Here is a 53,414-nt window from a genome sequence, read left to right on the forward strand (position 1 = left end):
CGCCGCCACGCAGCGGTCGATCCCGTTCTCCTTCGAGGCCGCGACCGTGAACTCCACGATCTCACCCGCGTCGGACTGGTCCTTCGTCCGCACCACGACGAGCTCGCACGTCGGGAACGGGCCGTCCTTGAACGCCTGGTAGCCCTTCACCCCGCCGAGGTCGACCTCGACCGACCTGGTGTCGAACTTGCCGTCCTTCGGGATGCGCGCCGTCTTGAACTCGATCTGCATCTGCGCGCTCTGCCCCGTCCAGGAGCACTGGTGCAGACCGAACGGCAGCGCGCGCGGCGAGGCACCGAGCACCGGCGAGAGCACCGACCGCTCCACGATCGCGCACGGGTCGACCTCGACCGGCGACCCCTTGGGCGGGGTGTACTTCTGCGGGTTGCCCTTGAGCTTGCGGACCGCGCCCTCCAGCACCTTGCGGCCGGGTTCGCACGCGTCGTTGCCGTCGTTGCCGGTGCCGACCTGCACGCGCACGGCCTGGCCCGGGTTCTCCATCGTGACGGCCGAGATGAAGCACGCCGAGGCGTTGAGCTTCTGCTCGCCGCTCTTGAGGCCCGCGATCTGCTTGGTGGCGTTCTTGAGCTCCGTGGACGTCAGCGTGTAGCCGATGTCCAGCGTGATGTTGAGCGTCTTGCCCGCCTTGTCCTTCATGTAGTTGGAGCAGCGCGTGTAGGAGGTGCTCGAGTACTTCGACGGCGTGCCGACCGTCTGCAGGACTTCCTTCTCGATCAACGCGCACGGGTTGACCAGCCGCAGCCGTTCCGCGGCGAACGCCGGGTCGACCGGCTTGCCCGCCTGCGAGGACGGTTTGGTCGACGGATCGGTCGTCGTGGTCGCGTCGGCACCCGCCTGCACCGTGCGGCGCGGCGAGTTGGTCTTGGCAAGACCCGGCCCTGTCGCACAGCCGGCCATCAGCAACGCGGCGGCGGCGACCACAGCGGTGGCACGAAAACGAGGCACGACGTGCACGGTAGCGGCCTTCGCGGGCGTTTGTGGGCGGTACCCCGAGTTACCCAGTGGCACATGTCACCCAGAGCTACGGGAACGATTCAGAAGATCAACGCGATGTACCTGGTGAAGACCCCGACCGAAGGAGAGACGTGCGAAACCGAATTCGCCGCGCATTCAACTGGCTCGACGCGTGGACGATCGAGGCCTTCAACCCTGTTTACCCTGGTCGTCCCCAGTCATAGCTCCTTGAGCGGCTCTTTGTCCGTGTCCGCGAACTGAGGCCGCAGCGTCGCCCAGGCAGCGAACGCCGCCGACAGCACCACCATGGCGATGCCGGCCCACAGGTTGATGTTGACCCCTTCGGCCTTCTTCAGGTCTTCGTCGGACGTGAAGCCGAGCCCGATGACGACCAGTACGACGCCGTACAGGCCGAAGAGGAAAGCGATGATCAGTCGCAGGTCGAACAACCTCATGGCGGCCTCCCTCAGCCGAAGATGAAGTAGAGAACGGTGGTCAGGGCCAGCACGCCGCCACCGAGCAGTGCGGGCGAGCGGTACCAGCCCGCGTCCTCACCGGTGGTGGAGTGCGCCCTGTCTTCCTTGGGCGTGAGGCTGTAGACCAGGCCGCCGAGTTCGCTGTCCGGCTTCGGCCGTGTGACGAGGCTGACCGCGAAGCTCACCACGATGTCGACCACGAACGCGAGGCCCGCGCCGAGGAAGCTCGCGCCCTGACCCGGCAGTTGCAGCCACTCGATGCCGAACGACGGCTCCGAGATCGCGTAGATGAAGATCGCGGTGAACGTGCCCGCGAGCAGACCGACCCACCCGGCCGTCGGCGTCATCCGCTTCCAGAACATGCCCAGGATGAACGTCGCGAACAGCGGCGCGTTGAAGAACGAGAACAGCGCCTGGATGTAGTCCATGATGTTGGACCCGCCGAGCGCCGCCGCGATGAACGCCGTGCCGATCGCGAGCACACACGCACCGACCGTGGCCAGGCGTCCGACGCGCAGGTAGTACTCGTCGGGACGGTCCTTCTTCACGTAGTCCTGCCACAGGTCGTACGTGAAGACGGTGTTGAACGAGCTGACGTTCGCCGCCACACCGGCCATGAAGCTCGCCAGCAGACCCGTGATCGCGATGCCGAGGATGCCGTTGGGCAGAAGGTCGCGCATCAGCAGCGGCAGCACGTTGTTGTAAACGACGCCACTGCTCGTATCACCGGCCTTGAGCTGCGCCATCTCCGGCACGATCACCGCGGCGATGATGCCGGGGATGATGATGATCGCCGGGATCAACGCCTTCGGGTACGCGCCGATGATCGGCGTGCGCTTGGCCGCGGACATCGACTTGGCGCTCATCGCGCGCTGGACCTCGGCGAAGTTCGTCGTCCAGTAGCCGAACGACAGCACGAAGCCGAGACCGAACACCAGACCCACAACACTCCACACCGGACTGTTGATGCCGGTGAGTTCCGTGGCGGGCCAGGCGGACAGCTGTTCCTGGTCGGTCACCTTCTCGACCAGGCCCTGCCAGCCGCCGACCTTGATCAGGCCGACGATCGTCAACGGCGCCAGCGCGGCCACGATGACGAAGAACTGCAGCACCTCGTTGTAGATGGCGGCGCTGAGGCCGCCCAACGTCGTGTACGCGAGCACCACCAGGGCCGCGACGCAGATCGACACCGGCAGCGGCCACCCGAGCAGCGCGTCGATGATCACCGCGAGCGCGAACAGGTTGATGCCCGCGATCAGGATCTGCGCGACGGCGAAGCTGATGGCGTTGACGAGGTGCGCGGGCTTGCCGAACCGGCGGCGCATGAACTCGGGAACGCTGCGCACTTTCGAGCCGTAGTAGAACGGCATCATCACCAGACCGAGGAACACCATCGCGGGGATGGCGCCGATCCAGTAGTAGTGCACGGTCGCCATGCCGTACTGCGCGCCGTTCGCCGTCATGCCCATCAGTTCGAGGGCACCGAGGTTCGCGGAGATGAACGCGAGACCGGTGACCCACGCCGGCAACGACCGCCCGGACAGCAGGAAGTCGAGGCTGGAGGAGACGGATCGTCGTGCCATCACGCCGATGCCGAGAACCACCACGAAGTAGATCAACAGCAACGCGTAGTCGATCGGCCCCGCGTCGAGCCGCAGGTCCGCCTCGGCCAAGATCGACACCGTCCACCTCCCAAAGACTTCGAACAAAGTCGAACACAACCGACCAGGAGAGGACATTACTCCAGGTGCAGCGGGTCTTACCCCGTGTGGATGATCACCAAACCACGGTGTGACAGGGGGCGCTCACTGAAGTCGGCGGGCTGGGAAATGCAGGTGCGGTGGACGGCCCGCGAAGCTGAAACTCAGGGCATGACGAGCACCCCTGAGCTGGTGGCGTGGACCTGCCCCGGCTGTGGCGAGACCACGAACGGCAGCCGCACGAACGTCGGCGACCTCTGTCTGTGGTGCGGCGCGAAGCAGAACTGGGTGGAGATCCCCGGCGCGGTCCGCGAGGAGATCACCGAGTTGCTGGCGACCGGGAGGACGATCCTGGCGGTCAAGCGGATCAGGGAGGTGACCGGCTGCGGTCTCGCGCAGGCCGTCGAGCTCGCGAACCTCCCCGTCCACCGAGAGCAGGCGTGACCGGCACGAGCCCCACCCGCGGCTCCTCGACTGACTCTGGCCGAGGAGCTGACCACCGTCAGAACAGCCGGAACTCGTCCGGCTCGATCCCGCGCAACGCGTCGTAGTCCAGCACCACGCACCGGATCCCGCGGTCCTCGGCCAGCGTCCGCGCCTGCGGCTTGATCTGCTGCGCCGCGAACACGCCCTGCACCGGCGCGAGCAACGGGTCGCGGTTCAGCAGCTCCAGGTACCGGGTCAGCTGCTCGACGCCGTCGATCTCGCCGCGCCGCTTGATCTCGACGGCGACCGAGACGCCCGCGCTGTCGCGGCACATCAGGTCGACCGGGCCGATGGCGGTCGGGAACTCGCGCCGCACCAGCGTCCAGCCGTCGCCCAGGGTCGTGACGTGCTCGGCGAGCAGCTTCTGCAGGTCGGCCTCGACGCCGTCCTTCTGCAGGCCCGGCTCGGGGCCGAGTTCGTGCTTGGAGTCCTGCAGGACCTCTTCGAGGGTGATGATCAGTTTCTCCCCCGCCTTGTTCTGCACCGTCCAGATGTCCGGGTCCTCGATCAGCCAGCAGGGCGGGCTCATCCAGTTCAGCGGCTTGTAGGCGCGGTCGTCCGAGTGGATCGACACCGAGCCGTCGGCCTTGATCAGCAGCAGCCGCTGGGCCATGGGCAGGTGGGCGGTGAGTCGGCCTACGTAGTCGACCTTGCAGCGAGCGATGACGAGACGCACCGCGACAGGCTACGGGGTGCGTCCAGAATCCGGACGTTAGGTACGGTCCGTGGCGTGGAGAGCCTCGGCACCCGAGAGGTGTACGCAAACCCGTGGATGACCGTTCGCGAGGACGAGATCCGGCGCGCTGACGGTTCGAGCGGTATCTACGGCGTGATCGACAAGCCCGACTTCGCGCTGGTCATCCCGCTCGACGGCGAACGCGTCCGGCTCGTCGAGCAGTTCCGGTACCCGATCGGCCTGCGCCGCTGGGAGTTCCCCCAGGGCACCGCTCCCGACCGCGCCGACGTGGACCCGTTGCAACTCGCCGCGCGCGAGCTGCGCGAGGAGACCGGGTTGCGCGCCGGGCGGATGACGTCGCTGGGGCTGCTCGACGTCGCGCCGGGCATGTCGTCGCAGCGCGGGCACGTGTACCTCGCCACGGAACTCACCGAGGGCTTCCACGAACGGGAGCACGAGGAGCAGGACATGCGCTCGGCGTGGTTCCCGCGCGCGTCGTTCGAGGCGATGATCGCGAAGGGCGAGATCACCGACGCCCAGTCGATCGCCGCCTACACGCTCCTCCTGCTGCACGAACACTCCCAGCCCTAGCGCTGGAACGCCGTCCGGTAGCTCTGCGGTGAGGTGCCGGCGATCCGCTTGAACCTGTCGCGGAACGCCGTCGCCGACCCGAACCCGACCCTGCTCGCGATCAGCTCCACCGGCTCCTTCGTGGTCTCGAGCAGGTGCTGCGCCTGCCGGACGCGTGCCCGGTGCAGCCACTGCAACGGCGTCGTGCCGGTCTGCTCGCGAAAGCGCCGGTTCAACGTGCGCGTGCTCATGCCGGCCTGCCGCGCCAGGTCCTCCAGCGTCAGCTCCCGCGCCGCGTTGGCCTCCATCCACCGCAGCAACGGTTCGAGCTCCACCCCTTGCGGCGCAACGGGTGGCGTGACGATGAACTGGGCCTGCCCGCCTTCTCTCTCCAGGGGCATCACGGCGTGCCGCGCCGCGTCGGCGGCCACTGCGGACCCGTGGTCGCGCCGGATCATGTGCAGGCACAGGTCAAGCCCGGCAGCCGCGCCCGCGGACGTGAGGAACTGCCCGTTGTCGACGTAGAGCACGTCCGGGTCGACCTCCAGCGCCGGGAACCGTCGGGCCAGCTCCTGCGCGCCCAGCCAGTGCGTGGTCACCCGCAGCCCGTCGAGCAGCCCGGTCGCCGCGAACACGAACGCCCCCGTGCAGATCGACGCTATCCGCGCGCCTCGCGCCGCCGCCTGCCGCAGCGCTTCGATCAACGGCTTCGGCACGACCATCCCCGGGTCGTGCCCCGGCAGCACGATCGTGTCCACTTCGGACAACAACTCCAAGCCGTGCGGCACCTTGATCGCGAAGCAGCCCGCGTCGACCGTCCTCTTCGGACCGCAGACGCGCACCCGGTACCGCCCGGCCCAGTTGAACGCGTCGACCGGCGTCGCGAAGTCGAACGGGACGACGCTGTCCATCGCTACCACTGCCACCTCGTGCACGTCCACCACCGTAGCTGGCGAGAATCCGTTGGAACATGGCATTCCAGCCAGTTCCCCCCGGGATCCGGCCACCCTACGGTTTCGATCACCGGAAACCGTAGGAGTCGCAGTGAAAGCTCAAGTGGTGTTGTTCGACGGCTTCGACCCGTTGGACGTGATCGGCCCGTACGAGACGCTGACCGCGGGCGGGATCCCGGCCGAGCTGGTGACCGTCGAGGGAGCCCGCGAAGTGCCTGCGGGCTTGGGCCTGCTGTCTCTGAAGGCGACCGCGCGGCTCGATCCGGGAGCCGGGCTCGTCGTGGTTCCCGGTGCGGCGGCCCTGCGAGACGACGAGGTGTTCGACCTGCTCACCGCGGGTGCCGCCACGGTCGGTCCGGCGCTGAAGGACACGAGCGGGATCATCGCGACCGTCTGCGGTGGCTCGCTGCTGCTGGCCATCGCCGGCCTGATCAAGGGCCGCAACGCCACCACCAACCACCTCGGCCTGCAAGCGCTGGAGTCCATGGGCGTCAACGCCGTCCGCGCGCGGATCGTCGACGACGGCGACCTCGTCACCGCCGCCGGTGTCACCTCCGGCGTCGACCTCGGCCTGCACCTGCTCGAACGCCTGGCCGGCGCGCACAAGGCCGTGGAGATCGAGGAGCTGTTCGCCCACGAGCGCCGCGGCACCGCGTGGAGGGCCGCGTGAGCAAGCTGTTCCTCTCCCTGCACGTCCTCGCGGCCATCATCGCGATCGGCCCGGTCACCGTCGCCGCCAGCATGTTCCCGAAGGCCGTGACCACCCCCGGCAACCCCGAACTGCTGCACCGCATCTGCCGCGTCTACGCGCTCATCGGCATCTCGGTGCCGGTGTTCGGGTTCGCGACGGCCGGCGTGATGGGCGTGACCGGCCACCCCTGGGTGATCGTGTCGATCGCGCTCACCACCGCCGCCGCGTTCGTGCTGGCGCTGAAGATCCTGCCCGGCCAGGAGAAGGCGCTGAAGACCAAGGACGTCAAGCACCTCGCCGTGTACACGGGGATCTTCAACCTGCTGTGGGCCGCCGTCACCGTGCTGATGATCCTGCGACCCGGCTCGACGACCGGCGCCTAGCGTTGGCTCACCGGCCGCACCACGATCTCGTTGACGTCGACGGACTCGGGCTGCGAGATCGCGTACGCGATGGCGTCACCGATGGCGGACGCCGGCAGCGCGATCTTGCGGAAGTCCTCCATCAGCTCGGCCGCGAAGTCCTCGGTGATCGTGTCGGCGAGCTCGGACTCCGTGACACCGGGCGAGATCACCGTGACGCGCAGGTCGTCGCGTTCCTGCCGCAGTCCCTCGGAGATCGCCCACACCGCGTACTTCGTGGCGCAGTAGACGGCTGCGGTCGGCATGACCATGTGCGCGCCGATCGAGGCCACGTTCACGACGTGCCCGTTCCCGGTGAACCGGGGCAGCACGGCGGCGATGCCGTGCAGCACGCCCTTGATGTTCACGTCCACCATCCGGTCCCATTCGTCGACCTTCAAGGAACCCATGAGGGACAACGGCATCACGCCCGCGTTGTTCACCAGCACGTCGACCTTCCCGTACCGGTCGACCGCAGAGTCCACAAAGGACTGAAATGATTCGCGGGACGTCACGTCCAGCGGCGCGTGGGCACCGCCGACCTCCTCCGCCAGCGCGGCCAGCCGGTCCTCCCGCCGTGCCCCGAGGAACACCTGGTGTCCTGCCGCGGCCAGCACTCGGGCCGTCGCCTCGCCGATGCCGCTGGACGCTCCACTGATCAACACAACTTTGCTCATGGCCACCACGTTCGGCCCGCTGCGAGCCCGCTACCAGGACACCTTCTCCCCAGGAGTGCCACACCCAGGCAGAGGACACCGGTGACGCCTACGCTCGAACCCATGCTCGGTGAGTTCCTGAAAGCGCACCGGGCCCGCGTCAACCCGGAGGACGCGGGCCTCCCGTCGCACACCCAGCGCAAGGTGAAAGGGCTGCGGCGCGAAGAGGTGGCCGTCCTGGCCGGGGTGAGCGCGGACTACTACGCCCGTCTCGAACAGGGCCGGGAGACCCGTCCGTCCGCGCAGGTCCTGGACGCCCTGAGCCGCGCGCTGAGACTCGACACGGACGCCCGCGCGCACCTGCACCGCCTGGCGGGCGTGGTGGCCGACGAGGGCTACGCGCCCGACGTGGTGAGTCCGGAACTGCTGCGGCTGATGAGCGGCCTGCACGACATGCCCGCGATGGTGATGAACTCGGTGCTCGACGTCCTCGCGTCGAACGCGCTGGCCGACGCCCTCTACGAGCCGTTCAGCCCGGCCGACAACGCCGCCAGGATGACGTTCCTCGACCCGGCCGCGCAGGGCTTCTACGCGCGCTGGCACTGGGTCGCCCAGAGCACGGTCGCGCACCTGCGGCAGACCGCGCACCCGAACTCCGCCCGGCTCCAGCAGATCGTCGCGGCGCTCAGCGAGAACCCGGTGTTCCGCGAGCTCTGGGCGCAGCACGAGGTGCGCGGCAAGACCCAGGACGCCAAGGAGTTCGTGCACCCGGCCGTCGGCCCAATCAAGCTCAGCTACCACTCGTTCGACGTCCGCGAGGCCCCCGGCCAGTTCCTGGTGGTCTACCAGGCCGAACCGGGCCCGAACGCCGACGCCCTGAAACTCCTCGCGACTAGTCGGGCCACACGGGCGGCCGCTTCTCCAGGAACGACGCCCGTCCCTCTTTGGCTGACGGGGACTGCGAAGTCTCGGCCATGACCGACAACGCGATCTCGTACCCGTCGATCTCGGGCCGGTCGAGCTGCGCGTAGATCGTCCGCTTGCCGATCGCCTTCGACGCCCGGCTCCCCCGCGTGGCCCGCGCCAGCAGGTCGTCCGTGGCGGCGTCCAGCTCGTCCGCGGGCACCGCGCGGTTGATCAGCCCCCACTCCACCGCCGTGGCCGCGTCGATCACGTCCCCGGTCAGCACCATCTCCATCAACCGCTTGCGGCCGACCGACCGCGCCACCGGCACCGCGGGCGTGTGGCAGAACCACCCGGCCTTGCCGCCGGGCAACGAGAACCCGGCCGTGTCCGCCGCCACCGCGAGGTCGCAGGACGCCACCAGCTGGCACCCGGCCGCCGTCGCCAGCCCCTGCACCCGCGCGATCACCACCTGCGGCGCGGACTGGATGGTCTTCATCAGCACCGTGCACAACTCCAGCAGGAGTCGCACGCCTTCCTCGTCCCGCGCGTGCACGTCCGCGAAGTCGTGTCCCGCGGAGAACACCGGTCCCTCGGCGGCCAGCACGATCCCGGCCGCGTCCGACGCGCGGGCCTCGCGGAACGCGTCCAGCAGCTCCGAGAGGTGCTCGGCGGACAGCGCGTTGCGCTTGGCCGCGCGGTTCATCGTGATCCGGACGACGGACCCGTCCCGCGAAACGTCAACCATTCCGCGACACTAAGGCCCTACGCCAGCTCACGCACCTCCCGGATCACCGTGACGATCTCGTCCATGATCTCGGTCAGCTCGTAGTCCTTGGGCGTGAACACCCTTGCCACGCCACGTTCGCGCAGCTTGGCGGCGTCGTCCGGCGGGATGATGCCGCCGACGATCACCGGGATGTCCCCGGCACCGGCGGCGCGCAGGCCGTCGACCACCGCGGGCACGACCTCGAGGTGCGAGCCAGAGAGGATCGAGAGGCCCACGACGTGCACGTCCTCTTGGACGGCGGCCGAGACGATCTGCGACGGCGTCAGGCGGATGCCCTGGTAGACGACCTCGAAGCCGACGTCGCGGGCGCGGACGGCCACCTGCTCGGCGCCGTTGGAGTGGCCGTCGAGGCCGGGCTTGCCGACCAGCATGCGCAGGCGTTCGCCGAGGTCCTCTCCGGTGGCGCGGACGCGGTCGCGCACGCGGGCGATCTCGGACCCCGCCTCGCCGGACGCCGAAGCGCCGGAAACGCCGGTGGGGGCGCGGTATTCGCCGAACGTCTCGCGCAACGCCTGGGACCACTCGCCGGTCGTCACGCCCGCGCGGGCGCACGCGAGCGTCACCTCCACGAGGTTCTGGTCGGTCTTCGCGGCCGCGCGCAGAGCGTCCAGAGACGCTTCCACCGCGGCGTTGTCGCGCTGCGAACGCCATTGCCGGATGGCTTCCACGGCGTGCAGTTCGACGATCGGGTCGATGGTCTCGATGGCCTTCGCGCCCTCGGCCTGCAACGGCGACGGCTCGGTCGTGTCGAACTTGTTGACGCCGACGACGATGTCCTCGCCCGCCTCGACGCGACGACGGCGATCCGCCAGTGAGGACACCAGGTTCGACTTCATGTAGCCGGACTCGACGGCCGCGACGGCACCGCCCATCGCCTGTACGCGGTCGATCTCCTCGCGCGCACCGGCGAGGATCTCGTCCACCTTCGCCTCGATGACGGGCGAGCCGTCGAAGATGTCGTCGTACTCCAGGAGGTCCGTCTCGTACGCGAGCACCTGCTGCATGCGCAACGCCCACTGCTGGTCCCACGGACGCGGCAGGCCCAACGCCTCGTTCCACGCCGGGAGCTGGATCGCGCGCGCACGGGCGTTGCGGGACAACGACACCGCGAGCATCTCCAGCACGATGCGCTGGACGTTGTTCTCCGGCTGGGCTTCCGTGAGGCCCAGCGAGTTGACCTGCACGCCGTAGCGGAACCGGCGGTGCTTCGGGTTCTCGACGCCGTAGCGTTCCCGCGTGATCTCGTCCCACAGCTGGGCGAACGCGCGCATCTTGCACATCTCCTCGATGAACCGCACACCGGCGTTCACGAAGAAGGAGATGCGGGCGACGACCTCGCCGAACTTCTCCTGCGGCACCTGACCGGAGTCGCGCACGGAGTCGAGGACCGCGATCGCCGTGCACATCGCGTACGCGACCTCCTGCGCCGGCGTCGCGCCGACCTCCTGGAGGTGGTAGCTGCAGATGTTGATCGGGTTCCACTTGGGCACGTTGGAGACGGTCCACGCGACCATGTCGGTGATCAGCCGCAGCGACGGTCCCGGTGGGAACACGTACGTGCCGCGGGACAGGTACTCCTTGATGATGTCGTTCTGCGTCGTGCCGGCGAGCGCCGACGGGTCCGCACCCTGCTCCTCGGCCACGGTGACGTAGAGGGCGAGCAGCCACATGGCCGTCGCGTTGATCGTCATCGACGTGTTGGCGCCGCCGAGGGGGATCTGGTCGAAGAGCTGCCGCATGTCGCCGACGTGGCTGATCGGCACGCCGACCTTGCCGACCTCACCCTTGGCGAGTTCGTCGTCGGGGTCGTAGCCGGTCTGCGTGGGCAGGTCGAACGCCACGCTCAGACCGGTCTGGCCCTTCGCCAGGTTCCGGCGGTAGAGCTCGTTGGACGCCGCGGCCGAGGAGTGGCCCGCGTACGTGCGCATCACCCAGGGGCGGTCGCGCTCACGGTCAGCCGGGTACGGCACAGCAACCTCCCACAACGTCGTTCTCCGGAGCGTACTGGCCAGTAACCAAGGCTGCGCGTGCGATTGCTCACTGAATCGAGACCACTGAGAGCATCATGGAGAGGTGACGGGGATTTACCAGACGGTCGTCGTGTTCGCGGTGCTCGGACTGCTGGCGTTGACGCTGAGGTACTTCGCGGGCAACGACAAGCGGCCCGTACCGGATCTGGACGGCACGGACTTCGGGCTGCTCAGCGAGGTCGCGGTCGTCCCCACCGAAGAGGCGGCGAACGTCCTCGTGCAGAAGCTCAAGCGCAACGGCGTGCGTGCCACGCGTTCGAGGAACGCGCCTTACCAGGTGATGGTGTTCCCGGCGGACGTCCCGAACGCGAAGCTGGTGCTCAAGAGCTGACGCGCTCGACGTCGGCCCCGAGCTTGCGGAGGTTTTCCACGAACCCAGGGTAACCGCGCTCGATGTGGAAGATCTCGTAGACCTCGGTCGCGCCGTCAGCGCAGAGACCGGCGAGCACGAGCCCCGCACCAGCACGGATGTCCGAAGCCCACACCGGCGCACTGGACAGCTTCTCGATGCCGCGGATCACGGCGTGATGACCGTCCGTGCGCGCGTCGGCCCCGAGACGGATCATCTCGTCGATGAACCGGAACCGGGACTCGAACAGGTTCTCCGTGATCATCGCGGTGCCCTCGGACACCGTCGACAGCGCGATCGCGAACGGCTGGTTGTCCGTGGCGAAGCCGGGGTACGGCAACGTCACGAAGTCGACGGCCTTGGGCCGCCCCTCCATGACCACGCGGAACCCCTCGTCCTCACCCTCGTAGACGGTGACCTCGGCCCCCGCCATGCGCAGCTTCTCCAGCACGAGGTCCAGGTGGTGGGGGTTCACGCCGCGCACGCGCACGTCCCCGCGCGTCATCGCGGCGGCGAAACCCCAGGTGGCGCCCACGATCCGGTCACCGATGACCCGGTGCTCGGTCGGCTTGAGCTCCGTGACGCCGTGCACGGTGAGCGTCGAGGTGCCCGCGCCTTCGACCTTCGCCCCCATCTGCGTGAGCATCAGGCAGAGGTCGACGATCTCCGGCTCGCGAGCGGCGTTGTCGATGACCGTGGTGCCGTTGGCCAGCACCGCCGCCATCAGGATGTTCTCGGTGGCCCCCATGCTGGGGAAGTCCAGCCAGATCTGCGTCCCGTGCAGCCCTTCGGCCTCGGCGACGATGCACCCGTGCTCGATCCACGTGGTGGCGCCGAGCTTCTCGAGCCCGCTCTGGTGCATGTCCAACGGCCGCGAGCCGATGGCGTCACCACCCGGCAGCGCCACGACAGCGCGCTTGCACCGCCCCACCAACGGCCCGAGCACGCAGATGCTGGCCCGCAGCTTGCCCATGGCCTCGGAGTCGGCCCGGTGGCTCAACTCGGCAGGCGTCGTGATCCTCGCCACGTCACCCTCGAGCTCCACCTCGCACCCGAGGCTGCGCAGAGCGTCAGCCATCAAGGGCACGTCGAGGATGTCCGGGCAGTTCGTGATGGTCGTCGTGCCCTCGGCCAACAGAGCAGCGGCCATCAACTTGAGCACGCTGTTCTTGGCGCCGACGACCTCGACCTCGCCGACCAACCGTGCGCCACCGTGTACCCGGAAATGCTCACTCACACGGCAATCCTACGTACGGCCATAGAGTGACGAACATGGCGGTACACCTCACCAAGATCTACACGCGCGTGGGCGACGACGGCACCACAGGCCTGGGCGACTTCTCGCGAGTCCGCAAGACCGACCCGCGCATCGAAGCCTATGCGGACGTGGACGAGACGAACGCCTCCCTGGGCGTCGCCCTGGCCCTGGGCAACCTGGCCCCGGACGTCCACGAGGTGGTCCGCAAGGTCCAGAACGACCTCTTCGACGTGGGCGCGGACCTCTGCACCCCGATCGTCCCCGACCCGAAGTACCCGCCCCTGCGAGTGACGCAGTCGTACGTCGACCGCCTGGAGGGCTACTGCGACACGTTCAACGAACGCCTGGGCAAGCTCGACTCGTTCATCCTGAACGGAGGCACCCCGGGAGCGGCCCTCCTGCACCAGGCCCGCACCATCGCCCGCCGCGCGGAACGCCGCGCGTGGGCACAGCTGGAAGCGGCCCCGGAGGAGACCAACGTCCTGACGGCCAAGTACCTGAACCGGCTCTCGGACCTGCTGTTCATCCTGGCCAGGGTGGCGAACCCGGACGGCGACGTGCTGTGGCAGCCGGGCGGCAACGCCTAGCAGGCACGCTGACGCAGGGGTCCCCTTCGAAGTCGGGTCCCCCGCGACCCAACGTACCGACGGGGTCTGACAGTCCCGCCCAACCGCAGTCGCCAACGGAACCCAACCACCGTCTTGGCCCGGCGCGCGGTGCCAACCGGACTGCGACAGCCAACCACCCACGGGTCCTGGCGTGGCGAAGCGGAGCGAGCCCGAACGGGCTGCTTCCCATCACCTGGCCGGTTCCCCTGCCTCGGCGATTGGGGTTTTACCTTGAGAGGGCGGGATGCCAGCCTGCTCGGTCCGGCCGGGGCGCTCTTGATCCCCGGCTTGTGAGGCCGCGAACGCATCCCGCCAGAGGCTCAAGGTCAAGCCCGATCGCACCCCACACAGTCGAACCGACCCGCGCGCCCACCCTCGCAAGGTGAGCCGAAGCGTGGGACGCAACCAACCCCGCTGGAACCGCAACCAGCCCACACAAAAACGACCCGCCGGGATCCCCGACGGGTCGAATCGCAAAATCAAGAAGCCCAGGGAATGGACCGCCCCGGAGGCGAAGACTCCAACCAGGACAAGAACCCGGTCAAAGCATCCGGCCCCATGGCGATCTCGACCTCACCGGAAGCAGACCGGCACCGCAGCACCGTCGCCCCCACCGGCATCGCATAGGCCTCGGGCCCGGTCGGCTCCCGCCGGGCGTCGATCTCCAGCCCGTCCCGCGAGATCAGCTGGTTCGGCCCGGACCCGAGCGACAACACCCGGAACCACGCGAACGAGTCCCCGCGGTAGTGCCCCACGCCGAGGTGCCAGCCACGCCCGCGGTCGTCGAACGAGCTGCGCAGGGCGACGTGCACGCCGCCCTCCCGCAACAAGCGGATCCGGCGCCAGGCGAAGTAGGCGATGACGATCGCCACCCCAAGAAGGATCAGGCCGGCAATCTCGGTGATCCCCACGGCTGCGGCCTCGTGCCCGGTCTCAGGCCGACTGTTCCACGGCCCGCACGCGCGCTGCCGCACGTGCGCGCTCTGCGTCGTCCGCGTCCTGCAGCGCGGTCCGCGCCGCGTCCACGTCGATCTCGCCCGCGAGCTCGGCGTCCTCGGCGAGGATCGATACGCCGCTGCCGGTCACGGAGAGGAAGCCACCGTGCACCGCCGCGGTGACCAGGCCACCGTCGGTCGTGCGCACGCGCACCACGCCACCCTCGACCAGCTGGCCGAGAACGGGCTCGTGACCGGGCAGGATGCCGATCTCGCCCTCGGTGGTCTGCGCCGAAACAGAGGTGGCCTTACCGGACCACAAACGGCGTTCAACGGCGACCAGTTCAACGGTCATCTCGGCCACGCGTATCTCCCTCGTCGTCTGGAGTCGAACTGAGTCTAAACGGTCGCCTGACAACCTTGCCGCCCCGCCCGGTGTCAGTACGTTCGACGACCGCCGGAAGGGGGGACGTGCAGGACTTCGAAGACTTCGTGGCGTTGCGCTCGCAGGCTCTGTTGCGCACCGCCTACCTGCTGTGCGGCGGCGACAAAGGTGCCGCCGAGGACATTCTGCAGGACGTCCTCATGGGCATGTACAGCAAGTGGCGCCGCATCAAGACCTCCCCGGAGGCGTACGCGCGCGCTGCGCTGGCCAATTCGGCCGCCAACCGCTGGCGGCGGCGTTCCCGCAGGCCGGAGGCACCGCTGGAACTGGGGGTGGTGCCTGCGGCCCGCGGTCACGAGCAGCAGGTGGTGGACGCGGACAGCGTGGTGCGCGCGTTGGCGCAGTTGCCCACGAGGATGCGCGCCGTACTGGTGTTGCGGTTCTTCGACGACCTGAGCGAAGCGGAGACGGCACGCGTGCTCGGGTGCGGTGTCGGCACGGTGAAGAGCCAGACCTCGCGCGGCCTCGCCCGCCTGCGCGAACTGATGGGTGAGCAGGTGCTGACGTGGAGCTGAAGCAGGCGATGGAGGCCGCGACGGCGGATCTGGACGTGCGGCCGGGATTCGTGGGGGACGTGATGGCCGGGGGACGGCGGAGGCAGACGCGCAGGCTCGTGACGGTGACCGCGGTGGTGGCGCTGCTGGCGGGCGCGACGGCCGGGGTGGTGGTGACGCGCACGACGGAAGCCGAGCCGGCGGACTCGCGCGTGACGGCGGCGCCGACCGGTCCGTTCGCGGGTGACACCGATCTCCTCGCGACGGCACGGCACCTGTGGACCGATGCGCAGAAGCAGCCGTGGAAACCGACGGAGCCGGTGGTCGAAGTCACATCGCCGCCGAACGTGTTCTGGACGGGACAGGCGATGGCAGGACCGGTGGCCCTGGTCGCGCAGGAGGTCCGGGTGCACAACTCCGCGCGGCCCGCGACGCTCGTCGGTCTCGTGGCCGACGGCGTGGTGGTGAGCCGCGAGGTCGTCACGGAGGAGACGAAGAGCCGCGAGGCGGGCCTCTACCGGTTCGGGCCCGCGGGCGACCAGTACGTGGTGCTGACGCTCGGCAAGACGGTGTCCTGGTCGTGGAAGGCGGTCCGGGGCGCCGACGGCCGGCTCAGCCGCTCCTGGGCCTCGGCCCCGGGCGACGCGAACGGCGCCGTCTACACGGTCGCGCAGCTGTCCGACCGGCCCGTGTTCGTGCGCGGCGACTCGGTGCCGAAGTCCGACGACTTCGCCCAGCAGGCGATCCTCGGCTCCGGCTACTACCCGCAGGGCCCGTTCATGCCCCATCCCGGCATCGGCTGGAACGGGCAGCAGTGCGCGACGGACGCGCCCCCGCAGCCGAGCAGCTGGCCTGGCATGAACGTGCCTACGGCACAACAGGAACTCCAGAAGCGCGCGCTGCTCGACTACCTGGTCAGCTGGGACTCGGCCGGCACCTGGAGCGTCTGCGCATGGCTGCCGGACGGGCGCCACGCGCTGATGTTCGAGGCGTACGGCGAGCTCTACGGCGTGCTGTACCGGCCGGACGGCACGTTCAGCGCGCCCGCGTTCGGCGGCAAGGCCGTCAAGGGGCAGCCGGCGGTGCTGCCGCTCCCCGACGGCCAGGGCACGATCGTCGCCGACTTCAACGGCTACCTAGGCCCGCAGGGGCGCGAGCACGCCTGGCTGGCCCCTGCCGGCACCAAGGAGGTCACCGTGGTGCAGCAGGGCGTGTCCACCGTGGTCCAGCTGCCCTGAAGCCCTGCCTCGGCGCTGTCCTACACGTCTGTCAGGTGGCAGTGGCGGCCGAGGGACCCGGAGGCGGTGCTTAGCCGTGCCAGGAGCGCCACAGCGTCGCGTACGTGCCGTCCCTGGCCACCAGGTCGTCGTGCGAGCCCAGCTCCACGACGCGGCCCGCGTCGACGACCGCGATCCGGTCGGCGTCCCGCGCGGTCTGCAGCCGGTGCGCGATCGCGATCACCGTGCGTCTCTCCCGCACGGCCGCGATCGCGCGCTCGGCGTGCCTGGCCGTCGCCGGGTCCAGCGAGGACGTCGCTTCGTCCAGCACCAGCGTGTGCGGGTCGGCGACCTCGACGCGGGCCAGCGCGAGTTGCTGCGCCTGCGCGGGATCCAGCTCCACGCCACCCGCCCCGAGTCGCGTCTCCAGGCCGTCGGGCAACTCGTCGAACCACCGCGCGCCGACGAGCTGCAACGCCTCGAGCAGCTTCTCGTCGGGAGCGTCCGGCGCCGCCATCGCCAGGTTCTCCCGGACCGTGCCGATGAACACGTGGTGCTCCTGCGTCACGAGGACGATCCGCTGCTCGCCCGCGGCCGCGAGGTCCGCGACCGGCGCGCCACCGACCAGCACCGACCCCTGTGACGGCCTGTCGACGCCCGCGATCAGCCTGCCGAGCGTCGACTTGCCCGCGCCGGAGACCCCGACGATCGCCAGCCGTTCTCCCTGCTGCACCACGAGATCGACGCCGTGCAGCACCTCGTGTCCGTCCACATAGGAGTAGCGGACGCCCCGCACCTCGATGCGGTCGTCTGCCGGCTCGCGCACCTCCGGTGAGGCTTCACCGTGCGCCCCGATGCCCTCGATCCGCGCGAACGAGGCTCCTGCGCGTTGCAGGAACTCGATCCAGAACATGATGCGTTCCATCGGTTCGACGAGCCGCCACACCCACAGCACCGCCGTGACGACGACCTCGAGCCGCACCCCGTCGTTCGCGTAGAAGAAACCGCCGACCAGCAGCACGAGCACGGCCGGCACGACGTTCAGGAAGGTGGTCGCGGGGAACAGCACGTTCCGCAGCCGCAGCGTACGCATCCGGGCCCGGAACGCCCGCGCGATGGCGTCGTCCGCGGCCGCGACCATCCGGTCCCTCAGCCCGTACGTCTCGATCGTCCGGCTGCCCTCACCGACCGCCGCGGAGATCTCGGCGACGTCACCGTTCGCCTCGCTCTCGACGAGGTACGCCTCGCGCGCACGGACGAGGTACCAGTGCGTCGCCCACACCACGAACGGCATCCCGGCCAGCGACACGAGCCCCAGCACGGGATCCAGCCAGAACACCGCCACGAACACGACGACGAGGTGCACGGCGCCTGTGAGCACCTCGGGCACGCCGTCCCGCAACGCCTGGCCGACCACGCCGACGTCGCTCGTCACGCGGGTGAGCAGGTCGCCGGTGCTCAGCCTGTCGACCACCCGCGCGGGCAACGCCAGCGTCCGCGTCACCGCCCCCTCCCGCAGCGACGCGAGGAACCGTTCGCCGAGCCGCGCCGTCAGCAGAGCGCTGTACCGCACCAGCAACAGGTGCGCCAGCGCGGCACTGACCACACCGAGCGCGAGCACGTCCACGGTGGACAGCGTCAGCGTGCCCGCCTCCACCCCGCCGACGATCTTGCCGAGCAGGTAGGGCCCGGCCAGCGCCGACACCGCCGACAGCGCCGTCATCAGCAGCACCACGGCCAGCGCGGGGCGTTCGCCGCGCAGCAGCTGCACGGCCGCCTGCCGCACCTCACGCCGGTCCGCGACCGGCAGCCTGGTGATCATCGGCTCTCCTCCAGCCGCACGACCTGGTCCGCCTGTCCCGCCCACAACGGCGACGACGACACCACGACCGTGGTGCGCCCCGCCCGCCGCTGCCGCACCCTCTTCGCCACCGCGGCCTCGGTGACGGCGTCGAGCGCCGACGTGGGCTCCACCAGCACCAGCAGCTCCGGCTCGCTCAGCAACGCGCGCACGAGCCGAAGCCGTTGCCGCTGACCGCCGGACACGTTGCGCCCCTGCGACTCCAGGTGCGAGTCGAGCCCGTCCGGCAGCGCCTCCACGACGTCCACGGCGGCTGCCGCGTACAGCGCCTCGTCCAGTTCGCGGTCGAGGTGCTCCCCCACCGAGACGGCCTCGCGCACGGTGCCGGGGAACAGGTAGTCGTCGTTGTCCGCCACCACACCGGGCAGCCGGTCGACCGCGTCCCTGGCCAGGGTCGCGTTGGCCGACACGACCACCGTCAACGCGCCCGTCTTCACGTCCAGCGGCCCGGGATCGTCGCTCTTCTCGTCCGGCTGCAACCGCAGCACGTCGATCACCCGCCGCGCCGACACCAGCGCACGAGGAATCGCGTCCGCACCTTCCATGAAGAACGCCACGGGCACCGTCAACGTGGTGACGTACAGGTAGACCGCGAGCATCTCCTCGATCGTGATCGCCCCGGACACCACCATCCGCGCCACGATCCACGTGACCACGGCGAGGAACAACGCGGGCAGCCCCCACGTCACCGCCTGCACCCAACTGAGCCAGGCCGACACCCGGTACCCGTCCCGCAGCACCTCGCGCGACATCCCGCGGAACCGAGCCTCGAACGCCGGCTTCCCGCCGATGCCGGACAACACCCGCAGGCCGCCGACGATGTCCCCGGCCCGAGCGCTCAGCTCCCCCTGCCGTTCCCGGTACCCGGCTTCCACCTCGTGCAGCCGCTTCAGCACCGGCCCGGTGACCAGCGCGAGCACCGGCACCCCGAGCAACACCACGACAGCGACCAGCGGCGAGATCCGCACCAGCAAAACGGCGGTGGCCGCGTACGCGATCACCGCCCCCACCCCGGGACCGGTACTGGTCAACGCGTGCGCCAACCGCGCCGTGTCGCCGTTCTGCAGGTACGTGAGCTCCCCTGTGGACAGCTTCCGCCGCACCACCCCGCCCAGCCGGGTGACGTGCCGCACCACGACCTGCGCGGTCCGCAACGCGGCGTCGGTGCGCACCAACGTCATCGTCCGGTGCCGCGCGATGAACACCAACGCCAACCCGACACCCACGAGCACGAGGGCCCCGCACCACCACAACAGAGCTACCCGGTCACCGCCCCTCAGCCCGTCCTCGACGGCTCGTGAGATGAGGTACGGCGGCACCATGAGCCCGCACATGGACACCGACCCCCACCACGCCCCGGCGAGCACCCGCCCGCGCTGCACGCGCACGAGCCACCACAGGTACCGCCAGGGCGAGCGCAGATCCGGAACCCCGGGATCGTCGTGAGGAACGTGTCGGGCCATACCCCGACCTTGCCATCACTCAGCAGGCACCACGACCGATTTCGCCTTCAGGCTAATCACACCAACGGCCGTGGCGCCCAACGCCGCGATGAACGCAAACGCATAGAAGCCCCACGGGTGCGCCAGTCCAGCCGTGAGCAACGCACCTCCGAGGAGAGGCCCACTAATGGCACCCAACCGCCCCACCCCAGCGGCCCACCCGATGCCAGTAGCCCGGTTCTCCTCGTAAACCCGACCGGCAAAGGCATACACGAGCACCTGAGCGCTGAACACGAAGCACCCGGCCAAGAACACCGCGACGTACACCCCGACCCCGGGCAACTTGACGCTCAACAGCGCCAAGAACACCACGGCCCCGGCGAACCACCCGACAGCCGCAGGCCTGACGCCGATCTTGTCCGCCACCGCACCGGCGACGAGAAGCCCGACCACAGCACCGATGTTGAGCGTCAGCAACAACGCCAACGCCGTCCCGAGCTCGTACCCGGCGCTGCGCATGATCTGCGGCAGCCAGGTGTTCAACCCGTACACCAACAACAACCCCATGAACGAGGCGACCCAAAAGGCCACAGTGGCCTTCCGCAACCCGGGCCGGAACAACGACCCGACAGCCTCCAGCGCGGGAGCCTTCCGCACCACGGTCTCCGGCAAGTGCTTGACCATCAACGGAATCAGCACCAGCGCGGGCAACGCCCCCACCACGAACAGGGCCCGCCACCCCCACTCGGGAATGAGCACGATCCCCAGCAACGCAGTGATGACGGCACCCACGTGGTACCCGGTCATGATCAGCGTGGTGGCCCGCCCACCCCGCTGCGGCCGAGCCTCGTTGACCAACGCGATAGCGGTGGGCAAACACCCACCGAGCCCAAGCCCCGCGAGGAACCGCAGCACCCCGAACGTCGTCGCGTCCGGCGCGAACGCACACGCCAGCGTGAACACCGAGAACCCGGCCACCGCGAAGATCATCACCTTGCGCCGCCCGATGACGTCGGTGATCGTCCCGATGACCAACGCACCGATCATCATCCCGACCAGACCGGCCGTGGACACAGCACTGGCGGAGGCGGTGGTGAGCAGCTTCTCCTGCAACAGCACGGGAATGACCGTGCCGAGCACCACTAGGTCAAAGCCGTCCAACAGCACCGCGGTCCAGCAAAGCGGCAACACCCACTTGTTCACGCGCACTCTCCTCGTCGAGGTGATGCCGTGCATCGTGGGCCTTGAGCCAGACAGCGGGGAGTCCGGTTTCCACTCAGCGGAAAGCTGTCGACCGCAGACAGGGGGCGAGACGGATGGGAGCAGCAGGAAGACGGGGCAGGGGTGGAACGGCAGCCGGAAAGGAGAAGCGGGACAGGATGAGCGGGGCGAAGGGAGCAGGGCGGCCCGGGGCGAGGCGAGTGGGGCAGGGCGGGCGGAGCGCGAGGCAGCCAAGAGCTGGGCAACCAATGGCTTGAGGGGACGAAGCCGCAGGCGAGGCCGACCGAGCGCAAGCATCGCGACGGCGCAGCCGAGCTCGCCGAGACCCAACGCAATGCCGGAGGCGAGCCGACCGTCTTGGCTGAACCGTCCAGCCGGTATCCATGACGTGCCAACGGAACCCAGCCACGCACCCGAAGGGATTGGGGCTTGACTTCGGGTGCGAGGTGCTACCACTCGTGGCTCGGCCGGGCGCTTTTCAGCCCGGCCGAGCCGGTCCGGCCAGCGCCTCGCAAGGGCCCCGAAGTCAAGCCCCGATCCCTGTCGACGCGCCAGCGGCGATGACGCAACCAAAGCTCGTCCAGGTCTGCACCAAACGGGACCACCGCACTGGTGACGCGACACGCAAAAGGGCCGTCCCTCCAAAATGGAGAGACGGCCCTCAGCAAGCAACCAGAAACCTCAGTTACCGGCCAGCTTCTTGGCGTTGGCCTCGACGTCGTCCAACCCGCCGCAGGAGAAGAACGCCTGCTCCGGGAAGTGGTCGAACTCGCCCTTGCACACGCGGTCGAACGCCTCGACCGTGTCCTTGATCGGCACGAACGACCCGGGCTGCCCGGTGAACTTCTCCGCGACGAAGAAGTTCTGGCCGAGGAAGCGCTCGAGACGACGCGCGCGACCGACGAGGACCTTGTCCTCCTCGGAGAGCTCGTCCATGCCGAGGATGGCGATGATGTCCTGCAGCTCCTTGTACTTCTGCAGGATCCGCTTCACCTCCTGGGCGACCCGGTAGTGCTCCTCGCCGACGATCGACGGCTCGAGGATTCGAGACGACGACGACAGCGGGTCGACAGCCGGGTAGATGCCCTTCTGGGAGATCGGACGGGAAAGCTCCGTCGTCGCGTCCAGGTGGGCGAAGGTGGTCGCCGGGGCGGGGTCGGTGTAGTCGTCCGCGGGCACGTAGATGGCCTGCAGCGAGGTGATCGACTTACCGCGCGTCGAGGTGATGCGCTCCTGGAGCTCACCCATCTCGTCGGCCAGCGTCGGCTGGTAACCCACGGCGGAAGGCATGCGGCCCAGCAGGGTCGACACCTCGGAACCGGCCTGGGTGAAGCGGAAGATGTTGTCGATGAAGAGCAGCACGTCCTGGTTCTGCACGTCGCGGAAGTACTCCGCCATCGTGAGAGCGGACAGCGCGACGCGCATACGCGTGCCGGGCGGCTCGTCCATCTGACCGAAGACGAGAGCGGTGTCCTGGAGAACACCCATCTCTTCCATCTCGAGGTGGAGGTCGGTGCCCTCACGGGTGCGCTCACCGACGCCGGCGAACACCGACGTACCGGAGAACTCGCGGGCGATACGCGTGATCATCTCCTGGATGAGCACGGTCTTGCCGACACCCGCACCGCCGAACAGGCCGATCTTGCCACCCTTGACGTACGGGGTGAGCAGGTCGATGACCTTCACGCCGGTCTCGAGGATTTCGGTCTTGCCCTCGAGCTGGTCGAACGACGGAGCCTTGCGGTGGATGCCCCACTGCTCGCCGTCGCGGCCGAGGCCCGGCTCGTCGAGGCAGTCACCGAGGGCGTTGAACACGTGGCCCTTGACGACGTCACCGACGGGAACCGAGATCGCCTTGCCGGTGTCGGACACCGGCGCGCCGCGGACGAGGCCGTCGGTCGGCTGCATCGAGATGGTGCGGACGAGGTTGTCGCCGAGGTGCTGCGCGACCTCGAGGGTCAGCGTCTTGGCGACGGCCTCGAACGTGATGTCCACGTTCAGGGCGTTGAACAGCTCGGGCACGGCGTCGCGCGGGAACTCCACGTCGACGACCGCACCGATCACCCGGACCACACGGCCGGTGCGGGTGGTGGTGGCAGTAGCACTCATGTCACTCATCACTTCCTGCGCCACCGGTAAGCGCGGCAGCGCCACCGACGATCTCGCTGATCTCCTGGGTGATCTGGGCCTGACGGGCCGAGTTCGCCGCCCGGCTGAGGTTCCGGACCAGCTCCGTCGCGTTGTCCGTCGCGGCCTTCATGGCCGTACGACGGGCAGCCGACTCCGAAGCCGCCGCCTCCAGCATGGCGGAGAACAGGCGAGTCTTCACGTACTTGGGCAGCATCGCACCCAGCAGCGCCTCCGCGCTGGGTTCGAAGTCGTACACCGCACGCGGACCCTTGGGGGTCTCGCCGGTGTACTCGACCTCCATCGGCGCGATGCGCTTGGCGGCCGGCGTCTGGACCAGCATGGACTTGAACTCGGTGTACACGACGTGGATCTCGTCCACGCCCTGCGCGCCGTTCTCCGTGCCTTCCAGGAACGCGTTCACCACAGCGTCACCGGCCTCGACGGCGTTCACGTAGTGCGGGGTCTGCGAGAACCCGCTCCACGATCCCGTGACCTCGCGGCGGCGGAACTGGTAGTAGCCCTGACCCTTGCGGCCGGCCACGTACAGCACCGGCTCCTTGCCTTCGGACCGGAGCAGCTCCAGGAGCTGCTCGGCGGCCTTGAGCACGTTGGCGTTGTAACCGCCGCACATGCCCTTGTCGCTCGTGATCACCAGCACCGCGGCGCGCTTCGGGTTCGCGCGTTCCGTCAGCAGCGGGTGGTCGAGGTTCGCCGAGGCCTCGGCCAACGCGGAGAGAACGTTCGTGATCTCGTCCGCGTACGGCCGGGAGGCCGCGACCCTGGTCTGCGCCTTCGCGAGGCGAGACGTCGCGATGAGCTCGTAGGCCTTCGTGATCTTCTTGGTCGAGTTGACCGTTCGGATCCGTTGGCGGAGCTCCCGAATCTGTGCGCCCATGGCTCAGATCACTTCTTGGTCGGCTCGGGCTTGTTGACCTTCACCGACTCCTGGCCGACCTTGTCGGCGTCGAGCGCCTTCGCGGGGGCCTCGTTGACGATGGTCGAGCCGTCGGAAGCGGTGAACTGCTTCTTGAACTCCTTGACCGCGTCGACGACGCGCTTCTGGGCGTCGTCACCGAACTGCTTGGTCTCGACGATCGAGCCCAGGAGGTCGGCGTGGTTGCGGCGCAGCGAGTCCTTGAAGTCGGCCACGAAGCGACGGATGTCGGCGACGGGGACGTCGTCCAGGTGGCCCTTGGTCGCGGCGAAGATCTCGACGACCTGCTCCTCGACGGGGACCGGCGAGTACTGGCCCTGCTTGAGCAGCTCGACCAGACGGGCACCGCGGTCCAGCTGGGCGCGCGAGGCGGCGTCGAGGTCGGACGCGAACGCGGAGAAGGCCTCCAGCTCGCGGAACTGCGACAGGTCGAGGCGCAGCGAGCCCGCGACCGACTTCATCGCCTTGATCTGCGCGGCACCGCCGACGCGGGAGACCGAGATACCCACGTTGACGGCCGGGCGGACACCGGCGTTGAACAGGTCGGACTCGAGGAAGCACTGACCGTCGGTGATCGAGATGACGTTGGTCGGGATGTACGCCGACACGTCGTTCGCCTTGGTCTCGATGATCGGGAGACCCGTCATCGAGCCGCCGCCCATCTCGTCCGACAGCTTCGCGCAACGCTCGAGGAGACGCGAGTGCAAGTAGAAGACGTCGCCGGGGTAGGCCTCGCGGCCCGGCGGGCGACGCAGCAGCAGCGAGATGGCGCGGTACGCCTCGGCCTGCTTGGTCAGGTCGTCGAAGATGATCAGGACGTGCTTGCCCTGGTACATCCAGTGCTGGCCGATGGCGGAGCCGGTGTACGGCGCCAGCCACTTGAAGCCGGCGGAGTCGGAGGCCGGGGCGGCGACGATCGTCGTGTACTCGAGTGCGCCCGCCTCCTCCAGCGCGGTCTTGACGCCCGCGATGGTGGAGCCCTTCTGGCCGATGGCGACGTACACGCAGCGGACCTGCTGCTTGGGGTCGCCCGACTCCCAGGCCTTCTTCTGGTTGATGATCGTGTCGATGCAGACCGCGGTCTTGCCGGTCTTGCGGTCACCGATGATCAGCTGGCGCTGACCGCGACCGATCGGCGTCATCGCGTCGATGGCCTTGATGCCGGTCTGCATCGGCTCGGACACCGGCTGGCGCTGCAGCACGGTGGCGGCCTGCAGTTCCAGGGCGCGGTTGTCGTCCGCGACGATGTCGCCGAGGCCGTCGATCGGCTCGCCGAGCGGGTTGACGACGCGACCGAGGAAGCCGTCGCCGACCGGCACCGACAGGACCTTGCCGGTCCGGCGGACTTCCTGGCCCTCTTCGATCTTGTCGAAGTCACCGAGGATGACCGCACCGATGTTGCGGACCTCGAGGTTCAGCGCGACGCCGAGGACGCCGCCGGGGAACTCGAGAAGCTCGTTGGTCATCGTGCCCGGAAGGCCCTCGACGATGGCGATGCCGTCGTAGGTCTCGGAGACGGTACCGACCTCTTCCCGGCTGACCTCCGGGGAGTAGCTCTCGACGTACTTCTCGATCGCACTGCGGATCTCGTCCGACGAGATCGTCAGCTCCGCCATGTCGTTCCTGCTCTCACTTCTTCGTACTTGGGAAAGGGCTCGGGGGCTAGCTGGCGAGATTGCGGCGCAGTGCCGCCAACCGGCCGGCGATGCTTCCGTCGATGATCTCGTCGCCGATCTTGATCGAGAGGCCGCCGCCCAGCGAGGGGTCGACCTCCACGTGCAGCGCGATCGGGCGCGAGTAGATCGTGGTCAGCGTCGCGGTCAAGCGGTCGATCTGCTCTGCCGTCAGCTCCACAGCGGACTTCACGTGCGCGACGGAGCGCTGACGGCGCTGGGCCGCCAGGTCGGCGAGCTCGGAGAGCCCGTCCGCCACGCGCAGTCCGCGCGGGTTGCTGACCAGCTGGTCCACCAGGGTCTTGGTGACCGGGCTGACCTTCCCCTGGATCAGGGAGTCGACCAGGGCGACCTTGCCGGCGGTGTCACCGGCGGGGTCCGCCAGCAGCAGTTCGAGCTCGTTCGAGCCGGCAACGATGCGACCGAGCCGGAACAGTTCGTCCTCGGTGGAGTCGAGCTGACCGTCGCGCTCCGCGCGCACGAGCAGTGCGGTGCGGGCGAGCGACTCGACGCCGTCCACGAGCTCGCGCGGGCTGGACCAGCGCGCGGTCACGACGGCGACCAGGACCTGCAGGGTCTCGTCACCGACCTTGCCCGAGAACAGGCCGCGCAGCAGCTGCTCGCGACCGGCGGCGTCGGACGAGGCGTCGGCGAGAGCGCCGCGCAGCGTCCGCTGCTCGATCAGCAGGCCGAGCACGGCGAAGAGCTCCTCACCGAGCTTGGCGAGGTCGTCCGTCGACGTGGTGGCGTCGGCCAGCTCCAGCAGCCGCAGTTCCGCGGCTGCCAGAGCTTCACGACTTGCGGCGTGCAACGTCATCGGCAGCCTCTACTTGCTCGCCGGCGCCGCGACGGCGTCCAGCTCGTTGAGGAAGCGGTCGACGGTGCCGCGGCGGCGGGAGTCGTCCTCGAGGGACTCGCCCACGACCTTGCTCGCCAGCTCGACGGCGGTGCGGCCGAGGTCGGCACGCAGCTCCGCGACGATCTGGGCGCGCTGAGCGTCCAGCTGGTGCTGGCCCTGCGCGACGATGCGCGCCGACTCGGCCTGCGCCTGCTCACGCAGCTCCTCGACGATCTGCAGGCCCTCGGCCCGTGCGTCGTCGCGGATGCGGGCGGCCTCGGCGCGAGCCTCGGCCAGCTGCTCCTTGTACTGCTCGAGAGTGCGCTGAGCTTCGGCCTGGGCCTGCTCCGCCTTCTCGATGCCACCCTCGATCTTGGCCGTCCGCTCCTCGTACAACGCCTCGAAGCGCGGTGACACGAACTTCTTGATGACGAAGAGGAGGAGCAGGAACGCGACGAGACCGAGGATGATCTCCGAGGTATGCGGAATGACCGGGTTGACCGGACCCTCCGCAGCCAGGATGAGGGTGTCCATCACGCGGGTTCTCCTAACGCGTTGAAGGGTTAGGTCAGGCCGCGGTCGCGATGAAGTACACGACGAAGCCGATCAGCGCGAGGACCTCGACGATGGCGAAGGTGGTCCACGCGAGGCTGAGCAGGACGCCGCGGGCCTCGGGCTGGCGGGCGGTGCCGCTGATGACCGAGGAGAAGATCAGACCCACGCCGATGCCGGGGCCGATGGCCGCGAGACCGTAACCGATGGCCGCGAGACCCGGGTTGATGGAGCCGGCGTCCTGGGCAATCTGGAGAGCGCTCACTGTTGCTGTTCCCTTTCCAACTCGGTCCGCGAGAGTTCGCGGATCGGAGGCTTTGTGCTGTTACTCAGTGCTCTTCTGCCAGCGCCATGCCGATGTAGCTGGCAGACAGCAGCGCGAAGATGTAGGCCTGGAGGCACATGATCAGTGCTTCCAGGAAGGTCAGCGCGATGGCGAAGGCGAAGGACACCGGCGCCACGATGACGGTCAGCCCGCCATTGAGCAGCAGGAACTCACCGGCCAGGGTGAACACCAGCAGCAGGAGGTGACCCGCGAACATGGCAGCGAAAACTCGGATCGCCAGCGTGAGCGGGTTCAGGATGAACTTCTGGAAGAACTCGATCGGGATCAGCAGCGGGAGCACGAACCACGGCGCGCCCGGCGGAATCGTCTGGTGCTTCAAGTAGCCCGTGAAGCCGTGCCGCTTGAACCCGACGAAGTGGTACACCGGGTAAACGACGAGCAACGAAACGGCGAGCGGGAAGCCGATGTGCGACATCGTCGGGAACTGAATGATCGGGATGAGCCCGAACAGGTTGTTCACCAGGACGAAGGTGAAGATCGTGAGGATCAGCGGGATGAAGGGCTTGAAGTCCTTCGCGCCGATCTGTTCCCTGGCGATGTTGTTGCGCCCGAAGTCGTAAACCGACTCGGCGGCGAACTGGAACTTGCCGGGGATGAGCTTCAGGTTGCGTGTCGCGGCGACGAAGAACACGCCGATGATCACGATCGACAGCACCAGCAGGACCATCGGCTTCGTGACCGAGCCGAAGATCGGCGGGAGGAAGAAGTCCTTCACACCGGGAGCGACGAACTCGCCCCCCGAAGCCAGCAACTTGGTCACTGTGTTCCTTCCGGTTCTCCCGGCCGGCGTTCACTCCGCCGGGGGAATCGTCACGATCTGGACTTAACGTACCTTACGGTTCGCAAGCGACTACCAGAGGCACCCCTTCGATCGGGTGTCCCTGGTCACGCGGACCATATCAGCAGGTCTAGGCGCCTTCGGAGGCGGGGACCACCATCTGACTACGGCTCCGCTTGGAGGCTCTGGCCTCCAGGTACGACGTCACGAGCACCGTCGCCACCAGGGTGATTCCGAGTGCCTTGGGTTCGAGCCACGACTGGTTGCGGAGCAGGATCACCGCCAGCAGCAGGACGATCAGCTTGCCCATGAATCCACCGAGTGCGGCGACCATCACGAACATCGGATCGAGGGCCGCCGTCTTGCGCATCAACAACAGCGTGGCAAGGCCCGAAACGATGGCGATGGCACCACCGATCAATGACCCGAAGAGACCAGGGGTCCCCCAGATCACCGTTGACACGGCCACACCGACGACAAAGGTGCCGAGCGTGGCCCATGCGGCCGCTCGGAACATTTCCCCGGCGAGCCGCTGGACGACCAGCTCGTGCGTGACGGCCTTGTCCGCGTCGCTCATGTCCCGAAGTGTAGGAACTGCCATAGAGGACCTCGCGGGCAGCCCCTGATTAACGACGGTTAAGCGGCCCCAAACAAGACGGCGCACCAATTTCCCGGTCGGACCGTCAGGACTTTCGAGCGTCCCGCAGCCTGGGAATCACCGACACCACGAACGTCACGATCAGCCCGATGACGAAGCAGGTGGCCACGATGATCGGGTCGAAGAGCGTCAGCGCCACGGCTCCGAACGCCAGAACGCCCGCCCACAAGTAGATGAGCAGCACGGCACGGCGTTGCGAGTGGCCGATCTCCAGCAACCGGTGGTGCAGGTGCATCTTGTCCGGCGAGAACGGGCTCTCGCCGCGCCTGGTGCGGCGGATGATGGCCATCAGCAGGTCGAGCAGCGGCACGAACAGCACGGCGGCGACCACGATCAGCGGCGAGAGCAGACCGAGCAGGTCGGCCGCGCTGCCGGTGGCCTGGTTGATCTTGCCGGACGCGCTGGTGGTGGCGGCCGCCAGCATGAGGCCGATGAGCATGGAGCCCGAGTCGCCCATGAAGATGCGCGCGGGGTTGAAGTTGTGCGGCAGGAAGCCGAGGCAGGCGCCCGCGAGCACGGCGGCGATCAGGGCCGGCGGGTAGGCCTCGACGGCGCCCTGGCGTTCGACGAGCAGGCCGATCGAGAACACGGCCGTCGCGGCGGCGGCGATGAGGCCGATGCCGGCGGCGAGTCCGTCGAGGCCGTCGACGAAGTTCATCGCGTTGATCATGGTGACCGCGAGCAGCACGGTCAGCAGCGCGCCCTGGTTCTGGTCGAGCGAGATGGTCGCGCCGCCGTCCCACGGCACCCACGCGATCATCCACTGCAGGCCGAACAGCACGAGGATGCCCGCGGCGGTGACCTGACCGGCGAGCTTGGTGAGCGAGTCGAGCTCGAACCTGTCGTCGATCGCGCCCACGAGCACGATGACGCCGCCCGCGACGATGACGCCCCACGGGTCGTTGGAGAAGTCGAACCCTGCCCGCAGCACCGGCAGTTGGTGCGCCACGAACATGCCTGCCAGCACACCGCCGTAGATGGCGACACCACCCATGCGCGGCATGGGTTGCACGTGCACGTCCCGTTGCCGCGGGTAGGCGACCGCCCCGAGCCGGAACGCCATGGCGCGCACCAGGCCCACGAGCAGGAACGTCACGACGGCAGCGATCAACGCGACGAGCAGGTACTCGCGCACGGGGAGGACGAACGAGGATGCGGGCCCCACGGGCCTACCAATCAATCGGGAATGTTCGGGGTGGTCGCCACGGTACCCGCGGCGACCATGATCAATTCTGGCAGCCGCCCGCTACCGCGCGACCTCGACCTCGACGCCGAGCACCTCGTCGACGTCGGCCTTGCTCACCGCGCCCTCGCGCAGGATCAGCGCGTCCGGCCCGGTGAGGTCGACGATGGTCGAGGCGATGTTCTCGCCGCTGAGCCCACCGTCGAGGTACACGGGCACGGCGTCGCCGAGCTGGTCACGTGCCTCCTGCGCACTGGCCGCGGGCGCGTGCCCGGTCCGGTTCGCACTGGACACGGCCATCGGACCGACGTCCCTGAGGAGTTCCAGCGCCACCGGGTGCAACGGCATGCGCAACATGACCGTGCCGCGCGTCTGCCCCAGGTCCCAAGCCAGACTCGGCGCGTGCGGCAGCACGATGCTCAACCCACCGGGCCAGAACGCCTCGATGAGGGCCCGCGCCTGCCGGGGCACGCTCAGCACCAGGCCGTCGATCGTGGTCCAGGACCCGACCAGCACCGGCACGGGCATGTCGGGCCCGCGCCCCTTGGCGTCGAGAAGACTCCGGACGGCTTCCGCGTCGAACGCGTCGCAGCCGATCCCGTAGACGGTGTCGGTGGGCAGGACGACGAGGCGTCCGCTCCGCACCGCACCGGCGGCAGCGGCGAGTCCCGCCGCGCGGTTGCCCGGTTCGCTGCAGTCGTAGACCGTGCTCACCTCGCTGAGCCTAGCCATCCGGCCCGATCGGGTGACGCAAGGCCCGCCCTAACGCCCTCGTCGCGCGCAAACGTGTGCCTCGGTTCTCACTTTGCGCAGTTGAGGCCCGCCTGACCAGGCATTGTTTGAGCCCATGAGTTGTAAGTAGTTCAACGCATCCCCCAAACGGGCGCACAACTGTAAGGTCATGGGTCGACCACAGAGCGCAATGGGGGAGGGTCGAGCTTCTGTGTCTGAAGAAGTTGTGACGAGCGGAAAAGTCGGCACCAGCTTCACCGACATCTTCGGCAGCGGGCTCACCGCGGTCATGGACGCGGGCAGGGCCGTGGCGATCGCCGTGGAGACCCAGCAGCTGTCCGTCGACCCGCACCTGGTCGACGCCATGATCAAAAAGCTGACCGAGATGGGCGACGCCATCGACAAGGTTGGGCGCAGCGCGAACAACCTCAGCATCGACACCAAGCTCGGCGGGGGTTATGCCGAGCAGATCAGTGCAAGCAACAGAACGTTCGGCACAGCAGCGCAACAGACGCTCAAGGAACTGGCAAAGGCGATCGAAGATCTGAAGACGCAGATCGAGAAGAGCCGTGCCACCTACAAGGCCTCCGACCGGAACTCGGCCGACGCGATCAAGAAACTTGGGAAGTGATGAAGCGCATCCTCATCGTCGCTATCGGACTGGCGGTCCTGACCACCGGATGCACCGGCAACCCGGTCAGCGGCGACCCGACTCCTACTGGCGGCGGCTCCACCTCCACCAGCACTTCCAGCTCCGCTTCCGGTCTTGACTCGGTCAAGCCGTGCGACCTGCTCACCGAGGCCGAGGTGACCGGGCTCGGTCTCACCTACCCCGGCGAAGCAGAGCAGGTCGGCACGGCCGACAGTTGCGACTGGAGGGTGAGCGGCAACGGCGGGCTCCAGGTGGGCATCCGCACCAAGTCCGGCCTCGCGGACCTGAACCTCGTCGGCGACAAGGTCAGCGACGTGAAGGTCGGCAAGTACGACGCGAAGAAGGTCGAGGCGCAGAACGGGGGGAAAAACGGCTGCACCTTCGCGATCGGGGTCACGGAGTCGTCCTCGGTCGTCGTGATCGCAAATCTCAAAGGCACCTCAGAGGACACCGCCGGCGCATGTGAGCGGTCTTCCAAGGCCGCCGAGCTGATCGCACCGAAACTGCCGTAACGCCGTCCGAGGGGGAATCTCATGGCGCCCGTCAAACCCACCGTCCCGCACCCGAACGCCAACTACCCCGGCGTGCCGCACGAGCAGATGCAGAAGCTGGTCAACGACAACTACGTCCGCGGCGCCGCGGACCAGGTGATCGACGCGTGGGCCAAGATCGGTGAGCAGTTCAAGACGCTGGCCACCGACTTCAACATCCTGGTCAACGGCTCGCAGTCGGCGTGGACCGGCAGGGCTGCCGACGGTGTCAGGAAAGCGCTCGGCAAGGTGGGGACGTTCGCCGACACCACCGGCGAGGGGTTCGAGCGCACCTCCAAGGCCATCGCCGAGCAGCGGAACGCGGCGGCTCAGGCGAACAGCACCATGCCTCCGCCCGTGAAGTTCAGCCCCGGCGACATCTTCACGAAGTGGGCCACCCCGGCGGTCATCTTCCCGCCGGCCATGGTGGGCGCCCCGTTCGAGATGTTCGCCAAGCACCAGGAACAGCAGGCGGCCAAGGCCGAGGCCGTCCAGGTCATGCAGACCCGCGACAACACGATGATGGCCGCCGCGATGTCCATGCCCACCATGGAATCCACGCCGAAGGTCACGCAGGACCCCGGTGCGGTGACGCCGCCTGGCCACAACAACAACTCGAACACCAACCTGGGCAACGTCAACGCCAACCAGCAGTTCGGCAACAACAGCAGCAGCAACGGCATGCCGTCGTTGCCGCCTCCTGGCAACGGCACGACCAACGCCGCATGGGCAGCGCCCAAGACCAGCGACCCCGGACTGAACAACCCCAACAACCCGCCCGGCGGCCAGAACCGGCCTCCCGTCGGACCTCCGATCGGACCGCCCGGAACGTTCCCTCCCGGCCTGCGGCCTCCCGGCGGCGGCCAGAACGGCAGGCCCGGCGGTGGCGGTCCCGGCATGGGACGTGGCGGGCCTGGAGGTGGCGGGGCCGGTGCTGGCGCAGGTCGCGGCATGGGGCCCGGCGGCATGGCCGGCGTCGGTGGTTCTGGGCGCGGCATGGGCAGCTTCGGGCCCGCCACGCCTGGTGGCGGTGCCGGTGTCATGGGCGGCGGAGCCGGTGGCGTCGGCGGTGCGGCGGGTGCCGGTGCCGGTGGTCGTGGTGCCGCGGGCGGCATGGGTGCCGGTGGTGCTGGTGCCGGGCAGGGTGGTGCCGGCGAGGAGGACAAGGAGCACAAGTCCAACTACCTCGTGCCCACCGACGAGTTCTTCGACGACGATCGCATGGTCGCGCCGCCGGTGATCGGCGGATGAAGCGGATCGCCCAGCTCTCGCTGCCCGCGTTCGAGGTGCTGTGGGAGAACGTCAAGGCGGGCGCGATTCCCTATCCGTTCGACGTCGAGCAGCACGGCGAGACGCTGGAGGAGCGGGCGCGCATCAAGGCCGCTGTGCTCGCGGATCTCGAGCGGCGGAACCTGGCGAGGCGCGGACGGCCTGAGCCTGACCTCGAGGACGCGCTGAACCTGTTGGCGCGGCCCGAGTTGAGGGTCATCGCCGTCGCCATGCCGGACATGGGTCAGGAACGGCTGGTGCGGGCCAGCGTGGTGGCGCGCGGTGGGTACGCGGTGCTCGTGGTGCAGGAGGAGGCCGGCGTCACGCTGGACCTGGTACAGCCCAACGAGATCGCCACGAGCATCGCGAGTGTGATGCCGCCTGGGCGGCCTGGGCCGGGCAAGCCGGTGACGGTGCCGGCCCAGGCGTTCGAGGCGCCCCAGCAGCAAGAAGGTTTTCGGCAGGCCGTCCGGACCACCGAGAACGACGACGTCCGGCTCGCCAAGCAGATGTTGACCGGGCCGGCGCTCGGCAACGGGCACTTCCTCGTGCAGCTGAACCAGGGGCGCACGAAGCGGGACTTCCCGCCGGTCACCTGGATCGACACCAACGCGGGGCGGTACGCCAACGTGCCCGCACGCTCCGGGTGGTTCACGATCGGGCCCGCCGACAACATGGGGCTGGCACGGCACCTCGGACAGGTGCTGGCGATGACCAACGAGCGGTAGGCGCACACGCGGTCACGCGCGAGGCGGCGGTTCCTCGTAGCGCGTGACCGCGTGCCCTCCCCGCGGAGAACATACGTCCGTTCGGTCTCAAGTCGAACAAACGTCGCTTTATTGGCCAGGTTTTGGCCACCCCTGCACCACGCCGCAGGCAACCGATCATCGGGCGCGTCCGAGAAGCGCTTCGGTTGCCCTCTTTCGGCGCATTGACAATTTACTTTCAGGCGACCTTCGCGCAATTCGGATCCAAAGCGACTATCGTCCCTGCAGCACAGTGCATTTACCCGTTGTTCGTTGTCTCACCACGTCCCTGACCAGCACAAACACAGAGTGCTCGATTCAATGACAGAAAGTGGACAGGACAATGTCAACAGCTGCGACGACGAAGGGAAACGATTCTCCGAAGCTGCGCGACGACACGACCCGCTTCCTCTGCGGAGCCGCTCACCGCGACGAGGAGTTCGCGGACTCCGCCATTCGCGAGTACCTCGTCGAGTCCACTCGGTCGATTCCGCGTTCGCCCGGGGTCAACGCGGGCGCGGTGTTGCGGGAGGCGGTGGCGGCACGGACGCGGCGCAAGGTGCGCGACAGCGTGGTGCTGGTGCTGGCGGTGGTGGTGCTGTTCGCCGCGAGCGGGATGCTGCTCGGCGGCTGGCTGCTGGTCGCCTCGGTCGTGGCGGTCGGGACGGGAGCACGGCTGGCGTTCCCGAGGCCGCAGCGGCGAAGACCGCCGCGCGTGCCGGTCGTGCTGGGCTCGATCGCCAGCGTGATCGCGCTCTTCTTCGTGCTGTACAAGCTCATGGAAGAGATCGACGCCGCCGACGTCTACTGCAGTCCCAGGTACAGGAACTGCGTGGAGGAGAGCAACGACGCCGGGCTCGTGATCTCGATCTTCGCGATCGTGCTGCTCTTCGCGGTGCTGCTGACGGATCGGGTCGTGACGTGGCTGCTGGTCACGAAGAGCTTCCGGCGCGCCGGGTTCCGCACCGGCAAGCCCGAGGAGGAGCTGTGGCGAAACGAGTGGACCTTCCGGTCTCTTGGGCACTCCAGCTACGCCGAAGCGCTCGCGCTGTACCCGACCGAGGAGGACGGCGAACCTGACCCCGAAGAGGCCCAGGTGATCGTCTACCACGGGTACCGGCCGTTCGTCGGCTCCGGCGTGATGTTCGAACCGTGGTCCATGGCGCTGCCCCTCAAACCCTCCGAGGACGCCGAGAGCGACGCTCCCCTGCCCGGCTTCACCCTCCCGGAACTCTACGAACGCATCACGAGCGAACTGGTCAAGACGGGCCGGTCGGCGTCGCTGTCACCGGGACACCGGTTGCGCGGCCTCAAGACCGGCGATCGCGTCGTGATCTCCTCGGTCGAGCTGGTCGACCACATCGACGACGACGAAGCGCGGATCGTGTTGCCGGACAAGGACCACTCCCCGGAGCACAGCGTCGGGAAGTCCGTTGTGGACGAGCTGATCGCCAGGCCGATGGAGTGGATGCGCCACTTCCGCTCGTTCCAGGTCGAGACGTGGGACCGCGACGTCGTCGTCTCCGCCTACCTCACGTTCGGACTCGACGACGAGATGCTCTACGTCGAGTGGACGCCGTGCATCCTGCACCCCATCCACGCGCACCACCGGCAGATCGACGTGCTGCCGGAGCAGTCGCTCAAGCCCTTCACCGAGGCGGTCGTCGACCTGCTGAAGTTCCCGGCGTCGCTGCCCGGGCGGTTCGCGACCGCGGTCGGCTGGATGAACCCGATCCACCAGGCGGAGGGCACGTTCGTCGCGGAACGCTACGGCGCCACCAACAGCCTGCGCGAGCTCGCGAGCAGGAGCCAGGTCGACAACTACTTCCAGCTCACCGACGTCGAGCGCTACGTCAAGGTCCTGGAATCGCGGCTGCTGCGCACGCTCGGCGAGTTCCTGGAGAGCAAGGGGATCTCCGTCACCGAGTTCATGGAGCAGGCCATGCAGGTGACGAGCAACAACGTCCACATCACCGGGCCGGTGATCTCCAGCAACATCGGCACGACCGGCAAGGCCCGCACCGGCAGCGTGAACGTCAGCAAGGGAACCACATGAACGAACGGAACTTCGAGATCCGGGGCCCGGTGATCGGGAGCAACGTCGGCACCAGCGGGCGCGCCAGGACCGGCGACGTCCACATCGGACACATCAAGGACGTGAGCGCCGTGCTGCGGCTGCTCGACGAGCTGCGCGAGGACCTGAACGAGGCCCAGGCACCGACGTCCACCATCGAGGCCGTGGACGACCTGCGCGCCGAAGCCCGCAAACCCAAGCCCAGCAGGGAGGTCACCGAACACCTGATGGACAAGCTGGCCGACCGCGGTCTCGGCGAACAGGTGCGGGACCTGTCGAAGGCCTTCGACGCCCTGTTCTGACCCCTACGAAACCCTGCGGGCGGTCGCGAACCGGGGCCGCCCCGCCAGGTCGAGGTGGTCGGCCACGTCCGTGAGCGACCGGCGCGCGCTCAGCAGCGCCGGCACGGACTCCCCCTGCGTGTCGTCGTGCTCGATGCCGACGAACCCGCCCGGCTTGAGCCAGCGCGCCGCCGCCCACACGACGTGCCTGATCACGTCCAGGCCGTCCGCTCCGGAGAACACCGCGTGGTGCGGGTCGTGCTCGCCCACCTCGGGCTGCACGGGCGTCCCCTCGGGCACGTAGGGCGGGTTGCAGACGACGAGGTCGACCAGACCGTCCAGATCGGACAGCAGCGACGGGTCGGTGGCGTCACCGGAGTGCAGCCGGATCGGCCGGTCCCCCGCGGCCACCCGCGCGTCGGCGTTGCGCCGCGTCCACGCAAGCGCTTGCGGGTCGATCTCCACCGCGTGCACCACGGCGTCCGGGCGGGCGGCGGCGATGGACAACGCGAGCGCGCCGGTGCCGGTGCAGAGGTCCACGACGACCGGCGAGGTGACGCCGACCAGGGCTTTCAGGCCCCACTCCATCAGCAGTTCGGTCTCCGGCCGGGGCACGAAGACCCCTGGCCCGACCTCGACGGAGATCATCCCCATCGGCGCCCAGCCGAGGATGTGCTGCAACGGGATGCGCGAGGCGCGCACCCGCACGAGCTTGTGCAGCTGGTCGATCACCGTCGGATCGACCAGCGGGATGAGCGGCAACCGCCCGCGCTCGACGCCGAGCACGTGCGCGGCCAGGTACTCCGCGTCGACGCGCGGACTGTCCACGCCCGCCTCGGCGAGGATCTTGGCCGCCTCGGAGATCGCGAGGCGGAGCGGCTGCCGGTTCATCATCGTGGGAAAAGCTATCTCAGAAGTTGATCATGTGCCCGACCAGGCCGTGCACAGCTTCCTTGACGGCCTCGGACAGCGTCGGGTGCGCGTGGACGTTGCGCGCGACCTCGTGGACGGTGAGGTCCCACTGCTGCGCCAGCGTGAGCTCGGGCAGCAGTTCGGTCGCCTCGGGGCCGATGATGTGGCCGCCGAGCAGCTCGCCGTGCGTCTTGTCGCTGATCAGCTTCACGAAGCCGCCCGGGTCGGCGAGGCCGTGCGCCTTGCCGTTCGCGGTGAACGGGAACTTCGCGACCTGGACGTCGTAGCCCTTCTCGCGCGCCTGCTTCTCGGTGTAGCCGAAGGAGGCGATCTGCGGCTGGCAGAACGTCGCGCGCGGGATCATCACGTAGTCGAGCTCCATCGTCTCGGCACCCGCGATGGTCTCCGAGGCGATGACGCCCATCGACTCGGCGGTGTGCGCGAGCATCAGCTTCGCGGTGACGTCACCGATCGCGAAGATGTGCGGCACGGACGTGCGGCCGCGGCCGTCGATGTCGATGGCGCCCCGGTCGGTCAGCTTCACGCCGGTGTTCTCCAGGCCGTAGCCCTCGACGCGCGGCACGAAACCGATGGCCTGCATGACCTTGTCGGCTTCCAGGACCTCTTCCGCGCCGTTCTTCGAGACCGTGACGCGGACCTTCGGGCCGGACTCGTCGATCGACTCGACGCGCGTGCCGACGCGGACGTCCACGCCCAGCTTCTTGTAGCGCTTGAGCAGCTCGGCGGAGACCTCTTCGTCCTCCAGCGGCACCATGCGGTCGAGGAACTCGACGATGGTGACCTTCACGCCGTAGTTGTGCATGACGTACGCGAACTCGACGCCGATGGCGCCCGCGCCGGCGATGATGATCGACTCGGGCAGGTCCTCGGTCATGATCTGCTCTTCGTAGGTCACGACGCGATCGGACTTCTGCGTGTTCGGCAGCATCCGGGTCGTGGCGCCCACGGCGATGATCGCGTGGCCGAAGGTGATCGTCTCGTCCCCGACGGTCAGCGTGTGGTCGTCGGTGAAGTTGGCCCACCCGTTGTACTCGGTGATGCCGTTCTTCTTCATCAGGAAGTGCACGCCCTTGACGCGCCCGTCCGCGACCTTGCGGCTGCGCTGCCAGGCAGCGCCGTAGTCGAAGCTGACGGTGCCGTCGACCTTGATGCCGAACGTCTTCTGCTCGTGCGTGAAGATGTGCGCCAGCTCGGCGTTGCGCAGCAGCGCCTTCGAGGGGATGCAGCCGACGTTCAGGCAAACGCCGCCCCAGTACTTCTCCTCGACGATGGCGGTCTTCAGCCCGAGCTGAGCCGCACGGATCGCGGCGACGTACCCGCCGGGACCCGCACCCACGACGACGACATCAAAGTGTGCGCTCATAAGCACACAACCTAGCTCCCGAGCTGCTCCCGCAAGAACTCAACCGTCCGTTTCCAGGCGTTCTGCCGGGCGTGCGCGGTGGCGCGGGGAGAACCACCACCCGAGAAGGTGACACCGGGCCCCGGATAGGTCACCTCGGTGGCCGGGCGGTGCGGCGGGCCCGCGATCAGGTGTCCTGCCTCGGGATACACCACGTGCTCGTGCGCGAACGGGTGCTCGTGGTCCTTCAGCCGCCGCATCGCGACGTCGCTCAGCTCGGTGCTGGGCCAGCCGTCGTCGTGCCCGGACGAGATGAGCAACACACCCCCCTCGATGCGTTCGACCGCGATCTCGGTGTCCTCGGGGATGCCGTCCTCGGTGCTGAAGGCGAGCTTCAACGGCACCGGTTCGTCGTTGACGATCTTGGCGCGGAGCTCGTCGCCGACGTCGTAGGGCAGATACGGCAGCGGCTGGCCCCTGTGGGTCCAGGAGGCCGCCTCGTACTGGAGCTTCTGCAGCAGGTTGCGCCCCGGGCCGATGCCCTGGGTGACGACGCCGCTGCCGACGACGCTGACCACTGCCTTGACCTGGGGGAACGTGGCTCCGACGAGCAGCGCCAGTTCGCCGCCCCGCGAACCGCCGAGCACGCCGATGGCGCCCGCTCGTTCCTCCAGGTGTGCGATGGCCTTGCCGAAGTACTCAAGCGGGACGTCGACGAGGTGCTCGGGCAGGCCCTTGAGGCCGAAGTAGCCGAGGGCGAACGTGACGAAGCCGTGCGCGGCCAGGAGAGCGGCGTCGGTCTCGTGCAGGCCGCCTTCGGACCCGCTGAGCACAATGACGCCGGGGAGTTCGCCTCCGTCGTCCTCAGGGGCGAACAGGGTGCCCACGAGGCCGTCCTCGCGGACCTCCTGGCGTTCGACGCCCTCGGGGACCTTCAGCCGCTCCAGGACGCGGTCGCCGACGCCTTCGACGGAGAGGACCGTCGGGCCGGCCTTGCCGCCCGTTCGTTCGAGGGACCAGAAGAGGCCCATCGGGTCCACACCGCTGTAGCTGCCGTCTCGCGGTGCATGCCTTGTGAGGTCCACGACACCACGGTCGTCCGCCTCGAACACGGCGTGAGAAGCGCGCTCGCCCGTGGAGAGCTGCACGGTGATCTCTTGGCCGGGTTTGAGGCCGGCGACGACCACTTCGACCTCTTGGTCGAGGGGCGCTGACTGCGGATTCACCAGGATCTCGGCCACAACGCGCCCCTTCTCACGTCGGATTACCCGCCTGCGAGCCGTTCCGCCCTGTCTGCGGCGGCGAGTGCGTCCACCACCGCGTCCAGGTCTCCGTCGAGGACCTGGTCCAGGTTATGCGCTTTGTACCCAACCCGGTGGTCGGAGATGCGTGATTCGGGGAAGTTGTAGGTCCTCACCCGTTCACTGCGGTCGACGGTGCGGATCTGGGTGCGCCGGGCGTCCGACTGCTCCTGCGCCTTCTGCTCCTCGGCGAGGGCGACCAGGCGGGACTGGAGCACCTGCATGGCGCGGGCCTTGTTCTGGAGCTGGCTGCGCTCGTTCTGGCAGGACGTGACGATGCCGGTCGGCAGGTGCGTGATGCGGACCGCGGAGTCCGTGGTGTTGACCGACTGGCCGCCCTTGCCGCTCGACCGGTAGACGTCGATGCGGAGGTCCTTCTCGTCGATCTCGATCGCGGTGGTCTCCTCGGTCTCCGGGAAGACGAGGACGCCGGCCGCGGACGTGTGGATGCGGCCCTGGCTCTCGGTGACGGGCACGCGCTGCACCCGGTGCACGCCGCCCTCCCACTTGAGCCGGCTCCACACCCCGTCGGGCGTGGCGGACTTGGTCTTGATGGCGACGGTGACGTCCTTGAAGCCGCCGAGGTCGGAGTCGGTGCCGTCGAGCATCTCGACCTTCCAGCCCTGCCGCTCCGCGTACCGCGTGTACATGCGCAGCAGGTCCCCGGCGAACAGCGCGGACTCCTCGCCGCCCTCGCCGGACTTGATCTCCAGCAGCACGTCGTCGCCGTCGTGCGGGTCGCGCGGCAGCAGCAGCTCGGTGAGGCGCTCCTCCAGCTTGGGGAGCTGCTCCTCGATGTCGTCGACCTCGCTCTGGAACGACCGGTCCTCGGCCGCGAGCTCCTTGGCCGCCTCGAGGTCGTTGCGGGCCTGCTCGATCTCGCGTGCCGTCTTCACGATCGGGCCGAGCTCGGCGTAGCGCTTGCCGAGCTTGCGCGCACCCGCCTGGTCAGCGTGCACGGAGGGGTCCGCGAGCTTCTTCTCCAGCTCGTCGTACTCGGCGAGCAAGCTGTCCAGCGACTGCGACACTTCTCCTGCTTTCGTTCGGGGCCTTCGTTCGGGGTTTGCCCTGGAAACGGCGACGGCGCCCGCCCCCGGCCGTGAGGCCGGAGGTCAGGCGCCGTGAAAGCAGCTACTTGTTGCGCTTGCCGTAACGCGCCTCGAAGCGCGCCACGCGACCGCCGGTGTCCAGGATGCGCTGCTTGCCCGTGTAGAACGGGTGGCAGTTCGAGCACATCTCGACGCGGACCTCAGACGCCGAAGTGGTGCTGCGCGTCGTGAAGCTGTTGCCGCAGCTGCACGTCACTTCGGTGGCGGTGTACTCGGGGTGGATTCCACTCTTCAAGATCTTGTCCCTTTCAAGGATGGCCGCCGGGTCCCTGTTGGTGAACGGGTGAACCGGAGCCGGACTCGACCGTTTAGTTTGCCAGACCGTTCAACACGTGCAAAAACGCGGTTGTTCCCGAGGCGGGGGTGTGGGCTGGGTCATGCCCGGCTGCGGGGTGTCCGGGAGCCGGCGGCAGGGGTTCGGGGAGCCGGTCGAAGGCTGGCAACCGGGGTTCGGGAGCCGGTCAGAGTCCGCACGGCGGCGGCTTGAGGCTGGTCACAGGGTCGGGCGGGGCTGATCTCGAGGTGCTTCGGGACTGGTGGGGCACGTGAGGCTGCGGGCCACTGTGCGTGGTTCAAGTCACAACCGCTCGACGTTCCTGGTACGCCGTTCGGCGCAAGGTGTTGCCGTTCGACTGGATACGGCTCTGTGTTGTTGGTGGGCGTGCATCAGACTGTGCGGCGTGTTCTGCACCGCTGAGCGGCCAATGGGTCAGCGCTTGTGGCTGGCGTTGCCGTTCCTGTTCTCCGCTGCCGTGTTCGGCCTGATGGGGTCGGCAGGGCTGCTCACCGCGTCCTGGAGCACGGTGCCGTTGTCTCCCGCGGTGACCGGGGCCGGGGTGGCGGTGGGGGCCGCTGTGTCCGGCGGGGTCCGGTGGCGGCGCGGGTGGCAGCGGGTGTGGCTGCGGTGGCCCTACCTGGTCGGGGTTCTCGGGGTGGGGGTCCTGGTCGGGGCGGTGGAGGTTCCCGCTTTGGCCGCGGCTGTGGTGGGGGTGCCGGTTTTGGTGGGGCTCGTGTTCCAGTGCCTGGTGCAGAGCGACGAGAGTCGGCAGGCTGCGGACTGCCGTTGAGGCCAGCTGGGCGCGTTTCAGGGGTTGGTTGCGTTCCAGCGGGGTTGGTCACGTACCTGGGGCTGGGTCACCTTGCGAGGGTGGGCGCGCAGGTCGGGACGAACAGGTTGGCACCCCGCCCCTCGATGTGAAGCCCCAATCGCCAAGGCAGGCGGAACCGGCCAGGTGATGAGGTATCAGCCCGTTCGGGCTCGCTCCGCTTCGCCACGCCAGGACCCGTAGGTGGCTGGCTCACGTCTTCGACTGTCAGGTTGGCACCGCGCGCCGGGCCAAGACGGCGGTCGGCATTCGAGTGACGGGCATGAAAAAGCCCCCGCTGACCTGCAGCGGGGGCAATTTCACGTGAAACTTACGCGCGGTGTCAGTCCTGCTCGGCACCTGGCGTGGTCTTGGCCACCTGCATCAGGAACTCGATGTTGGTGCGGGACTTGCGCAGGCGGTCCAGCAGGAGGTCGATGGCCTGCTGGCCGTCGAGGGCGTGGAGCACTCGGCGGAGCTTGTGCGTGACGGCCATCTCGTCCGGCGAGAGCAAGAGCTCTTCCTTGCGGGTGCCGGAGCTGTCCACGTCAACGGCCGGGAAGGTGCGCTTGTCGGCGATCTTGCGGTCGAGCTTGAGCTCGGCGTTGCCGGTGCCCTTGAACTCTTCGAAGATGACCGAGTCACCGGCGGAGCCGGTTTCGACCAGTGCCGTCGCGATGACCGTGAGGGAGCCGCCGCCTTCGATGTTGCGGGCGGCACCCAGGAAGCGCTTCGGCGGGTACAGCGCCGTCGAGTCGACACCACCGGACAGGATTCGGCCGGAGGCCGGGGCTGCCAGGTTGTACGCGCGGCCGAGGCGGGTGATCGAGTCGAGGAGCACGACGACGTCGTGACCCATTTCGACGAGGCGCTTGGCGCGCTCGATCGCCAGCTCGGAGATGGTCGTGTGGTCCGACGGCGGGCGGTCGAAGGTCGAGGCGATGACCTCGCCCTTCACCGAACGCTGCATGTCGGTGACCTCTTCCGGACGCTCGTCGACCAGGACGACCATCAGGTGGCACTCGGGGTTGTTCTTCGTGATCGCGTTCGCGATCGACTGGAGCACCGAGGTCTTGCCGGCCTTCGGCGGGGAGACGATCAGGGCGCGCTGGCCCTTGCCGATCGGCATCACCAGGTCGATGACACGGGTGGTGAGGATGTGCGGCTCGGTCTCGAGGCGCAGGCGCTCGTTCGGGTAGAGCGGCGTCAGCTTGGTGAAGTCGGGGCGGTTGCGCGCCTCTTCCGGGTCCAGGCCGTTGATCTTGTCGACGCGGACCAGCGGGTTGAACTTCTGCCGCTGCTGCTCGCCGTCCCGCGGCTGGCGGACGGCGCCGGTGATGGCGTCGCCGCGGCGCAGGCCGTACTTGCGGACCAGCGAGAGCGAGACGTAGACGTCGTTCGAGCCCGCGAGGTAGCCGGAGGTGCGGACGAACGCGTAGTTCTCCAGCACGTCCAGGATGCCCGCGACCGGGAGCAAGACGTCGTCGTCGCGCACCTCGGTCTCGCGGTCGCCACGGCCTCCGCCGTCCTGGCCCTCGCCACGGCCACCGCGCCTGCGACGGTCGCGGAACCGGCCGCGACGGCCGCCCTCGTCGTCGTCGCCGGGCTGGTTGCCGCCGCCCTGGCGGTCGTCACGGCGCTCGCCGCGGTCGCCACGGTCGCGGTTGCGGTCACGGCCGCCGCGCTCGTTGCGGTCGCCACGCTCGCCGCGGTCGGAACGCTCGGACCGTTCGCCACGGTCAGAGCGCTCGCCACGGTCGGAACGCTCGTTGCGGTCCTGGCGCTCGCCGCGGTCCGCACGCTCGGTGCGCTCACCACGGTCGGAACGCTCGGCGCGCGGCTCGGACTGCTGCTGGCCCTCGCCCTCGGCGCTGCCGCCACCACGGCCGGAACGGCGGCGACGGTTGCCCCGGCGCCCCCCGTCCTCGCCCTGGCGGGAGTCGTCACCAGCGGGAACCTCGGCGGCCGCGGCGGGCTTCTCCGCTACCTCGAGCTGCTGCTGAACAGGCTTCTCAACGACCTTCTCGGCCTTCGCGGGCTTCTCAGCGGCGGCAGGGGCCTCAGCCTTGGCGGCCGCCTTCTCGGCTTTCGCCGGCTTCTCGGCCTTCGCCGGAGCGCCGGAACCCTGCTTCTCCTTGATGGCCGCGATCAGGTCGCCCTTGCGCAGGCCGGCGGTTCCGGTGATGCCCATTTGGCCGGCGAGCTCGCGCAACTCAGCGAGCACCATGCCGGACAGACCCGCGCGGCGGCGCGGCGTCGTGCCGTTCGATGGGGTGGACAGAGCGTTCTCCTCGGCTCCAGAACCAGCGGCAGCTGCGACTTCGCTGCTCAGCAAATCGGTGTTGGTCACACAAGTCCTTCCTGACCAGGCCCCGCCTCCTACGCGGCCCAGCGGACCCGCCTTCCCACTTCAGCGGGGAACGGCGGTCAAGTCCGATGAAGACGGAAGCACGACGGCTACCGGCAAGCACGGGACTTTTCTCAGATCACGGCGATCGGGTGCCTCTTGCGTCCGCCCCGCCCGCACGGCACAGAGCCGGAACACAAAAGGATTGCGACCCGGAGCGAGTGTCCGGGCGCGACACCGGCGCCCGTGCGCGCAGTGACTGATCGCCCCCGAGGGTAGACGCCGCTCCCCCGGCATGCAACAACCGGGGTCGGGCGTGTCAGTCCAATGGACGAACGCGCACGCCGGAGGCGTCGACGTCGAGTCTGCGCACGTCGAAGCCGTGCACGTCGACTTCGGCCGGAAGATCACCGAAGGCGATCACGGTGGGTCCCGCTCCGCTCACGCAGGCGGGAACTCCCAGCTTGCGAAGATCGTTGATCACCCGAACGGTGTCGGGCCAAGCGGGTTCCCGGTAGTTCTGGTGGAGTCGATCCTCAGTAGCGGCAAGGAGAACCGACGGATCGGACGTGAGCGCGTGCACTGCGAGGGCGGCCCGCCCCGCGGCGTGCGCGGCGTCGGCGTGCGGCACCTCGGCCGGGAGCAGGCCGCGGGTCGTCTTCGTGGACGACTCGGTGGAGGGGATCAGCACGACCGGGCGCACGCGTGCGTCCGCGTCCATCCGCACCGCGCGGTACCGCTCACCTTCAGACCACGCAACGACAACGCCGCCGTACAGGGACGCCGCCGCGTTGTCCGCGTGGCCCTCGAACTCGGCGGCGATTTGCAACGCGTCCGTGTCCAACTCGCGACCCGACAGGGTGAATCCGGCTACGACACCCGCCACGATCGCGGCGGCCGACGAGCCCAGCCCGCGGGCGTGCGGAATCGTGTTCCGGCACCTCAGCGCGAGGCCGCCGGTGTAGCCGGTGGCGCGGACGGCCCGCACGACGAGATGGGTCTCGTCGAGCGGGACGTCACCCGAACCGGCACCGTCGACGGTGATCGAGAGGTGGCCGTCCGGAGCGGAGGCCACCTCCACGTCGTCGTACATGCCGAGCGCCATGCCCAGCGCGTCGAACCCCGAACCGAGGTTCGCGGTCGACGCGGGGACGGAGACGAGGAACTTCACGCCAGCTCCAGGGCGTGCGCGACGGCGCCCGGGTCGACCGGGACCGGCTCGACCTCGGTGGTGCCGAGCAACGCCGTGTCGGGGTCCTTCAGGCCGTGACCCGTGACGGTGCACACAACGGTCGAACCCTTCGGCAGCCTGCCGTCCTCGGCGGTCCTGAGCAGACCGGCGATGGACGCGGCCGACGCCGGCTCGACGAAGATGCCCTCGGACGACGCCAGCAGGCGGTACGCGCTGAGGATCTGCTCGTCGGTGACGGCGTCGATCAGGCCGCCGGAGGAGTCGCGGGCCTTGATCGCACCCGTCCACGACGCCGGCGACCCGATCCGGATCGCGGTGGCGATGGTCTCCGGGTTGGGCACCGGCGCACCGCTGACCAGCGGCGCGGCCCCGGCGGCCTGGAACCCGAACATCTTCGGCAGGCCCTGGTCGTACGACGTGTAGCCCTTCCAGTACGCGGTGATGTTGCCCGCGTTGCCGACCGGCAGGCAGTGCACGTCCGGCGCCTGGCCGAGCACGTCGCAGACCTCCCAGGCGGCGGTCTGCTGGCCGACGAGGCGCACCGGGTTGACCGAGTTCACCAGCGTGACCGGGTACTCGGCGGCGGTCTTCGAGGCGAGTTCGAGGCAGTCGTCGAAGTTGCCGTCGATCTGCAGGATCTTCGCGCCGTGCATGACGGCCTGCGCGAGCTTGCCCATCGCGATCTTGCCGCTGGGCACCAGCACGGCCGCCGTCAGACCCGCCTTGGCCGCGTAGGCCGCGGCGGACGCCGACGTGTTGCCGGTGGAGGCGCAGATGACCGCCTTGAGGCCGGACGCCAGCGCGTAGGTCATGGCCACGGTCATGCCGCGGTCCTTGAACGACCCGGTGGGGTTCGCGCCCTCGACCTTCACCCACACGTCCGAACCGGTGAGCGAGGAGAGGCGCTTCGCGTGCACCAGCGGCGTGCCGCCCTCGTGCAGCGTGACGACCTCGGCGCCCTCGGGGATCTCGATGCGGTCCCGGTAGGCGTTGATGAGCCCGGGCCAGCCTGCTCTGGACGCACTCATTCTTCGCCCTCCACCCTCATGACGCTGACGACGTCCCGCACCACGGGGAGGCCACCGATTTTGTCCACAGTGGACCGCAGCGCGGCGTCGGTCGCCGCGTGCGTGACGATCACCAGGCTGGCGTCCTCGACCCGGCCTTCCTGGCGCACCGCGGCGATGCTCACGTCGTGCTCCGCGAACACGGCGGCCACCTGCGAGAGGACACCGGCCTTGTCCGCGACGTCGAGGCTGATGTGGTAGCGGGTGGGCGTGTTCCCCATGGGCTGCACGGGAAGCGCCGCGTAGGCCGACTCGCGCGGACCGTGCCCGCTCGCGACCATGTTGCGCGCCACGGCGACCAGGTCGCCGACGACCGCGCTCGCCGTCGGGGCGCCACCGGCGCCCTGCCCGTAGAACATCATCTCCCCCGCCGCGTCGGCCTCGACGAACACCGCGTTGAACGCGCCGTTGACCGAGGCCAGCGGGTGCGTCCTGGGGATCATGGCCGGGTGCACTCGAACGGCGACTGATTCCTGGCCGGACGGGCTGACCACGCGCTCGCAGATGGCGAGCAGCTTCACCGTGCGGCCGAGGCCCTTGGCTGCGGCGATGTCCGCGGCCGACACCGCTCGGATGCCCTCGCGGTGCACGTCCGACGCCGTCACGCGGGTGTGGAACGCAAGGGACGCAAGGATCGCGGCCTTCGACGCGGCGTCGAACCCGTCGACGTCGGCGGTCGGGTCGGCCTCGGCGTACCCGAGGCGCGAGGCCTCCTCGAGCGTCTCGCCGTAGCCCGCGCCCGTGGCGTCCATCGCCGACAGGATGAAGTTCGTCGTGCCGTTCACGATGCCCATGACGCGCGTGATCCGGTCTCCCGCAAGGGATTCCCGCAACGGGCGCAGCAACGGGATCGCGCCGGCGACGGCGGCCTCGAAGTAGAGGTCCGCACCGGACGCGTCGGCCGCCTCGAACAGGTCGGGGCCGTGCTCGGCGAGCAGCGCCTTGTTCGCCGTGACGACGGACTTGCCGCTCCGCAGCGCCTCCAGCAGCAGGCCCCGCGTGGGGTCGATGCCGCCGATGACCTCGACGATGACGTCCACGTCGTCCGACTTCACGAGCGCCTCGGCGTCCGTGGTGAGCAGGTGCTCCGGCACTTCGCGGTGTTTGTTCGGCCTGCGCACGGCGATGCCCGCGAGCTCCACCGGCGCGCCGATGCGCTGGGTGAGGTCGTCGGCCTGGTCCGTCAGCAGCCGGACTACCTCCGTGCCCACCGTGCCACAGCCGAGCAAGGCGACCCGAATCGGTTTCACGGCTTTCATACCTCCAGACGGAACAGGTCGTCCTCGGTCTCGCGACGCAGCAGCAGCCGCGCCTCCCCATCGGTCACCGCGGCGAGCGCGGGCCGTGGAAGTCGGTTGTACCCGCTCGCCATCGAGTAGCAGTAGGCCCCTGTGGCGGCGATCGCAACCAAGTCTCCCGGAGCGAGGTCATCGGGCAGCCAGCAGTCGCGAACCACGATGTCACCGGACTCGCAGTGCTTGCCCACCACACGACACAGCACGGCCCTCGACTCGGGCTCGGACGCGCGTGAGACGAGCTTGCAGTCGTAGACCGCGTCGTAGAGCGCCGTGCGGATGTTGTCGCTCATGCCGCCGTCGACGCTGACGTACCGGCGGCGCGCGCCACCGTCGAGCTCGATGTCCTTGATGGTGCCGACCTCGTACACGGTGACCGTGCCGGGGCCGACGATCGCGCGGCCGGGCTCGACCGCGATGCGAGGCATCTCCAGGCCGTTGTGCTCGCACTCCTTCTGCACGATGTTGTGCAGCTGCCGGGCGAGCTCGGCGGGCGGGGGCGGGTCGTCGTCCGGGGTGTAGGCGATGCCGAGGCCGCCGCCGAGGTCGACGACGTTCAACGACGGCACCTCGCCGTGCTCGGAGCGGATGTCGGAGAGCAGGCCGATGACGCGGCGGGCGGCGACCTCGAAGCCGGACGCGTCGAAGATCTGCGAACCGATGTGGCTGTGCAGGCCGACGAGCTGGAGGCCGCTGGCCTTGAGCACGCGCCGCACGGCCTCGGCCGCGTCACCGGACGACAGCGAGAAGCCGAACTTCTGGTCCTCGTGCGCGGTCGCGATGAACTCGTGGGTGTGCGCCTCGACGCCGACCGTCACGCGGATCAGCACCGGCTGCACCACACCGCGTTCGCGGGCGATCTGGTCCAGGCGCGCGATCTCGTGGTAGCTGTCGAGCACGATCCCGCCGACGCCCGCCTCGACGGCCGCGATCAGTTCGGGAACGCTCTTGTTGTTGCCGTGCAACGCGATGCGCTCGGCCGGGAAGTCCGCCCGCAGCGCGATGGCGAGTTCGCCGCCGCTGCACACGTCGATGGAGAGGCCCTCTTCGGCCACCCACTTCGCGACCTGGACGCTCAGGAACGCCTTGGAGGCGTAGTGCACGAGCGTCGGGTCGCCGAACGCCTCGGCGTGCTCGCGGCACCGCGCGCGGAAGTCCTGCTCGTCCATGACGAACAACGGGGTGCCGTACTGCTCGGCCAGCGCGCGCACGTCCACGCCCGCGAGTTCCAGGACGCCCGCGTCGTTGCGCTTGGCGTTGCGGGGCCACACCGTCGGGTGCAGGAGGTCGAGCTGGTCGGTGGAGGAGGGACGGTCGCCGGCGGTGTTGCCGGGCGCCGTGACATCGGCGTGCCGAGGTCCGGCGGGGTGTGCTCGCATTACATTCGCTCCGGTGCGGTGACGCCGAGCAGGCCGAGGCCCGCTGAAAAAACATGCCTGGTGGCGGCGCAGAGGGTGAGCCTCGCCTGGTGCAGCGGGGTGGTCTCCTCGTCGCCCTGGGGGAGGACGCGGACGCCGTTCGTCCGGTCGTAGAAGCGGTGGAAGGTGCCGGCGAGTTCTTCGAGGTAGCGCGCCACCCGGTGGGGTTCGCGCAGGTCGGCCGCGGTGGCCACGACCCTGGGGAACTCGCCGATCGTGCGGATCAGGTCGCCTTCGCGCTCGTGCACCAGCAGGGAGAGGTCGTCCCCCTGCGTGACCCCGAGGTCGGCGGCGTTGCGCAGCACGCCGGAGATGCGGGCGTGCGCGTACTGGACGTAGTAGACCGGGTTCTCGTTGTTGTGCTTGCGCAGCAGGTCGAGGTCGATGTCGACGCTGGAGTCGACGCTCGACCGGATCATGGCGTAGCGGGCGGCGTCCACCCCGACCGCGTCGACCAGGTCCTCCATCGTGATGACCGTGCCGGCGCGTTTGCTCATCCGGACGGGCTGGCCGTCGCTGACGAGGTTCACGAGCTGGCCGATCAGCACCTCGACGCTGTCGGGGTCGTCGCCGAGGGCGGCCGCCGCTGCTTTGAGGCGCGCGATGTAGCCGTGGTGGTCCGCGCCGAGCATGTAGATGCAGAGGTCGAAGCCACGGCCGCGCTTGTCGACCAGGTACGCGATGTCGCCCGCGATGTACGCCGGGTTGCCGTCGCTCTTGATGACGACGCGGTCCTTGTCGTCACCGAAGTCCGTGGACCGCAGCCACCACGCGCCGTCCTTCTCGTACAGCGAGCCGTTGGCCTTGAGCTTCGCGACGGCCTCGTCCACGCGGCCGCTGCGGTGCAGCGAGTCCTCGTGGAAGTAGACGTCGAAGTCGGTGCCGAACTCGTGCAGGCTGCGCTTGATCTCCTCGAACATCAGCCCGACACCGACCCTGCGCACCGTCTCGGGGTCGCCGAGCGCACCCGGTTCGCGGCGCAGGACCTCGGCGGCGATGTCGCTCACGTACGTGCCCGCGTAGCCGTCCTCGGGGGCCGGCTCGCCCTTCGCGGCGGCGATCAGCGACCGGACGAACCGGTCGATCTGCGCGCCGGCGTCGTTGAAGTAGTACTCGCGGGTGACGTCGGCGCCGCGGGCCTGCAGCACCTTGCCCAGCGCGTCGCCCACGGCCGCCCAGCGCGCGCCACCGAGGTGGATCGGGCCGGTCGGGTTCGCGGAGACGAACTCCAGGTTGATGCGCTTGCCGACCAGTTCGGAGCCGGTGCCGTAGAAGTCCTCGAGCGCCGCGCGAACGATCGCTCCCTGCGCCTCGGTGGCGATCGTGAGGTTCAGGAAGCCGGGACCGGCCACGTCGGCCTTCGCGATGGCGGGATGGGCGAGCAGGGCCTCCGCGAGCCACGTCGCCAGGTCGCGCGGCGGCACACCGGCCTTCTTGGCGAGCTGCAACGCGACGTTCGTGGCGTAGTCCCCGTGCTCGGGGTTCCTGGGTCGCTCGACCGTCACCTGCTCGGGTGGAGAGGTGGTGTCCAGGCCTCGGTCGGCCAGCAACTGGGCAACCGTGGTCCGGACCAGATCGGCGAGCACTTCAGGGGTCACGCCAGAAGAGTTTAGAGAAGCGTTGTCGCAGGTCTCGACCGGGTTACCGGGTCTCGGAGGGTGAGACGGCAAGTGTTAACGCGCACGTGGTAATGCCCTGCGCTGACAGTGATCAGACACGATGTCCCTACACTGGCGCCGGTTGACCAGGACGACATCTGAGGCGGACATGACCAGCGGCAAGAAGACGAAGGCCACACGCAACAGCGTGGCCGCAGCCCGTTCCTCGGTGGTGGCGAGCAAGCCGAAGCCGTGGGGCACGATCATCGCGGTTGTGGCGGTGCTGGCCCTCGCGGGCGGTGTTTTCGGATATGCGTACATGCAGATCCACGAGAACAACGTCAAGGAGGCCGCCCTGGCCAAGTGGAAGCCCTCCGACACGAACAAGGACCCGTCGCTGCAGCTCGCGGGCATCGTGTCCAAGGAGTACAAGGGCTCCCGCCACGTCGAGCCGACCCAGCGCGTCGCGTACGACCAGACCCCGGCGTTCGGCGGCCCGCACGACGCCACCTGGGCTGACTGCACCGGCGTCGTCTACGACAAGGCCATCCGCACGGAGAACGCGGTCCACGGCCTCGAGCACGGCGCCGTGTGGATCACGTACAACCCCGACCAGGTCAAGGACGACGCGCTCACCAAGCTCAAGGTCAAGGTCGAGGGCATCCCGTACATGATGCTGTCGCCGTTCCCCGGCCTCGACAAGCCGATCTCCCTGCAGTCCTGGGGCCACCAGCTGAAGGTCGACAACGCCGACGACGAGCGCATCGACCAGTTCATCTCCTCGCTGCTGCGCAACGCGAACACCTACCCCGAGGTCGGCGCGTCCTGCGAGAACCCGCAGTTCCTCGCCAACCCGGCCCCGTTCGTGGCCGAGAAGCCGGGCGCCGACGCCGTGCCGATGGACGGCGGCAAGGACGACTCCGTCACTGAGGGCCAGCCTCAGACCCCGCCCGCGTCGGGCTCCGCCTCGACGCCGCCGTCGAGCTGATGACCGCTCCCACCGACGAGATCGCCGAGGACGAGGTCTCCAGCGCACCTTCGGGTGTCGCCAGGGCCCTCGTCATCGGCGCGGCGGTCCTGGCCGTGCTCCTCCTGGGCGCGGCCGTGGGCCTGCTCGTCAAGCTCCCCGGCTCCTCCACCTCCTCCGCGGCACCGGCCTCCGGTTCCGTGGACGTGGGCTTCTGCCAGGACATGTCCATGCACCACCTGCAGGGCATCCAGATGGCGAACATCGCCCGCGACCGCTCCACCGATCCGGAGATCCGCCAGCTCGCCTTCGACATCTCCTCCACCCAGCTGGAACAGGTGGGCAGGATGAAGGGCTGGCTGATGATGTGGAACGAGCACGAGCAGAACATCAGCGGCGTCTACATGAAGTGGATGGACGCGGCCGGAATCCACGGCCACGGCGCCACCACCCCGGAGGCCGGCAAGCCGATCATGCCCGGCATGGCCACCACCGACGAGCTCACCAAGCTCCGCACCGTCCCCGCGGGCCGCGAGTTCGACGTGTACTGGCTCCAGCTGATGCTCCGCCACCACGTGGGCGGCTCCCCGATGGCCGAGTACGCCTCGACCGCGGCGGGTCAGCCGTTCGTGCGGACGCTGGCCGACAACATGCTGAAGTCGCAGGCTTCGGAGACCGAGCTGATGAAGGACTACCTGGCGAAGCGCGGAGCCGCCCCGCTGCCGTAGCCACTCGGTGTCACCGCTGGACCGCAAGGGCCGCTCCCGGGGTTGTGGGGGCGGCCTTTCGCGTTGCCGGGGACAGGGCAGGGCGAGAGACGGGATGGCAAGGGGGTGGGGCGGCGGAGCGCGAGGCCGACCGAGCGCGAGCATCGCGACGGCGCAGCCGAGCCATCCAACACCCGACGGCAATGCCGCAGGCGAGGCGTCCGCAGCTCTTGGCTCGAAGGACAACGCCCGCCCACGCGATGCCGGAGGCGAGGCGTCAGTCTTGACTGAACCGTCGAGCCGGTGTGGTGACGTACGCACCCAACGCGCCCACGTACGCGTGGGATTGGGGCTTGACTTTGGGTGCGAGGTGCTAGCACTTGTGGCTCGGCCGGGCGCTTTTCAGCCTGGCCTTTCCGGTCCGGCCAGCGCCTCGCAAGGGCCCCGAAGATGCTCCTATGGATTGTCAAGCTGTGCTGGGTATGGCGGCGAGGTCTGCGATGAGGCGGGGATAGATCTCGCGGGCGAGGTAGCGTTTGA

Annotated in this window: 53 protein-coding genes (1 of these 53 cut by a window edge); 18 read left to right on the forward strand and 35 right to left on the reverse strand. The window is 68.8% G+C overall.

Annotated elements, in window-relative coordinates; all coding sequences use genetic code 11:
- The 3 genes from QSK25_RS40385 to QSK25_RS40395 form a co-directional block, all read right to left on the reverse strand.
- A protein-coding gene (locus QSK25_RS40385; protein ID WP_285646481.1) for a DUF3558 domain-containing protein crosses the window boundary here: on the reverse strand, positions 1-966 show its 5' portion. 45 nt of this gene lie to the left of the window's left edge; the window shows 966 of its 1,011 coding nt (coding positions 1-966); it begins with the start codon at positions 964-966; the stop codon falls past the left edge of the window.
- A 227-nt stretch (positions 967-1,193) separates the two neighbouring features.
- Entirely contained in the window at positions 1,194-1,430 is a 237-nt protein-coding gene (locus tag QSK25_RS40390; RefSeq protein ID WP_285646483.1) for a hypothetical protein, read from the reverse strand.
- Between the two features lie 11 nt (positions 1,431-1,441).
- Positions 1,442-3,133, reverse strand: a complete 1,692-nt coding sequence (locus QSK25_RS40395; protein ID WP_285646485.1) for a sodium:solute symporter family protein — start codon at positions 3,131-3,133, stop codon at positions 1,442-1,444.
- 189 nt (positions 3,134-3,322) lie between these two features.
- Here QSK25_RS40395 and QSK25_RS40400 point away from each other — a divergent pair, with 189 nt between their 5' ends.
- Positions 3,323-3,595, forward strand: a complete 273-nt coding sequence (locus tag QSK25_RS40400) for a hypothetical protein (protein WP_285646487.1) — start codon at positions 3,323-3,325, stop codon at positions 3,593-3,595.
- Positions 3,596-3,653: 58 nt separating this feature from the next.
- Here QSK25_RS40400 and nucS read toward each other — a convergent pair whose 3' ends face one another.
- Entirely contained in the window at positions 3,654-4,313 is a 660-nt protein-coding gene (gene nucS, locus QSK25_RS40405) for an endonuclease NucS (protein ID WP_285646488.1), read from the reverse strand.
- Between the two features lie 54 nt (positions 4,314-4,367).
- Here nucS and QSK25_RS40410 point away from each other — a divergent pair, with 54 nt between their 5' ends.
- Positions 4,368-4,904: an NUDIX domain-containing protein gene (locus QSK25_RS40410; RefSeq protein ID WP_285646489.1), complete on the forward strand. Its 537-nt coding sequence runs from the start codon at positions 4,368-4,370 to the stop codon at positions 4,902-4,904.
- On the opposite strand, the gene QSK25_RS40415 is transcribed toward QSK25_RS40410, so the two are convergent.
- The gene (locus QSK25_RS40415; RefSeq protein WP_285646490.1) at positions 4,901-5,818 is read right to left on the reverse strand and encodes a GlxA family transcriptional regulator; all 918 of its coding nucleotides are present in this window, start codon (positions 5,816-5,818) and stop codon (positions 4,901-4,903) included. The genes QSK25_RS40410 and QSK25_RS40415 overlap by 4 nt on opposite strands.
- Positions 5,819-5,927: 109 nt before the next feature.
- On the opposite strand from QSK25_RS40415, the gene QSK25_RS40420 reads away from it, so the two are divergent.
- Both QSK25_RS40420 and QSK25_RS40425 read left to right on the forward strand, forming a co-directional pair.
- Positions 5,928-6,506, forward strand: coding sequence for a DJ-1/PfpI family protein (locus tag QSK25_RS40420; RefSeq protein WP_285646492.1), 579 nt, complete (start codon positions 5,928-5,930; stop codon positions 6,504-6,506).
- Positions 6,503-6,910: a hypothetical protein gene (locus QSK25_RS40425; RefSeq protein ID WP_285646493.1), complete on the forward strand. Its 408-nt coding sequence runs from the start codon at positions 6,503-6,505 to the stop codon at positions 6,908-6,910. Before QSK25_RS40420 ends, QSK25_RS40425 begins: the two co-directional genes overlap by 4 nt.
- Here the strand turns inward: QSK25_RS40425 and QSK25_RS40430 are convergent.
- Positions 6,907-7,605: an SDR family oxidoreductase gene (locus tag QSK25_RS40430; protein ID WP_285646494.1), complete on the reverse strand. Its 699-nt coding sequence runs from the start codon at positions 7,603-7,605 to the stop codon at positions 6,907-6,909. The two genes, QSK25_RS40425 and QSK25_RS40430, sit on opposite strands and share 4 nt — an antisense overlap.
- 102 nt (positions 7,606-7,707) lie before the next feature.
- Between QSK25_RS40430 and QSK25_RS40435 the strand changes: the two genes are divergently transcribed.
- On the forward strand, positions 7,708-8,562 hold the full coding sequence (locus QSK25_RS40435; RefSeq protein ID WP_285646496.1) for a helix-turn-helix transcriptional regulator: 855 nt from the start codon (positions 7,708-7,710) through the stop codon (positions 8,560-8,562).
- On the opposite strand, the gene QSK25_RS40440 is transcribed toward QSK25_RS40435, so the two are convergent.
- Positions 8,477-9,235 (reverse strand): enoyl-CoA hydratase-related protein, encoded by a 759-nt coding sequence (locus tag QSK25_RS40440; protein WP_285646497.1) that lies wholly within the window; start codon positions 9,233-9,235, stop codon positions 8,477-8,479. The two genes, QSK25_RS40435 and QSK25_RS40440, sit on opposite strands and share 86 nt — an antisense overlap.
- Before the next feature lie 17 nt (positions 9,236-9,252).
- Positions 9,253-11,247: an ethylmalonyl-CoA mutase gene (locus tag QSK25_RS40445; RefSeq protein ID WP_285646499.1), complete on the reverse strand. Its 1,995-nt coding sequence runs from the start codon at positions 11,245-11,247 to the stop codon at positions 9,253-9,255.
- 103 nt (positions 11,248-11,350) lie between these two features.
- Between QSK25_RS40445 and QSK25_RS40450 the strand changes: the two genes are divergently transcribed.
- Complete coding sequence (locus tag QSK25_RS40450) at positions 11,351-11,638, forward strand: hypothetical protein (RefSeq protein ID WP_285646500.1); 288 nt, start codon at positions 11,351-11,353, stop codon at positions 11,636-11,638.
- Here the strand turns inward: QSK25_RS40450 and murA are convergent.
- On the reverse strand, positions 11,628-12,893 hold the full coding sequence (murA, locus tag QSK25_RS40455) for a UDP-N-acetylglucosamine 1-carboxyvinyltransferase (protein ID WP_285646501.1): 1,266 nt from the start codon (positions 12,891-12,893) through the stop codon (positions 11,628-11,630). The genes QSK25_RS40450 and murA overlap by 11 nt on opposite strands.
- Before the next feature lie 35 nt (positions 12,894-12,928).
- Here murA and QSK25_RS40460 point away from each other — a divergent pair, with 35 nt between their 5' ends.
- Positions 12,929-13,501: a cob(I)yrinic acid a,c-diamide adenosyltransferase gene (locus tag QSK25_RS40460; protein ID WP_285646503.1), complete on the forward strand. Its 573-nt coding sequence runs from the start codon at positions 12,929-12,931 to the stop codon at positions 13,499-13,501.
- 500 nt (positions 13,502-14,001) lie between these two features.
- Here QSK25_RS40460 and QSK25_RS40465 read toward each other — a convergent pair whose 3' ends face one another.
- A complete protein-coding gene (locus QSK25_RS40465) occupies positions 14,002-14,433 on the reverse strand; it encodes a DUF2550 domain-containing protein (RefSeq protein ID WP_285646504.1) in 432 nt (143 codons plus the stop codon).
- A gap of 22 nt (positions 14,434-14,455) precedes the next feature.
- Positions 14,456-14,821 (reverse strand): F0F1 ATP synthase subunit epsilon, encoded by a 366-nt coding sequence (locus QSK25_RS40470; protein ID WP_285646505.1) that lies wholly within the window; start codon positions 14,819-14,821, stop codon positions 14,456-14,458.
- 107 nt (positions 14,822-14,928) lie between these two features.
- Between QSK25_RS40470 and QSK25_RS40475 the strand changes: the two genes are divergently transcribed.
- Both QSK25_RS40475 and QSK25_RS40480 read left to right on the forward strand, forming a co-directional pair.
- Complete coding sequence (locus QSK25_RS40475; protein WP_285646506.1) at positions 14,929-15,417, forward strand: SigE family RNA polymerase sigma factor; 489 nt, start codon at positions 14,929-14,931, stop codon at positions 15,415-15,417.
- Entirely contained in the window at positions 15,408-16,634 is a 1,227-nt protein-coding gene (locus QSK25_RS40480; protein WP_285646507.1) for a hypothetical protein, read from the forward strand. Before QSK25_RS40475 ends, QSK25_RS40480 begins: the two co-directional genes overlap by 10 nt.
- 70 nt (positions 16,635-16,704) lie before the next feature.
- Here the strand turns inward: QSK25_RS40480 and QSK25_RS40485 are convergent, their stop codons facing one another.
- The 13 genes from QSK25_RS40485 to QSK25_RS40545 form a co-directional block, all read right to left on the reverse strand.
- Positions 16,705-18,435, reverse strand: coding sequence for an ABC transporter ATP-binding protein (locus QSK25_RS40485; protein ID WP_285646508.1), 1,731 nt, complete (start codon positions 18,433-18,435; stop codon positions 16,705-16,707).
- On the reverse strand, positions 18,432-19,937 hold the full coding sequence (locus tag QSK25_RS40490; protein ID WP_285646510.1) for an ABC transporter transmembrane domain-containing protein: 1,506 nt from the start codon (positions 19,935-19,937) through the stop codon (positions 18,432-18,434). Before QSK25_RS40490 ends, QSK25_RS40485 begins: the two co-directional genes overlap by 4 nt.
- A 15-nt stretch (positions 19,938-19,952) precedes the next feature.
- Positions 19,953-21,119: an MFS transporter gene (locus QSK25_RS40495; protein WP_285646512.1), complete on the reverse strand. Its 1,167-nt coding sequence runs from the start codon at positions 21,117-21,119 to the stop codon at positions 19,953-19,955.
- Positions 21,120-21,818: 699 nt separating this feature from the next.
- The gene (gene atpD / locus QSK25_RS40500) at positions 21,819-23,255 is read right to left on the reverse strand and encodes a F0F1 ATP synthase subunit beta (RefSeq protein WP_285646514.1); all 1,437 of its coding nucleotides are present in this window, start codon (positions 23,253-23,255) and stop codon (positions 21,819-21,821) included.
- The gene (locus QSK25_RS40505) at positions 23,248-24,162 is read right to left on the reverse strand and encodes a F0F1 ATP synthase subunit gamma (RefSeq protein WP_285646515.1); all 915 of its coding nucleotides are present in this window, start codon (positions 24,160-24,162) and stop codon (positions 23,248-23,250) included. The genes atpD and QSK25_RS40505 overlap by 8 nt, the downstream gene beginning before the upstream one ends.
- Before the next feature lie 8 nt (positions 24,163-24,170).
- Positions 24,171-25,817 carry a F0F1 ATP synthase subunit alpha gene (gene atpA, locus QSK25_RS40510; RefSeq protein ID WP_285646517.1) on the reverse strand — a complete coding sequence of 549 codons (1,647 nt, stop codon included), beginning with the start codon at positions 25,815-25,817 and terminating at the stop codon, positions 24,171-24,173.
- Between the two features lie 46 nt (positions 25,818-25,863).
- Positions 25,864-26,697 (reverse strand): F0F1 ATP synthase subunit delta, encoded by an 834-nt coding sequence (locus QSK25_RS40515; RefSeq protein ID WP_285646549.1) that lies wholly within the window; start codon positions 26,695-26,697, stop codon positions 25,864-25,866.
- Between the two features lie 3 nt (positions 26,698-26,700).
- On the reverse strand, positions 26,701-27,246 hold the full coding sequence (locus QSK25_RS40520) for a F0F1 ATP synthase subunit B (RefSeq protein ID WP_285646518.1): 546 nt from the start codon (positions 27,244-27,246) through the stop codon (positions 26,701-26,703).
- A 34-nt stretch (positions 27,247-27,280) separates the two neighbouring features.
- Positions 27,281-27,529, reverse strand: a complete 249-nt coding sequence (locus QSK25_RS40525) for an ATP synthase subunit C-like protein (RefSeq protein WP_285646519.1) — start codon at positions 27,527-27,529, stop codon at positions 27,281-27,283.
- A gap of 64 nt (positions 27,530-27,593) precedes the next feature.
- On the reverse strand, positions 27,594-28,370 hold the full coding sequence (atpB, locus tag QSK25_RS40530; RefSeq protein ID WP_285646521.1) for a F0F1 ATP synthase subunit A: 777 nt from the start codon (positions 28,368-28,370) through the stop codon (positions 27,594-27,596).
- 148 nt (positions 28,371-28,518) lie between these two features.
- Positions 28,519-28,965, reverse strand: a complete 447-nt coding sequence (locus QSK25_RS40535; protein WP_285646522.1) for a Cg1360 family ATP-synthase-associated protein — start codon at positions 28,963-28,965, stop codon at positions 28,519-28,521.
- Positions 28,966-29,071: 106 nt separating this feature from the next.
- Complete coding sequence (locus QSK25_RS40540; RefSeq protein WP_285646523.1) at positions 29,072-30,211, reverse strand: glycosyltransferase family 4 protein; 1,140 nt, start codon at positions 30,209-30,211, stop codon at positions 29,072-29,074.
- 81 nt (positions 30,212-30,292) lie between these two features.
- The gene (locus QSK25_RS40545) at positions 30,293-30,943 is read right to left on the reverse strand and encodes an L-threonylcarbamoyladenylate synthase (protein WP_285646524.1); all 651 of its coding nucleotides are present in this window, start codon (positions 30,941-30,943) and stop codon (positions 30,293-30,295) included.
- 229 nt (positions 30,944-31,172) lie between these two features.
- Here QSK25_RS40545 and QSK25_RS40550 point away from each other — a divergent pair, with 229 nt between their 5' ends.
- The 6 genes from QSK25_RS40550 (at position 31,173) to QSK25_RS40575 (ending at position 36,534) form a co-directional block, all read left to right on the forward strand.
- Complete coding sequence (locus QSK25_RS40550; protein WP_285646525.1) at positions 31,173-31,592, forward strand: type VII secretion target; 420 nt, start codon at positions 31,173-31,175, stop codon at positions 31,590-31,592.
- Complete coding sequence (locus tag QSK25_RS40555; RefSeq protein WP_285646527.1) at positions 31,592-32,125, forward strand: DUF3558 domain-containing protein; 534 nt, start codon at positions 31,592-31,594, stop codon at positions 32,123-32,125. The genes QSK25_RS40550 and QSK25_RS40555 overlap by 1 nt, the downstream gene beginning before the upstream one ends.
- Before the next feature lie 21 nt (positions 32,126-32,146).
- Complete coding sequence (locus QSK25_RS40560) at positions 32,147-33,394, forward strand: hypothetical protein (RefSeq protein ID WP_285646529.1); 1,248 nt, start codon at positions 32,147-32,149, stop codon at positions 33,392-33,394.
- Positions 33,391-34,140 carry an ESX secretion-associated protein EspG gene (locus QSK25_RS40565; protein WP_285646530.1) on the forward strand — a complete coding sequence of 250 codons (750 nt, stop codon included), beginning with the start codon at positions 33,391-33,393 and terminating at the stop codon, positions 34,138-34,140. The genes QSK25_RS40560 and QSK25_RS40565 overlap by 4 nt, the downstream gene beginning before the upstream one ends.
- A gap of 361 nt (positions 34,141-34,501) precedes the next feature.
- Positions 34,502-36,214, forward strand: coding sequence for an AbeC-like domain-containing protein (locus QSK25_RS40570; RefSeq protein WP_285646531.1), 1,713 nt, complete (start codon positions 34,502-34,504; stop codon positions 36,212-36,214).
- A complete protein-coding gene (locus tag QSK25_RS40575) occupies positions 36,211-36,534 on the forward strand; it encodes a hypothetical protein (protein WP_285646532.1) in 324 nt (107 codons plus the stop codon). Before QSK25_RS40570 ends, QSK25_RS40575 begins: the two co-directional genes overlap by 4 nt.
- Before the next feature lie 3 nt (positions 36,535-36,537).
- Here QSK25_RS40575 and prmC read toward each other — a convergent pair whose 3' ends face one another.
- The 5 genes from prmC to rpmE all read right to left on the reverse strand — a co-directional run bounded on the left by prmC (position 36,538) and on the right by rpmE (position 41,433).
- Entirely contained in the window at positions 36,538-37,404 is an 867-nt protein-coding gene (gene prmC, locus QSK25_RS40580) for a peptide chain release factor N(5)-glutamine methyltransferase (protein ID WP_285646551.1), read from the reverse strand.
- A gap of 19 nt (positions 37,405-37,423) precedes the next feature.
- Positions 37,424-38,809: a dihydrolipoyl dehydrogenase gene (gene lpdA / locus QSK25_RS40585; RefSeq protein WP_285646533.1), complete on the reverse strand. Its 1,386-nt coding sequence runs from the start codon at positions 38,807-38,809 to the stop codon at positions 37,424-37,426.
- Positions 38,810-38,820: 11 nt separating this feature from the next.
- Positions 38,821-40,029 (reverse strand): acyl-CoA thioester hydrolase/BAAT C-terminal domain-containing protein, encoded by a 1,209-nt coding sequence (locus QSK25_RS40590; protein WP_285646536.1) that lies wholly within the window; start codon positions 40,027-40,029, stop codon positions 38,821-38,823.
- A gap of 23 nt (positions 40,030-40,052) precedes the next feature.
- Positions 40,053-41,117, reverse strand: coding sequence for a peptide chain release factor 1 (gene prfA, locus QSK25_RS40595; protein WP_285646537.1), 1,065 nt, complete (start codon positions 41,115-41,117; stop codon positions 40,053-40,055).
- A 103-nt stretch (positions 41,118-41,220) separates the two neighbouring features.
- Positions 41,221-41,433, reverse strand: coding sequence for a 50S ribosomal protein L31 (rpmE, locus tag QSK25_RS40600; RefSeq protein ID WP_090095185.1), 213 nt, complete (start codon positions 41,431-41,433; stop codon positions 41,221-41,223).
- Positions 41,434-41,902: 469 nt separating this feature from the next.
- Between rpmE and QSK25_RS40605 the strand changes: the two genes are divergently transcribed.
- Positions 41,903-42,265, forward strand: a complete 363-nt coding sequence (locus tag QSK25_RS40605; protein WP_285646538.1) for a hypothetical protein — start codon at positions 41,903-41,905, stop codon at positions 42,263-42,265.
- 361 nt (positions 42,266-42,626) lie between these two features.
- Here the strand turns inward: QSK25_RS40605 and rho are convergent, their stop codons facing one another.
- The 6 genes from rho to argS form a co-directional block, all read right to left on the reverse strand.
- Positions 42,627-44,633, reverse strand: coding sequence for a transcription termination factor Rho (rho, locus tag QSK25_RS40610; RefSeq protein ID WP_285646539.1), 2,007 nt, complete (start codon positions 44,631-44,633; stop codon positions 42,627-42,629).
- 316 nt (positions 44,634-44,949) lie between these two features.
- Positions 44,950-45,801, reverse strand: coding sequence for a homoserine kinase (thrB, locus tag QSK25_RS40615; RefSeq protein ID WP_285646541.1), 852 nt, complete (start codon positions 45,799-45,801; stop codon positions 44,950-44,952).
- Positions 45,798-46,850: a threonine synthase gene (thrC, locus tag QSK25_RS40620; protein WP_285646543.1), complete on the reverse strand. Its 1,053-nt coding sequence runs from the start codon at positions 46,848-46,850 to the stop codon at positions 45,798-45,800. Before thrC ends, thrB begins: the two co-directional genes overlap by 4 nt.
- Positions 46,847-48,148 (reverse strand): homoserine dehydrogenase, encoded by a 1,302-nt coding sequence (locus tag QSK25_RS40625; RefSeq protein ID WP_285646544.1) that lies wholly within the window; start codon positions 48,146-48,148, stop codon positions 46,847-46,849. The genes thrC and QSK25_RS40625 overlap by 4 nt, the downstream gene beginning before the upstream one ends.
- Positions 48,145-49,563 (reverse strand): diaminopimelate decarboxylase, encoded by a 1,419-nt coding sequence (gene lysA, locus QSK25_RS40630; RefSeq protein WP_285646545.1) that lies wholly within the window; start codon positions 49,561-49,563, stop codon positions 48,145-48,147. The genes QSK25_RS40625 and lysA overlap by 4 nt, the downstream gene beginning before the upstream one ends.
- Positions 49,563-51,200: an arginine--tRNA ligase gene (gene argS / locus QSK25_RS40635; protein WP_285646546.1), complete on the reverse strand. Its 1,638-nt coding sequence runs from the start codon at positions 51,198-51,200 to the stop codon at positions 49,563-49,565. Before argS ends, lysA begins: the two co-directional genes overlap by 1 nt.
- A gap of 169 nt (positions 51,201-51,369) precedes the next feature.
- Here argS and QSK25_RS40640 point away from each other — a divergent pair, with 169 nt between their 5' ends.
- On the forward strand, positions 51,370-52,188 hold the full coding sequence (locus tag QSK25_RS40640; protein WP_285646554.1) for a thioredoxin-like domain-containing protein: 819 nt from the start codon (positions 51,370-51,372) through the stop codon (positions 52,186-52,188).
- The gene (locus QSK25_RS40645) at positions 52,188-52,895 is read left to right on the forward strand and encodes a DUF305 domain-containing protein (protein ID WP_285646547.1); all 708 of its coding nucleotides are present in this window, start codon (positions 52,188-52,190) and stop codon (positions 52,893-52,895) included. Before QSK25_RS40640 ends, QSK25_RS40645 begins: the two co-directional genes overlap by 1 nt.
- The last annotated feature ends 519 nt before the right edge of the window (positions 52,896-53,414 follow it).

It is taken from the genome of Lentzea sp. NBRC 102530 (genome assembly GCF_030269365.1).
GTDB lineage: Bacteria > Actinomycetota > Actinomycetes > Mycobacteriales > Pseudonocardiaceae > Lentzea.

Bases quoted from the DNA above. Each gene is read 5' to 3' on its own strand.
- QSK25_RS40605 (WP_285646538.1), top strand. From the start codon at position 41,903: ATGGGTCAGCGCTTGTGGCTGGCGTTGCCGTTCCTGTTCTCCGCTGCC.
- QSK25_RS40490 (WP_285646510.1), bottom strand. From the start codon at position 19,937: ATGGCCCGACACGTTCCTCACGACGATCCCGGGGTTCCGGATCTGCGC.
- QSK25_RS40575 (WP_285646532.1), top strand. From the start codon at position 36,211: ATGAACGAACGGAACTTCGAGATCCGGGGCCCGGTGATCGGGAGCAAC.
- lpdA (WP_285646533.1), bottom strand. From the start codon at position 38,809: ATGAGCGCACACTTTGATGTCGTCGTCGTGGGTGCGGGTCCCGGCGGG.
- prmC (WP_285646551.1), bottom strand. From the start codon at position 37,404: ATGAACCGGCAGCCGCTCCGCCTCGCGATCTCCGAGGCGGCCAAGATC.
- QSK25_RS40645 (WP_285646547.1), top strand. From the start codon at position 52,188: ATGACCGCTCCCACCGACGAGATCGCCGAGGACGAGGTCTCCAGCGCA.
- QSK25_RS40570 (WP_285646531.1), top strand. From the start codon at position 34,502: ATGTCAACAGCTGCGACGACGAAGGGAAACGATTCTCCGAAGCTGCGC.
- QSK25_RS40400 (WP_285646487.1), top strand. From the start codon at position 3,323: ATGACGAGCACCCCTGAGCTGGTGGCGTGGACCTGCCCCGGCTGTGGC.
- QSK25_RS40430 (WP_285646494.1), bottom strand. From the start codon at position 7,605: ATGAGCAAAGTTGTGTTGATCAGTGGAGCGTCCAGCGGCATCGGCGAG.
- QSK25_RS40555 (WP_285646527.1), top strand. From the start codon at position 31,592: ATGAAGCGCATCCTCATCGTCGCTATCGGACTGGCGGTCCTGACCACC.
- QSK25_RS40435 (WP_285646496.1), top strand. From the start codon at position 7,708: ATGCTCGGTGAGTTCCTGAAAGCGCACCGGGCCCGCGTCAACCCGGAG.
- QSK25_RS40640 (WP_285646554.1), top strand. From the start codon at position 51,370: ATGACCAGCGGCAAGAAGACGAAGGCCACACGCAACAGCGTGGCCGCA.
- atpA (WP_285646517.1), bottom strand. From the start codon at position 25,817: ATGGCGGAGCTGACGATCTCGTCGGACGAGATCCGCAGTGCGATCGAG.
- atpD (WP_285646514.1), bottom strand. From the start codon at position 23,255: ATGAGTGACATGAGTGCTACTGCCACCACCACCCGCACCGGCCGTGTG.
- QSK25_RS40460 (WP_285646503.1), top strand. From the start codon at position 12,929: ATGGCGGTACACCTCACCAAGATCTACACGCGCGTGGGCGACGACGGC.
- QSK25_RS40560 (WP_285646529.1), top strand. From the start codon at position 32,147: ATGGCGCCCGTCAAACCCACCGTCCCGCACCCGAACGCCAACTACCCC.
- QSK25_RS40440 (WP_285646497.1), bottom strand. From the start codon at position 9,235: ATGGTTGACGTTTCGCGGGACGGGTCCGTCGTCCGGATCACGATGAAC.
- QSK25_RS40505 (WP_285646515.1), bottom strand. From the start codon at position 24,162: ATGGGCGCACAGATTCGGGAGCTCCGCCAACGGATCCGAACGGTCAAC.
- QSK25_RS40625 (WP_285646544.1), bottom strand. From the start codon at position 48,148: ATGAAAGCCGTGAAACCGATTCGGGTCGCCTTGCTCGGCTGTGGCACG.
- lysA (WP_285646545.1), bottom strand. From the start codon at position 49,563: ATGCGAGCACACCCCGCCGGACCTCGGCACGCCGATGTCACGGCGCCC.
- QSK25_RS40520 (WP_285646518.1), bottom strand. From the start codon at position 27,246: ATGGACACCCTCATCCTGGCTGCGGAGGGTCCGGTCAACCCGGTCATT.
- QSK25_RS40535 (WP_285646522.1), bottom strand. From the start codon at position 28,965: ATGAGCGACGCGGACAAGGCCGTCACGCACGAGCTGGTCGTCCAGCGG.
- QSK25_RS40390 (WP_285646483.1), bottom strand. From the start codon at position 1,430: ATGAGGTTGTTCGACCTGCGACTGATCATCGCTTTCCTCTTCGGCCTG.
- QSK25_RS40485 (WP_285646508.1), bottom strand. From the start codon at position 18,435: ATGATCACCAGGCTGCCGGTCGCGGACCGGCGTGAGGTGCGGCAGGCG.
- QSK25_RS40565 (WP_285646530.1), top strand. From the start codon at position 33,391: ATGAAGCGGATCGCCCAGCTCTCGCTGCCCGCGTTCGAGGTGCTGTGG.
- thrC (WP_285646543.1), bottom strand. From the start codon at position 46,850: ATGAGTGCGTCCAGAGCAGGCTGGCCCGGGCTCATCAACGCCTACCGG.